At 48.3% G+C, this 47,199-nt stretch carries 34 protein-coding genes; 13 read left to right on the forward strand and 21 right to left on the reverse strand.

What is annotated here, in order from left to right:
* Nucleotides 1–568 precede the first annotated feature (568 nt).
* From CVT49_10850 to CVT49_10860, 3 genes are all read right to left on the reverse strand, one after another.
* Entirely contained in the window at nucleotides 569–1,891 is a 1,323-nt protein-coding gene (locus CVT49_10850; protein PKK82954.1) for a hypothetical protein, read from the reverse strand.
* On the reverse strand, nucleotides 1,888–3,180 hold the full coding sequence (locus CVT49_10855; protein PKK82955.1) for a hypothetical protein: 1,293 nt from the start codon (nucleotides 3,178–3,180) through the stop codon (nucleotides 1,888–1,890). The genes CVT49_10850 and CVT49_10855 overlap by 4 nt, the downstream gene beginning before the upstream one ends.
* 187 nt (nucleotides 3,181–3,367) lie before the next feature.
* Nucleotides 3,368–3,859 (reverse strand): hypothetical protein, encoded by a 492-nt coding sequence (locus CVT49_10860; protein PKK82956.1) that lies wholly within the window; start codon nucleotides 3,857–3,859, stop codon nucleotides 3,368–3,370.
* Between the two features lie 296 nt (nucleotides 3,860–4,155).
* Between CVT49_10860 and CVT49_10865 the strand changes: the two genes are divergently transcribed.
* Entirely contained in the window at nucleotides 4,156–4,899 is a 744-nt protein-coding gene (locus CVT49_10865; protein PKK82957.1) for a hypothetical protein, read from the forward strand.
* Between the two features lie 87 nt (nucleotides 4,900–4,986).
* Here CVT49_10865 and CVT49_10870 read toward each other — a convergent pair whose 3' ends face one another.
* Nucleotides 4,987–6,402, reverse strand: coding sequence for a hypothetical protein (locus CVT49_10870; protein ID PKK82958.1), 1,416 nt, complete (start codon nucleotides 6,400–6,402; stop codon nucleotides 4,987–4,989).
* Between the two features lie 283 nt (nucleotides 6,403–6,685).
* The gene (locus tag CVT49_10875) at nucleotides 6,686–7,063 is read right to left on the reverse strand and encodes a DUF4440 domain-containing protein (protein ID PKK82959.1); all 378 of its coding nucleotides are present in this window, start codon (nucleotides 7,061–7,063) and stop codon (nucleotides 6,686–6,688) included.
* Between the two features lie 224 nt (nucleotides 7,064–7,287).
* Between CVT49_10875 and CVT49_10880 the strand changes: the two genes are divergently transcribed.
* The 4 genes from CVT49_10880 (at nucleotide 7,288) to CVT49_10895 (ending at nucleotide 13,606) form a co-directional block, all read left to right on the forward strand.
* Entirely contained in the window at nucleotides 7,288–8,064 is a 777-nt protein-coding gene (locus CVT49_10880; GenBank protein ID PKK82960.1) for a dienelactone hydrolase, read from the forward strand.
* Between the two features lie 139 nt (nucleotides 8,065–8,203).
* Nucleotides 8,204–9,244 carry a pyruvate kinase gene (gene pyk, locus CVT49_10885; GenBank protein ID PKK82961.1) on the forward strand — a complete coding sequence of 347 codons (1,041 nt, stop codon included), beginning with the start codon at nucleotides 8,204–8,206 and terminating at the stop codon, nucleotides 9,242–9,244.
* A gap of 195 nt (nucleotides 9,245–9,439) precedes the next feature.
* Complete coding sequence (locus tag CVT49_10890) at nucleotides 9,440–10,504, forward strand: efflux transporter periplasmic adaptor subunit (GenBank protein ID PKK82962.1); 1,065 nt, start codon at nucleotides 9,440–9,442, stop codon at nucleotides 10,502–10,504.
* Between the two features lie 12 nt (nucleotides 10,505–10,516).
* Nucleotides 10,517–13,606, forward strand: a complete 3,090-nt coding sequence (locus tag CVT49_10895; protein ID PKK82963.1) for an acriflavin resistance protein — start codon at nucleotides 10,517–10,519, stop codon at nucleotides 13,604–13,606.
* Nucleotides 13,607–13,643: 37 nt separating this feature from the next.
* Here the strand turns inward: CVT49_10895 and CVT49_10900 are convergent, their stop codons facing one another.
* Complete coding sequence (locus CVT49_10900; GenBank protein ID PKK82964.1) at nucleotides 13,644–16,433, reverse strand: hypothetical protein; 2,790 nt, start codon at nucleotides 16,431–16,433, stop codon at nucleotides 13,644–13,646.
* Between the two features lie 126 nt (nucleotides 16,434–16,559).
* Entirely contained in the window at nucleotides 16,560–17,033 is a 474-nt protein-coding gene (locus tag CVT49_10905; GenBank protein ID PKK82965.1) for a hypothetical protein, read from the reverse strand.
* 305 nt (nucleotides 17,034–17,338) lie between these two features.
* Between CVT49_10905 and CVT49_10910 the strand changes: the two genes are divergently transcribed.
* On the forward strand, nucleotides 17,339–18,778 hold the full coding sequence (locus CVT49_10910) for a catalase (protein PKK82966.1): 1,440 nt from the start codon (nucleotides 17,339–17,341) through the stop codon (nucleotides 18,776–18,778).
* A 210-nt stretch (nucleotides 18,779–18,988) separates the two neighbouring features.
* On the opposite strand, the gene CVT49_10915 is transcribed toward CVT49_10910, so the two are convergent.
* The 7 genes from CVT49_10915 to CVT49_10945 form a co-directional block, all read right to left on the reverse strand.
* On the reverse strand, nucleotides 18,989–19,228 hold the full coding sequence (locus CVT49_10915) for a hypothetical protein (GenBank protein PKK82967.1): 240 nt from the start codon (nucleotides 19,226–19,228) through the stop codon (nucleotides 18,989–18,991).
* 42 nt (nucleotides 19,229–19,270) lie between these two features.
* Nucleotides 19,271–22,339 (reverse strand): restriction endonuclease subunit R, encoded by a 3,069-nt coding sequence (locus tag CVT49_10920; protein ID PKK82968.1) that lies wholly within the window; start codon nucleotides 22,337–22,339, stop codon nucleotides 19,271–19,273.
* Between the two features lie 178 nt (nucleotides 22,340–22,517).
* Entirely contained in the window at nucleotides 22,518–23,441 is a 924-nt protein-coding gene (locus CVT49_10925; GenBank protein PKK82969.1) for a hypothetical protein, read from the reverse strand.
* Nucleotides 23,442–23,765: 324 nt separating this feature from the next.
* On the reverse strand, nucleotides 23,766–25,070 hold the full coding sequence (locus tag CVT49_10930) for a hypothetical protein (protein PKK82970.1): 1,305 nt from the start codon (nucleotides 25,068–25,070) through the stop codon (nucleotides 23,766–23,768).
* A gap of 274 nt (nucleotides 25,071–25,344) precedes the next feature.
* Nucleotides 25,345–26,094 carry a hypothetical protein gene (locus CVT49_10935; GenBank protein ID PKK82971.1) on the reverse strand — a complete coding sequence of 250 codons (750 nt, stop codon included), beginning with the start codon at nucleotides 26,092–26,094 and terminating at the stop codon, nucleotides 25,345–25,347.
* 182 nt (nucleotides 26,095–26,276) lie between these two features.
* Entirely contained in the window at nucleotides 26,277–27,521 is a 1,245-nt protein-coding gene (locus tag CVT49_10940) for an ATP-dependent helicase (GenBank protein PKK82972.1), read from the reverse strand.
* Between the two features lie 151 nt (nucleotides 27,522–27,672).
* Nucleotides 27,673–28,674 carry an alcohol dehydrogenase gene (locus CVT49_10945; protein ID PKK82973.1) on the reverse strand — a complete coding sequence of 334 codons (1,002 nt, stop codon included), beginning with the start codon at nucleotides 28,672–28,674 and terminating at the stop codon, nucleotides 27,673–27,675.
* 251 nt (nucleotides 28,675–28,925) lie between these two features.
* Between CVT49_10945 and CVT49_10950 the strand changes: the two genes are divergently transcribed.
* From CVT49_10950 to CVT49_10960, 3 genes are all read left to right on the forward strand, one after another.
* On the forward strand, nucleotides 28,926–29,519 hold the full coding sequence (locus tag CVT49_10950) for a hypothetical protein (GenBank protein ID PKK82974.1): 594 nt from the start codon (nucleotides 28,926–28,928) through the stop codon (nucleotides 29,517–29,519).
* 3 nt (nucleotides 29,520–29,522) lie between these two features.
* Nucleotides 29,523–30,239: a hypothetical protein gene (locus tag CVT49_10955; GenBank protein PKK82975.1), complete on the forward strand. Its 717-nt coding sequence runs from the start codon at nucleotides 29,523–29,525 to the stop codon at nucleotides 30,237–30,239.
* Between the two features lie 61 nt (nucleotides 30,240–30,300).
* Entirely contained in the window at nucleotides 30,301–30,993 is a 693-nt protein-coding gene (locus CVT49_10960) for an adenylate/guanylate cyclase domain-containing protein (GenBank protein ID PKK82976.1), read from the forward strand.
* 283 nt (nucleotides 30,994–31,276) lie between these two features.
* Here CVT49_10960 and typA read toward each other — a convergent pair whose 3' ends face one another.
* The 3 genes from typA to CVT49_10975 all read right to left on the reverse strand — a co-directional run bounded on the left by typA (nucleotide 31,277) and on the right by CVT49_10975 (nucleotide 37,942).
* Nucleotides 31,277–33,190 (reverse strand): translational GTPase TypA, encoded by a 1,914-nt coding sequence (typA, locus tag CVT49_10965; GenBank protein PKK82977.1) that lies wholly within the window; start codon nucleotides 33,188–33,190, stop codon nucleotides 31,277–31,279.
* 391 nt (nucleotides 33,191–33,581) lie between these two features.
* Nucleotides 33,582–37,274, reverse strand: a complete 3,693-nt coding sequence (locus tag CVT49_10970; protein PKK82978.1) for a hypothetical protein — start codon at nucleotides 37,272–37,274, stop codon at nucleotides 33,582–33,584.
* An 89-nt stretch (nucleotides 37,275–37,363) separates the two neighbouring features.
* Nucleotides 37,364–37,942, reverse strand: coding sequence for a hypothetical protein (locus CVT49_10975; GenBank protein ID PKK82979.1), 579 nt, complete (start codon nucleotides 37,940–37,942; stop codon nucleotides 37,364–37,366).
* A 532-nt stretch (nucleotides 37,943–38,474) separates the two neighbouring features.
* On the opposite strand from CVT49_10975, the gene CVT49_10980 reads away from it, so the two are divergent.
* Nucleotides 38,475–39,383, forward strand: a complete 909-nt coding sequence (locus tag CVT49_10980; protein PKK82980.1) for a GGDEF domain-containing protein — start codon at nucleotides 38,475–38,477, stop codon at nucleotides 39,381–39,383.
* 216 nt (nucleotides 39,384–39,599) lie between these two features.
* On the opposite strand, the gene CVT49_10985 is transcribed toward CVT49_10980, so the two are convergent.
* A complete protein-coding gene (locus tag CVT49_10985) occupies nucleotides 39,600–39,800 on the reverse strand; it encodes a hypothetical protein (protein PKK82981.1) in 201 nt (66 codons plus the stop codon).
* Nucleotides 39,801–40,128: 328 nt separating this feature from the next.
* On the opposite strand from CVT49_10985, the gene CVT49_10990 reads away from it, so the two are divergent.
* The 3 genes from CVT49_10990 (at nucleotide 40,129) to CVT49_11000 (ending at nucleotide 44,225) form a co-directional block, all read left to right on the forward strand.
* Nucleotides 40,129–41,016 carry an ABC transporter ATP-binding protein gene (locus CVT49_10990; GenBank protein ID PKK82982.1) on the forward strand — a complete coding sequence of 296 codons (888 nt, stop codon included), beginning with the start codon at nucleotides 40,129–40,131 and terminating at the stop codon, nucleotides 41,014–41,016.
* On the forward strand, nucleotides 41,009–42,592 hold the full coding sequence (locus CVT49_10995) for a hypothetical protein (protein ID PKK82983.1): 1,584 nt from the start codon (nucleotides 41,009–41,011) through the stop codon (nucleotides 42,590–42,592). The genes CVT49_10990 and CVT49_10995 overlap by 8 nt, the downstream gene beginning before the upstream one ends.
* 670 nt (nucleotides 42,593–43,262) lie before the next feature.
* Nucleotides 43,263–44,225, forward strand: coding sequence for a hypothetical protein (locus CVT49_11000; GenBank protein ID PKK82984.1), 963 nt, complete (start codon nucleotides 43,263–43,265; stop codon nucleotides 44,223–44,225).
* Between the two features lie 100 nt (nucleotides 44,226–44,325).
* Here the strand turns inward: CVT49_11000 and CVT49_11005 are convergent, their stop codons facing one another.
* The 3 genes from CVT49_11005 to CVT49_11015 form a co-directional block, all read right to left on the reverse strand.
* Nucleotides 44,326–45,678 (reverse strand): hypothetical protein, encoded by a 1,353-nt coding sequence (locus tag CVT49_11005; GenBank protein ID PKK82985.1) that lies wholly within the window; start codon nucleotides 45,676–45,678, stop codon nucleotides 44,326–44,328.
* 299 nt (nucleotides 45,679–45,977) lie between these two features.
* Entirely contained in the window at nucleotides 45,978–46,496 is a 519-nt protein-coding gene (locus CVT49_11010) for a hypothetical protein (protein PKK82986.1), read from the reverse strand.
* 3 nt (nucleotides 46,497–46,499) lie between these two features.
* Entirely contained in the window at nucleotides 46,500–47,051 is a 552-nt protein-coding gene (locus CVT49_11015) for a hypothetical protein (GenBank protein ID PKK82987.1), read from the reverse strand.
* Nucleotides 47,052–47,199 lie beyond the last annotated feature (148 nt).

The raw sequence follows: 47,199 nt of genomic DNA on the forward strand, positions 1-47,199 counted from the left end.
CGAAGGCATTCTACCCTTGGTTACGTCAGTCCAGTTGACTTTGAAAAAGAAAATGAATATGCTTATATAACTGTCCACTAAATCGGGGGAACCTCAATTCTGAGTGAATGAGTTAATGCGAATGAACGAAAAACCCGACATCATTCATAACCATCCTTTAAAATTAATATAATATTCTTGATCCTTTATCATTCCTGTAACTCCAAATCTTAATAGAATCATATTAATAAATACTGATTACATTTTAATGAGCAATTGTCGGGTTTCTCATTCGTCTGCCGACTCATTCGGAACCCGACCTACTTAGTCTTTGATCATGGGGATTGAGGAATTCCAATTATAAAGGGCCGGAATCCGGGAGGATTACGGCCCTGTTTACAGACGATATGGTGTAAAAAAGGATTATTTCAAAAGCAGCATCTTTTTGGCCTCGACATTGCTGATGAACGCGCCGACGAATTGGCGACATGGCTGGTGAGATGGCAGCGACAGGGATGCTGAAGATATATTCTTTTGGATTCGGATAAAGAAAACGGGGCAGTGAATAAATTCACTGCCCCTTAAATATCTATTGCTTGCCGACAATGGAAGTATATTTCCGGTCGCTGGTTAATTTGCTCATGACGAAGCTGTTGACATCATCAAGAGTGACGGCGTCGGCCATTTCAATCATATCCAGAATGCATTTGTATCCATATCCCGCATATTCATAAAAGGCCATATAGTTGGCCCGGTTGCTTTTGCGGTCGATATAAAAAATCAGATTATTCTTCATGTTGATTTTGGCGTCGGTCAGTTCCTCGGCTGTGATGCCGTCCTTGATCAGTTTGTCCCACTCACGCTCAAGTGAAGCAAGCGCCAGTTTGACTTTGCTGGTGTCGGTACCGATCGCGGCGCGGAAAAGACTCCCGTATTTATCAGCGGCATACTGGGTGTAAATCGTGTAGGCCAGTTTTTCTTCCTGACGGAGATACCACAGGCGGGATCCGACATTATTGCCCATGATTTCATTCAGCAGAAGAACCGCAATCAGCTCTTTGGGCTCGAGGTGATTCATCACATAACCCATATAGACAAAGGACTGATTTCGATCATAGGAAATAAAGCCGGATTTTTCATTTTGAAGGGTCAATGCCGGGGCCGCAATCGGCTCGGCATCGGATTTGATTCCGCCGAGTCTCTTGCCGATGATGCCTGATATGTTTTCGGCCGGCAGATCGGTGGCAACCGAGAAAATAATATTCTTTCCGCCGACCAGTTTCTGGTACTGCGCCTTGATATCATCAACGGTTAAATTCGCAATCGATTCATCGGTACCAATCGTTGGAAGACCGTAACCCTGGTCACCATAAGCCGTTTTCCAGAACAGTTTGCTTGAGGCGGCCGACTGGTTGTCATCGGCGGCCTTTATGGCACCCTCAACTTCCATTTTCAGTTTTTCCAGTTCATCCTCGGGAAAGGTCGGAGAAATCAGGCAGCGGGAAATGATATCCAGAACCTGATCGAAGTTTTCGGTCAGCGAGGTGAATGAAATGGCGCTATAGTCGCGAAAACAATCCACCGATACCGAGGCGCCGAGAAAATCGAGCTGCTCGGTAATTTCGGATGCGGTCATGGCGGCATTACCCTTCAACAGCATTTTGGTCATCAAATTGGTAATGCCGTTATTGGCTGCCGTTTCGGCAAGAACGCCCCCGCCGATCAGAATTCTCGCGGCTGTCAAAGAAGTTGTTTCATCCCTGTTGACCACAATCGTGATACCATTTGGCATGGTTGCTTTGCCATAGCCATCCGGGCCGACGGTTATCACCGGGTTCTGTCCGCCGCAACCGACTATGAATAATATGACGGTTAATATAAAAATCGGGCTGATAAGTACTGATTTATTCATTTGGGCACCACCATGGTTTTGACATATGAATCGGTGTTAAGGTATTTTTTCGCCGCAGCATTAAGGTCGGCCAGAGTCACCTTTTCGATATTATCAGGATAATTTTCAATATACTGATAACCGATGAAGGAATCATATTGCGCATAACTGTCGGCTTTGTCCAGCCCCCGTTCCATCGATGTATAGTAGCCTGTTTTTATTTTGTTCTTGGCCTTGCGCAATTCCTTATCGGTGAATCCATTCTGCTTGACATCTTTCAGGATACCGACAATGGATTGTTCCACCGTGTCGATATTGGTCGGATCGAGCGTTGACATGGACAAAAGAGTACCTTCGTATTTCGAGGTGTAGAACGAGAAACCGGTGGAATACACCAGGCCGTCTTCATCCTTTAACTTTTTCCAGAGGCGGCTCGATTCGCCATTGCCCAAAATGGTGGCCATCAGGTCGAGTGAATACTGATCGGGGCTGTCGGACTTGGGCCCGATTGACATCATCACCAGGTATGCCTGATTAATATCTTTCGGGATCTCAATTTCGGTGACCTTGTCGTGTTTGGGCGGCAGGGCGTAATTATCCATGACGACATCACCCTTGGGAATGTCACCGAAATATTTGTTGACAAGATTCATGGTTTCCTGAGTGTCGACATCGCCGACAATGACCATGGTCATATTATTAGGTGCGTAGTAGCGCTTGTAATAGGCATATACCGAATCGCGGGGAATGCTGCTGATATTTTCCTTGGTGCCGAGAACATTTTTGGAATAAGGATGATTCCCATAGAGGGTTTTTAAGGAAGCCCGGTATGCCTTGGCGCCGGGGTTATCTTCGGAGATGTTGATTTCTTCCAGCACTGCCTGACGCTCTTTGTTCATGGCATCTTTCGGAAAATTCGAACGAAAGAGCATGTCGGAGTGAATTTTAAGAGCGAAATCGAGATTTTCTTTGGGCAGGGTAATGACGAAATCGGTCCAGTCGGATGAGGTGTAGCCGTTGAAGTAGGCTCCATGCTGTTTCATGGCATCGCCGACTTCCTCGCCCGTCATGTTGTCGGTTCCGCGAAAGAGAATGAGATGTTCCAGCAGATGGGTGGCGCCATCGAAATAATCGGATTCGTTTTTGGCGCCGGCTTTGACGGTAGTTGAGATATTGACCTGCGGAACCTGATGGTTTTCCAGAATCATCACTTTCAGGCCGTTATCCAGCTGGGTAATGTGCCAATCGGCGGCTATGCCGGGACCGGCCAGCAGCAGAAGAGGCAGAATCAAAAATAAGAAAAGACGCATAATTAAACTCCGGGATTTATTTATAGTTGGTTTTCATTTTCATATCGCAATTAATTCTCATTGCTCTTTTTATCGCAAGCATAATTATAGAATCTGCATTTTGGATTACACGAAAATATGGGTAAAATGTTTTTAATAAGATAAAATATAAATCCCGGCCCCGAACAAAGGGGCCGGGATAAAGAGCTTAAAATGACCAGTTAACAAATGGGAAAACCGGGAACTGGCCGCCCTGCTTGATTATATTGACCAGTCCGATCTGGAGTCCTTTCATACTTCCGGCATAATTGACAAAGCCAAGCTGAAAACCGTTGGCGTAATGGGCATAATTGACCAAGCCCCATTGGAAGCCTTCGAAATTTCCCTTCACCACATTGACAGCGGTGTTTTGCCAGCCCATAAAATCGCTATCGGCCAGACCCACCAGGCCGAACTGCACACCCATGAACATCCCCGTGGTGGTATGATTGACCAGCCCCCAATCCAGCCCGGTTACGGCGACATTTCGGCCGTACAGCAGGTTAATTCGAATACCCGAAATTTTGGTGTCTTCCGGAAATATCTGGATAGGCGTAAACAGCGCCAGTTGAACCGGCTTGCTCTGGGCAAAAACCGAAGATGAAATGCAAACCAGGATAATTACTGCGAGCAAGACTGCGAAGTGACCTTTTCTTATCATTTTTTCCTCCTCCTATGAAATAAATCTGAGAATTTGTTAGATATCCTCTAATAAAGTAATATCAATATTTAACTAATTGCAAGGCAAATTTGACTATCCTTTGCAGGCCGGAACTCTCAGCAATTCGTTTCTCCATTGGTGCTTGCGGAGAGAGAAATGATTTTATAAACGGATTAAGCCCAAAGATTTCTTAATTCGCCCATACCTGATATGGCCGCCTCAACAATCGCGACCGGTATTCCGAAGTTCTGATTTATGGCCTCGGCGACTTCCCCGAACCCGTTCAACTCCCGGACATGCATCTCGCTTCCAATCAGATCGACCATGGTGAAATTGCGGATAGTCAGCATGCGGTTGGGGAAAAAGCGGGCCAGCACAATTGTATTTTGGAAAAGGGCGGTGCTGAGGTAGGAATTTTCGATGACCGGAATGAAATTTCCGATTTGTCTCCGTTACAGAACTTGACCACACTCTGGGCTCTTAGTCTAGGGAATAATAATGTCAGTGATTTGTCGCCCCTGGCCAATCTTGAGAATCTCGGGCAACTCTCTCTCGGATATAATCCGGTCAGTGATATCTCGCCGCTGGCGAATTTAAATCATCTTGACTGGCTGCGGCTTAATTCGACCCAGGTGACCAATTATTCCCCAATATATGGGCTTGAATCGCTGCGCGAACTTGATATCGCGAGTAACGGGCTTGCAGATATTACATTTATCACAAATTTTACTCAGGTGAAAGTACTGGTTATGAACAGTAATGGTGCCTTAAATCTTACTCCCCTGGCGTCCCTGACAGGATTGGAGAAATTATATTGTTCATTCAACCAGGTAAGCAACATATCGGCACTCTCCGCTCTGATAAATATCCAGGAATTGGATTTAAGGTTTAATCAAATTTCTGACATTCTGCCACTCGTCAACAATTCCGGTTTGGGTTCGGGAGAAATTGTATACCTACAAAATAACCTGCTGTCAACGCAGTCTATAGATGATTATATCCCGATTCTGGAATCAAGGGGAGTGACGGTGAATCATTAGAATTCCAGATACCATACAGAAATATAAAATCCGCGGTGCAACCGGCACCGCGGATTCTTTTTGTGCTCTCTTTTAGGATAATAAATTTCAGATATCTTCGTTCAGGTCGTCATTGTCGTCGTCATAATCATTGCCGCAATGACCGGGGCCGATTTCGCCCTCATTATAATCTTCGAAATGTCTCTTCCACTGCTGGACCATCTTTTGCTGGCTCTTGTCGAGCATATCCCAGTCGGTCCAGTCGTGCTCGGCCAGGAAGGCGTCGGCCTCATTAATCATTTCATTAATGTCCTCGGAATTAGCCATGTTGGCGATATTCAATTTAGCCGTCAGGAGATGAGCATAAAGTTTCGTTATACCGTTGCTAGGGTGACCGTAAGCATGCTGTGAAAGAATATCCACGGCGATCTGAGCATCGGTAACGGCAATGCTCTTGGCACCGCCGTCATCACCGAGCCATATCGGCAGCAATTTGCTGACTTCATCGGCCTGAGGGCCGAAACCGGCGTGATTCTTCCAATAACCCTTGCCATAGGTGCAGCCATCATAAGCATATACGATGGCATTAACATCGAGATTCTCTTCCCCCGGAAGCATGGTCATACACTCGGTCATGCCGCCCATCGGTGAACTAATCTGGTAGCCGAAAGGAGCGGTAAAGTCGATTTTATAATCACCCGCCATCAGCGAGTCAAACATATAGTGGCCGTTTTCATCGGTGACCATGGTTGCCAGAAGCGAGTCATCACAGTCATACAGGTTTACCGTGACATCCTCCAGACCATCCTCGCCTTCATCAAACATGCCGTTTCCATCGGTATCCATAAAGACCATACCACCGATTGAAACATAGCGGACGACTTTATCGAAGGCAAACATGATTAAAGTGTTGTGGGTCGAGTCTGCATCCGGAAGGCCGCCTACCATAAGCATCTCGGCGTCTCCATAGTTGGCCTCAATATCAGCCGAGAAAATATCAGCATCATCAAGGACATCCATATTCTCGCACATATCGCCTTCATGAACAGTATAGCAGATTTCGAGATATGGCATAAAATCGCCGGCCTCGCTGGAATTGATCATGGTCATAGCGGTATCTTCGCCGCCATATTGAAGATAGAAACCGAAATTTTCGTCAGATCCGTCAAACCACCTTTCGACCACTTCGGTCACATCCAGCGCATACCAGCCCGTGTCCGCAAACTGTATTAATCCGACCGTATCGGGATTATAGGCGCCGCCGAATGAATCCCAATTGACGGATGACTCATCCCAGGCAAATGTAATACTGTGGACCGTAACCGTATGCGCGGCGGTTTCGGTGACATGAATATACATTGTCGCGGAGTCGATTACGGCATCGGCCGGGATGGCTTTGACGGCCGCAGAGACGCTGAACCCGGTTGTACTCGGAGTAACCGGCGATTCGTTGTTGCTGCAGCCGAAAACCATAAACACGACCAGCAGGACAGCCGAAAGGATTCCAAATTGTTTGTAAATCATTTTAAGTTCCCCGTGTTTTATAGATTGTTTCCCAACAAATTATCGAAAGTACTATATTTATACGTAACATTCTAATCGACAGTTTGTTCAGCAGTACTTAAAATAAACTGTGTCAGTAGGTAATATTCAGGTTTTTTAATACCATATGTGAAAACTGCTGCAGATATTCGTTACAAATATTTTAATTCCCGAGCAATGGGCGCGACTCTTGCTTGCTGGAGAATCACTAATGATAAAGGCTATTAATAAATAAAAAGGGGGCTCTGGATTCACAAAAGTCAATTCATGGCATTGCAATCGGTGTGCCCTGATGAAAGATCATCTTCCATGCGCCGCCGACATTTTTCCAAATAGAGCTTCGCAGAGAATGCTTTGCGGGGACTTCATCATGACCGTGGAAAACGGCACGATAAGTGACCAGGGCACTGTCCGGCGCAAGTATTTTCATCCGGAAGTCCGAGATTGTTATCAATGGTGTCGTTTCGGTTGATAACTCCTCAATGATGGATTGTCTATCATGTATCCGGCCGGAACCCCCGATTTCAAAAAAGTCATCCGCAAGCAGCATGGCGACATCGACTGGGGAATGTCTGGTCTCCGGCTGCAGCAAGCGCTCTTCAAGCTGAAGCAGCATCTCATGCAGTGATTCCTCGGTATTCATACTTTCCTCAAAATATTAATATGAACGGCCGGGGACGAATTTCACATTATGATCATTCTCCCCTGATAATAAAATAATTCGGCTGTTCAGCAGAGTCAAGTTATAGTAGAAAGAAATTTTCATTGGCCGAACGATGACGGCCGTATATAAGGCTGAAAGGTCCGATATGGAAGATCTTGAATATTTAATGGAATGTGAGATTTTAGCAATAAGAGGAGCGAAGCATGAAACTGTTAATATGTATGGCATTAATCCTGTGTGTCGTGATACCGGCCAGGGGTGAGATTGTGACCAAAGCGGTGATCTACAAACATGGTGATGTGGAACTGGAGGGATTTCTGGCCTGGGATAATGCAAACAATGCCAAACGTCCCGGCATGCTGGTGGTGCATGAGTGGACCGGACTGAATGATTATGCAAAAATGCGATGCCGGCAACTGGCCGAGATGGGGTATGTCGCGTTCGCAGCGGACATGTACGGCAAGGGTATTCGTCCGCAGACGCGCGATGAAGCCGCAGCACAGGCGAGCATTTATCGAGGTGACCGGCAACTGATGCGCGACCGGGTGACGGCTGGGTTGAATGTACTTATGAACAATGAGCTTTGCGACAACAGTCGGATTGCCGCGATCGGCTATTGTTTTGGCGGTGGAACGGTACTTGAACTGGCCCGATCGGGGGCGGCGATTGCCGGCGTGGTCAGTTTTCATGGCAATCTCGACACTCCCGACCCGTCGGTTGCAAAAAATATAAAGTGTAAAGTGCTGGTCTGTCACGGCGCCGATGATCCTTATGTTCCGATGGAACAGATTACCGCGTTCTTCGACGAAATGCGTGCGGCCGGGGTGGATTACCAGTTTATCGCCTATTCCGGGACCGTGCATGCTTTCACCAACCCGGGTTCCGGTGATGATCCTTTGACAGGTGCGGCATATAACGCCGAAGCCGACCGCCGCTCCTGGGGTCATATGAAAATGTTTTTTGGTGAATTGTTCGAGTAAAATACCCGGAGCAAATAGTGAGATGACAGAAAAGCCCCGGTTTAAGCCCGGGGCTTTTTCATTAAAATCCTTGAGGTCTGTATCTTGATTGTATTAATTGTTATATTGACACAAAAATATCTTTGGAGAAATCAGCGATATGGCTATGACAGGAATAATCTGCACGATTGGCCCTTCCAGCGATAAAGACAATATGCTGGGGGAAATGATAGAAGCCGGGATGAATGTGGCCAGGCTGAATTTTTCTCATGGCAATCATGGCGATCATCAAAAGCGAATCGATGCTCTTGGCCGGTTAAACCGGGAAAGTGCTGGTAATGTCAGGATAATGCAGGACCTGGAAGGCTTTCGAATAAGAATCGGTTCATTCGAGGATAGAGCCGCCGATACCATCGAGCTCAAAGAAAAACAGATTGTCTTCCTGAGCAATCAAATTACAAAGCATGATAGTGACACAATACCGCTGGATTACCAGGGTTCCCTGCAGGTTATTAAAGCGGGTGATTTTATCTATATCGATGACGGGAATATCGCACTCAGAGCGACCAACGTGACGGAGAATTCCGTACAATGTGAGGTAGTCAATCCCGGCATTCTCAAAGAGCACAAAGGAGTCAATATCCCTGATGCCAGATTCCCCTTTAAGGGTCTGGCGGAAAAGGACCGCCATGACCTTGAATTCGGCATAAAAAACAAAGTCGATTTTATTGCACAGTCGTTTGTGAGAAGCAGGCAGGATATCACTGATATCAGGGATTTCATTTCAAAAACCAATTTCAGTTGTCAGCTAATTGCCAAAATCGAGAACAAAGACGGCATCGAGAATCTTGACGAGATACTGGATGTCGCCGACGGTATAATGGTTGCCCGAGGGGACCTGGGGGTGTCTCTCCCTATTTACGAGGTTCCGATCCTGCAAAAAATGATCATCAAAAAGTGCGAACAGCGGGGGAAGACAGTCATTACCGCCACCCAGATGCTGGAAAGCATGACCGAAAACCTGAGGCCGACCCGCGCCGAGGTAAGCGACGTGGCCAATGCCATCCTGGACGGTTCGAATTATGTGATGCTGTCGGGTGAAACGGCTGTCGGCAAGCATCCGGTGGAAACGATCAGCATGATGAAAAAGATCATTGATTTTACCGAGCAATCGCAGGCACCTAATAAAGACATACTCTAAAGCAATCGTATATGACTCGGAAATATGAATCCCCCGGCCTGACCGGGGGATTTTTGTATATTGGCCGTATTACTTTTGCGGATCATCCTTGGAAAAAAAATATCCTGACCAGGCTAATTAAATAATTGCCTCTTCCGGCGGGGCCTTAAAAATTGTCTTTTTACCGGGAAATCTTTGTTATATATTAGACGAATTATGGCAACCACTTGTATATATAGAATGAAAACGATCTGGTTTTTGATTATATCGGTGCTTCTGCTCATTGCCGGTTGCAATAGCGGCGATGATGCGCCCGCTGTCCGCGGGGCCGGGAGGGCGATTTCGGTCGAGGCGATGGTATTGCGCCCGCAACCGATAGAAAATAAGATTTTTACCACCGGAACGCTTCTGGCCAATGAGGAAGTCGAATTGCGGCCGGAAGTATCGGGCCGCGTGATCACTGTCTCTTTTGAAGAGGGCCGGGGAGTCCGGCGCGGCGATATTCTTCTTAAGATAAACGACCGCGAACTGCAGGCGCAGCTGAAACGCAAGCAGCTCGAAGAAACCCTGTCGGTCGATGAGGTGCGGCGCAAAAAGGCATTGTATGATATCAACGGCATCAGCCAGGAAGATTTCGATCGGGCTCAAAACGCTCTTAATATTATCCGGGCGGAGCGAGAAGTGATCGAATCGCAATTGGCCGAAACCGAGATTATGGCGCCCTTCGACGGGGTGGTCGGCCTGCGTTATGTCAGCGAAGGGTCATATGTGACACCGACTACGCTGGTGGCCACAATGCAGGATATCGACCCGATCAAAGTGGAATTTTCGGTGCCTGAAAAATATTCCGGCAAGCTCAAGGCCGGGACGGATGTTATGATTCAGGCCGGGGATATAGAGGAAAAACACCAGGGAAGGATTTATGCCGTCGAAATCAAAGTCGATCCGGCCACGCGGACTCTTAAGGCCCGCGCCACCATTCCGAATCCCGAGGGACGTTTGATTCCGGGTTCGTTCGCCCGGGTCGAGATTACGCTGGAACGGATTCCAGAGGCGATTGTCATTCCGACCGGGGCCATTCTGCCCCAGCTTGAAGGCGATAAAGTTTTTATCTGCGAAAATGGTCTGGCTCGTTCGGTTCCGGTTACGACCGGCATCAGGACCGAAAGGTCGGTCCAAATCAGCCGGGGTTTGAATCCTGGCGATACTCTTATCCTGACCGGCCTAATGCAGGTTACCGACGGCAAACCGGTTCAGATTTCCGATTTCTCCACTGAGTAACGGAACCGATCTATGATAATATCTTCGATTTGTATCAATCGTCCGGTTCTGGCGACGGTCATGTCGATTCTGATCGTCCTTTTCGGCGTTATCGGTTTTCTCTTCCTTGGAGTCCGTGAATATCCCAGTGTCGATCCCCCGGTGGTTTCTGTTTCCACCAGCTACACGGGAGCCAATGCCGATGTTATCGAATCGCAGATTACGGAACCGCTGGAAGAATCCATAAACGGGATTTCCGGAATCAGGTCGCTGACTTCGACAAGCCGTGACGGCCGCAGCTCGATCAGGGTGGAGTTTGAACTGGGTGTGAACATGGAAGCGGCTGCCAATGATGTTCGGGACCGCGTTTCCCGGGCCCAGCGCAATCTTCCCACCGATGTCGATCCTCCGATCATATCCAAAGCCGATGCCGATGCGACAGTGATATTATCTATGGCGATTCAAAGCGATCGACGGACGCTTCTGGAGTTGTCCTCCATCGCCAATGATATTTTCAAAGAGCGTTTGCAAACCATTCCCGGTATCAGTGAAATCGGTATTTGGGGTGAAAAGAAATATTCCATGAAACTGCTGATCGACCCGGGTCGGCTGGCCGCCCATGGACTCACGCCGCTGGATGTCAGAAGCGCTCTCAACCAGGAGAATGTCGAATTACCCTCCGGTTTGATCGAGGGTTACAATACCGAACTGTCGATCCGAACTTTCGGACGGATGTCCACGCCGGAAGAGTTTAATAATCTGATTATCAAAGAGACGCAGGGTTCGGTTGTGAGACTGCGCGATATCGGCGAAGCGGTTCTCGCGCCGGAAAACGAGCGGACGCTTTTGCGAGGCGACGGCGGGATACCGATGGTGGCGGTGGCGGTGACACCGCAGCCCGGTTCAAATCATATTGCCATCGCCGATGAGGTTTATCGCCGGGTGGAGCAGATCAAGCGGGAACTGCCTGAGGACATCAGTGTCAAAATAACCCAGGACGTTACTGCCAACATTCGCAAGGCTATTACGGAAGTTGAAGAGACGATCCTAATTGCCTTTTTGCTGGTTCTTCTGGTTATTTTTGCCTTTTTGCGACATTGGCGAACGACTATTATCCCGCTGGTGGCGATTCCAATTTCGCTGATCGGCGCCTTTTTCATAATGTACGCCGCCGGTTTCACCATCAATATTCTGACTTTGCTTGGTATCGTCTTATCGACCGGGATCGTGGTTGATGACGCTATCGTCGTGCTGGAGAATATTTACAGCAAAATTGAGCGGGGGATACCGCCTCGCGAGGCCGGTCACCAGGGCTCACGAGAGATTTATTTCGCCATCATATCGACGACGATCACCCTGGCGTCGGTGTTCCTGCCGATCATCTTTCTCCAGGGATTAACCGGCCGCCTGTTTCGGGAGTTCGGTATTGTCGTGGCGGGGGCGGTACTAATCTCAGCTTTCGTTTCCCTGACGCTGACTCCGATGATGAGCGCCCGGATTTTGCACAAAGGCCACCACGAGACTAAATTTTTCCAGCTCAGCGAGCAGTTATTCAAACGTCTGGTTTCCGGTTATCACCGTTGGCTGAGCCGATTCATTGCCCGTCGCTGGCTGGCACCGGTAATCATGGTTGTCTCGGTGCTGATCATTTTCGGAGTCGGCGCCCTGATTCCATCGGAGCTGGCCCCGATGGAGGATAAGAGCCGCCTGTCGATCAATATAACGGCCCCGGAAGGGACCGCTTATGATGCCATGCGTGGTTATGTCGGGAACCTGATTAAAATCGTCGATACAATTCCGGAAAAAGAGGCGATTCTTTCTTTGACTGCTCCCGGATTCGGTTCCAGCGGTGCGGCCAATTCCGGTTTTATAAGAATCAATCTGGTCCCGCCGGATCAGAGGGAAAGAAGTCAGCAGGAAATAGCCAATGCTCTTTCGGCCAGGCTGCGGGCCGAATCTTTTGCCCGCGCCTTCGTGACCCAGGAGCAGACTATCGGCGGCGGCCGCCGCTCGGGTCTGCCGGTGGAGTATGTTATCCAGGCCCCCACCATGGATAAGCTGAAGGAGGTCCTGCCGGCCTTCATGGCCCGGGCGCAGGCCGATTCGGTTTTCGAGATTGTCGATCTGAATTTAAAATTCAACAAACCGGAGTTGACCATTGAGATCGATCGCGACCGGGCGCGGGCACTGGGGATCACTATCCGTGATATCGCGGAAACTCTGCAGTTGTATTTCAGCGGTCAGCGTTATGGATTCTTTATCTTTAACGGCAAGCAGTATTCGGTTATTGCGCAGGCCAACCGTGTCAATCGCGATGAGCCGCTCGATCTCAGTTCGATATATGTCCGGAATAATCAGGATAAGTTGATTCAGCTTGATAATGTCGTGACCATGTCCTACCGGACCAATCCGCCGCAGTTGTACCGCTTTAACCGTTATGTCTCGGGGACCGTGAGTGCCTCGCCGGCTCCCGGTTTCACGCTCGGCTCGGCGATCGACGAGATGGATAAAATCTCCGGCGAGGTACTGGATGAATCATTCTCGACGACTCTATCCGGGACGGCCAAGGAATTCGCCGAAAGTTCGAACACGCTTCTGTTTGCTTTTATCCTGGCCCTGATCCTGGTATATCTGATTCTCTCGGCACAGTTCGAGAGTTTCCGGGATCCGTTGATTATCATGTTCACCGTTCCGCTGGCCCTGGCCGGAGCGATATTGTCACTCTGGTTCTTCGGCCAGACTTTCAATATTTTCAGCCAGATCGGGATTATCGCCCTGGTCGGAATCGTCACCAAGAATGGTATCCTGATTGTTGAATTCGCCAACCAGCGCCGAAACCAGGGGCTGGGAATGGTCGAAGCGGTAATCGATGCTGCCGTACAGCGTTTCCGTCCGATTCTGATGACCAGTCTGGCGACCGCTTTTGGTGTGCTGCCGATTGCACTGGCCATCGGGGCGGCTTCCAAAAGCAGGGTGTCGATGGGTATTGTCATTATCGGTGGATTATTATTTTCGCTCGGCCTGACGCTTTTCGTGATACCGGCGCTGTACACTTATCTATCCTCGAAACGAAGAGAGATTATCGAATCAATACATTCTCAGACAGTTGATAAACAGGCGTAATTGAGCCCTGCACTATAAGAGCGGAATATCGGCCGATTCACTGCTCATTAAACCAGATCTCGTTGGGGCCGCCGCCAAAGGCGGAGATAAATACATCAAGATCACCGTCATTATCAAAATCGCCCAGGGGGCAGCTCGTATTCTGCCATTCACCGGGCAGTCTGATGCCCGAGTCGAATAGACCGCCTCTGCCGTCATTAAGCCATACCGCACTGGGGAGACCGAAGTTGTTGACGAACACATCCGGGTGGCTGTCGCCGTTAAGATCCCCTACCGCCATCCTGGCATAGCGCGTCAGCGGAAGTTTTGCATCCGACTCATCAAAGCGCCCGGTTCCGTCATTGTACCATAATGTCGAATAGCGATGTTCCGACTCATCCAGGAAGGCAATTATGACATCAAGGTCACCATCTTCGTCGATATCGCCAAAGCCGACACCACCGCGATTCAGGCCGCTATCGACCCTTGACCAATACTCGGTGAAATGTCCGGAGCCATCATTAAGAAGCGTTTTGAAGCCGACGCCGGGTTCCCGAAGAAAAATATCTACATCGCCGTCGCCGTCAAGGTCAACCCAATTAGAGCCGGTAATAAATGTCTGGTCGGATCGGGTAAACTGCCCGTGGCCATCATTGAGGTAAATCCCATTATCCTCCTGATAATAAACGACCAACGCGTCCAGGTCACCATCGTTGTCAATATCGAGGAGTTCAACATCATTGCCGCTTAATAACGAATCTCCAAGGTCCTGCGCGGAAACCGTAAAGCCGGCCCTGCCGTCGTTGAAGTAAACTTTGCTGGGACGATGCGATTCGACATTGTTCGCACCAAATCCGGCGCAGGTAATGAAAATATCCAGATCACCATCAGCATCGAGATCCCCGAGATCGACGCCGTGTCCCTGCTGGGTCAGAAGTTGCTCTGTTGGAGTGAATCGCCCCAGACCGTCATTGAGATATATGCGGGAGTCGTTGAGGCGCATGTTCGAGAAAACTGCGTCGAGATCACCATCGCCGTCAAGATCTCCCAAGGCGATGTCATTGGTAGAAGCATGCTCGAAAACCTGTTCACTTTTTCGCAAAACAGGGATGGGCGTGACTGCTTCAACCCGATCCGGCCCGAGCATTGCCTGCCTGATGTCTTCAATCAGGGCCGTACTAAACCAGTTATAGTCAACACCCTGTTGATAGAACACGAATTTATCGTCGGCCGTAATAAAGGGGTGCCAGGTATGCCCCTGGTTAATAGTTCTGCCAAGTGGCACCGCTTCCGTCCATCCACCATTATTTTTGAAAGAGACATAGAGCTGGAGATTTCGCTGGAACATGTAGGGGCGATCGGATGCGAAAATGATATAGCTTTCATCCGAAGGCACCGCCGGATGCAGCTCATGGTACTCGCCGTTGATGGCCGGTCCCAGGTTACGGGGTGTGGTATAGGCGCCATTAACAAATTCTGATAGATAGATATCCCCGGTACCGAAGGTGTCTTCATATCCCTCACCAATGTAGTACAGGTTACCGGAGGGCGCTATGGCCGGTCCGTACTCGTTTTGATCGGTGTTGACCGGCGGTCCCAATGGGGCGTGCGTGCTCCAGCCATCGCCGGATCGCTCAACATACCAAATATTCGATTTCTCCTCTCGATCCCTGTCTTCGGATAACGGTCGATGGGTATGATAATAGATGCGCTTGCCGTCGGCGGAAAAACAGGGATTGCCATCGGCGTATTCCAGGGCGGGATCGGTGAAGGGTGCGATTGTCGGCTGCTGCCAAGCTCCATTTATTTGCCTGGTGTACCACATTGCCTGAATCGGCATCGCCTGATGGCACCAGATCATTTCGTTGCCGTCGGGAGAAAAGGTCAATTGCCCATGCGGGGCGAACGGCGTTCTCAGCTCGTCCCCGACAAACTTGGTCGGGATTTTTCCGGGGATCGGCCTGCCAAGATAGTCATCTTTGAACCATGGCTGCGCCACTTCACCGGCCGCGGCCCCGTGCGCTTTAAGCAAGTTGACTACCTCATCATGCCCCCAGAGTGAAGCATAAAACAGTGGCGTTCGTCCAAGACTGTCTTCGGCGTTGACATAGAGACCCCTGTCAAGCAGCATCTGAACCTGCTCCGTGAATCCGCGAGCCGCCGAGTAATGAAGCATGCTCATACCCAGGGCGTCTTTTTCCGCGAAATCAATTGTTTTTTCGAGAAGCATGAGACCGAATTCCCGATCTCTCAGGGAAGTTGCAAAGTAGGGCAGTGAAATACCCATCTCGGTCCTGATATTGGCCTCGGCCCCATTATCCAGAAGAAATCTTGTCAGGTCGGCATCAGCATTCCATACCGCCTGATAGAGAGGACTGCGCCCGTCGCCCGCTATAATATTTATATTGGCTCCCTTTTCGACTAACAGCCGGACAATGTCGCCATGATTACCGGCACCGGCACTCAGGAGAGGTGTATATCCGCCCGCATTGACCATGTCAACCGAGGCTCCCTTATCAAGCAGGAGGCGAGCCATCTCCGGGTGACCGTAAAAGGCGGCTCCGTGAATGGGTGTACTGCCGCTCACCGAAGTTGCATTGATATTCGCTCCCTGCGATAGGAGATACTCGACGCTTTCCAGGTGGCCGTTGTAAACGGCCTTGTGCAAAGGACTGTATCCACCATTATCAGTCGCACTCACCAACTGCGGGTTTGCCCGCACCAGTTCCATAATGGCATCGAGATTTCCCTGTTCGGCAGCGGTGAAAATGTCGATATCTGAGGCCTGAGCCCCCAAAGCCAGTACAAGAAGACAAACAAGCCTGATGCAGCTCTTGAAATAAACCATGCCTAACTCCTTTATCACGCTTTATGATAGATTCAAAATGATCTACCATAATGTGACGGGAATTGATTAGGATTGTTGCCTTTTTTTGGTTAAGGGCCGGCGTTGGCCGCAAGGATAAATCTTGTTTTATGTTTCTCCGATGAAGGCGGTGTGGAGGACAGCCATGCCGCACTTTTCATAAAGCCGAATGGCCGCCAGATTGGCGGTCGCCGTATAGAAAGTAAAGTACTTAATCCCCTGCCGCCGGAAATAGGCTTTTGATTCCGCGAGAAGCTGAGTGGCAATGCCGCGGCGACGGTATTCTTCTGCAACCATAAGAGCGGAAATGGCGCCGACTTTCTTGATTTTATAGAAACGCGGCTGCTCACGCACGGCGACCGAGGCATAACCGGCAATCCTATCATCAACAAGTGCAATTATAGTGGCGCTGGTGTCAGAGGTCATGGACTCCAGAAAGCGGCCCGAGATATCGGCATCGGTCAGGTTATCGGTATCGAAAAATTCTTTGTGATGCTCCTCGTATTCAAGAAAGAAGTCCCGGCAAAGTTTAAGGACGGCTGCCAGGTCGTCTTCGGGCTGCAATTCACGTATTGTAATCATTTTGTCTCCATCGGCACCTGTGTCAAAGTCCCGTTATTTTCGACTTTAACAGTAGATATAATTGACTGCAACAAAATAATTTCTGCTGACCACGAAATCAATTAAAATGACAACAAAGTGACGGGTGAAAAAACACTAAAAGACTTTCAGGTCCGCGAATTTCATGTTGTTCTGCGGGGTAAAAGAAAGTATTATTTTTTGACTTTAATTTTGACTATATCTAATATTAGATAAAATCAATTATCTAATTTTAATAATAAGACGAATATCGACCGTATATTTATCAAAACAGAGGAGGATAAACCATGTCAAAGAAGAAAAAGCAATTGACGACCTCGGCCGGCATCCCGGTCGGTGACAACCAGAATGCCTTGACGGCCGGGCCGCGCGGTCCGCTGCTGGTCCAGGATTGGCAGTTGTTCGAGAAACATGCTCACTTTAATCGTGAGCGTATTCCCGAGCGAGTGGTGCACGCCAAAGGTTCGGGCGCCTACGGCACCCTGACCGTCACTCATGATATCACCAAATACACCAAGGCCAAACTTTTCTCCGCCGTGGGTAAAAAGACCGATTGTCTTCTGCGGTTTTCCACCGTTGCCGGAGAGCGTGGTGCCGCCGATGCTGAACGTGATGTCCGGGGCTTCGCGATGAAGTTCTATACGGACGAAGGCAACTGGGATCTGGTCGGCAATAACACGCCGGTCTTTTTTGTCCGCGACCCCTATAAGTTTCCCGATTTTATCCATACCCAGAAACGGGACCCGAAAACCAACCTAAGAAGCAACACGGCACAGTGGGATTTCTGGTCGCTTTCGCCGGAAAGCCTGCATCAAGTCACCATCCTCTTTTCCGATCGAGGGCTGCCGCGCAGCTATCGCCATATTAACGGTTACGGCAGTCACACTTACAGCTTTATTAACAAGAAGAATGAAAGATTCTGGGTCAAGTTCCATTTCAAAACGGCCCAGGGAATTCAGTGTATGACCGGAGAAGAGTCGGCGGCTATCATAGCCAAAGATAGGGAGAGTCATCAGAGTGACCTCTTTGAAACCATCGAGAAGGGAGATTTTCCCAGGTGGAACTTAAAGATTCAAGTGATGACGGAGGAGCAGGCCGAGAAAACTATTTATAACCCATTCGATCTTACCAAGGTCTGGCCCCACGGGGAATTCCCGCTCATTGATGTCGGTGTCCTGGAATTGAATCGCAACCCGGAGAATTACTTTGCTGAAATAGAACAGTCGGCGTTTTCGCCCGCCAATATGGTGCCCGGTATCAGTCAGAGTCCGGATAAAATGCTCCAATTCCGCATCTTTTCATATGCCGACGCCCATCGCTATCGTTTGGGTGTGAATTATGAGAGTCTGCCGGTCAATCGTCCGCGCCACGCAGTCAACACTTATCATCGCGACGGGGTGCTGCGATTTGACGGCAACTATGGCGGAGATGTCAATTATGAACCGAACAGCTTTGGCGGGCCCGCTGAGGATGCCCGCTTCAAAGAGCCGCCGCTAAAGATCAGCGGTGATGCCGATCGGTACAATCACCGCGAAGGCAACGATGATTACACCCAGGCCGGCAACCTCTATCGGTTGATGCCTAAGGATGAACGTCAGCGCTTGCACAAGGCCATCGCCGGCGCCATGTCGGGTGTACCAAAAGAAATAATCGAAAGGCAGCTCGGGCATTTCGCGAAAGCCGACAAGGCCTACGCCGAAGGCGTGAAAAAGGCGCTCGGGTGGTGATAACCAAAGAAGGAGTTGTCCGATATTGCCCGATTGACTTTTATCGGGATTTGTCGCTGTCAGGAGCTTCCGGCCATTCTTTATCCGGTCTGGCCGGAGGCGGCTGATCGGGACCGAGATTGGCCGGATTAATATCGGCATAGATAAAGTTCTCGGGCGGAACCGGGCTGCCGGCCAGCCTTCAAAGCAAGGCCAGTTGACCGGCGTGCGTCATCGCATCAGAAAAAGGACCTTGCAGGAGTATTTCGGCCGTGATGTCCCGGAATTCGGTCCCTGCCTCAATATGCCGCGCCAGGTCCGATAGTGTTTCATGAAAATGACTGACAGCTTCATGGAAATCGGGCAGATCCGGCGCCCGGTTTGATCTATCCTGGTGTTACCGAAATCTTTTTCTTTGGAGAATTCAATTCCCGGCTCAATTGGAGTAAAGTTAATTCTTAAGACGGGCAAGCCAATTGCAACGATAGCTGCCGGGTGCGTACGGCACCAGAACTACGCGGACTTGGTGGACTCTTCAACCAGTTTTATCTCGTCCTCGGTCAGATCGTAAAGGTCATAGACGAGGCGGTCAATTTGGCGGTCAAGGGATATGCATTTGTTCTCGTAGTAGGTCTTATCTTTATCGGTTTGCGCCTTGGCCAACTGCTTCTTTGCCTCCAACATCGCCTCTACCTTCGAGACCATTTCGTCGTGGCGGGTTTTCTCGTCCTTGACCCTGAGGTTCAACTCTCGAATAGGAACTTGTTCGAGATAGATTTTTTGTTGTAACAGCCGTCCAGCTTTGTCAGCATCACCCAAGACGGAGCAGGTGTTCTTGAGAAAGAACCAAATCACTTTTGAGTTGAGCAGGCCGAGCAGATACTTGTCGTCAACAGGGCAAATAAAACACGTTTTGTTGAGGAACAAAAAATCAGTGTCAAAAGCAAATCGGGCTTCTTTGGCTATTTCGGGCCATACTATTTTGGGTCGTTCGAAGTCATCATAATAAGTGCACGCCCTAAGTTCCCACCAATATTCGCCTTGGTCGCAGCGCTTACTGGCATCCTTGGCATATGGCTCAAGATGATTTGCTATTGCCGGGAACTCTTTGCTGATCCAACTCCAAGCCGACACCTTCGGTGGTCTATTCTTATTTGTCCACCCACGCGGAAAGAAAATAAGCCAGCGTTGGCTATCTCGTATTGCGTAATTTCTAACATCATCGCCGATACCATATCTTTTCAAGACCATGGCGCTGTTTGCATCTTCTGCGATGAGCTTTTCACATGTAGCGTCGTCTATCAAGAAGGCCTTATCAAATCCAGTCAAAATTCCGCGGTAAATTTTCCCAAGGACATAATTCCCAAGCGGTAAGCTTCTGGCTTTGAGTTTGCTCAGAACAACAAGATTTTTGGGGAGTGTAAGTGTCCAACTCTCTACCGCGAGAGCCGATTCGTCCAGCTGTTCCCCACTGTTAATGATCTCGTCTGTGAGTGTGGTAAAATTGAGGCGTTTGATTGCGGCATGAATGTAGTTTTGCTTCTTGGCAGGTGTATTGCGCGTTATCAGAATCGCCGGGAATGTGGCGGCATTTTCAAATACAGGGAGTTCCCCGAAGTCGATGATTTGATGGAGTGTCGTCCTGCTTGCCAAAAAGCTGCGGAGCGGTTTTCCATAATTTGTCCGCATAAATTTGTTGGAAACTATGTAACCAAATAGTCCCTTTAGTTTAAGAATTTTGTGTGCCTTTTCAATAAAGTAAGTGTAAAGATCGGCTGTGCTAGCGTAAGTCTCAAAGTGATTTTGTACATAATTTTTGAACATCGCGCCAAGGGATTCTTGGCGAACATAAGGCGGATTCCCAACGACAGCATCAAAGCCGCCGCGCTTCATCACAACAGGGAATGCGTCCTCGAAGTTCATCGGGTTGAGTTTGCGTTCCTCTTCCTGGGGGAAAAGCTGTCCATCCAGGATATCCGTTCCGATTAGGGAATTGCCGCAGACGATATTCTTATTGAGTGGCGGCAATAAAGTCTCGTGAAACTCCAACTGGTGCGATTGAGCGCTGGCCTCAGTCTCTTCCTGCAGAAGTTTCAGGTAAAGGGAGAGCTGGCAGACTTCAACGGCCTGGGCGTCGATATCCACGCCGTAGATATTATTCAGCAGGATTTCCCGCTTCTTGCGCAACGAAAGGTAGAGTTTGCCGTCGCGCTTGATGCAATCGCCCTTGCGTGCTTTTTTGGGGTTTTCGTTGTAATAGTGGCCATGATACTTAAGCAGCAGGTCGAAGACACCCAGCAGGAACGATCCACTGCCGCAGGCGATGTCGGCAAAACGCATCTCCGCGATTTCTTTGGGTGTCTTACCGGCAATAAGTTTGCCAACAGTGTTATCGACGATATAGCGGACGATATATTCTGGCGTGTAATAGACGCCGCCGGCTTTGCGAACTTCCGGTTTCTCCTGGACAGTAGCTCGCTTGTTGGTGGCTACAATGACCTTGCCAAGAAAGCGTTCATAAATTGATCCGAGAATGTGGATCGGAATTGCGTTGAAATCATAGGGCGAATTGGTGTAGGCCAGACCTTCGCAAATATCGGCAAAGGCCGTGTCATCCACCCGAAACTTTGGGCTGTCGAGGAGGTCATGGCGTTTGTAGACGATGCCATTATAAATGCTGTCGAGGCGGCGACTGGTTGCGACAAAATCACCCCATACGGTACCCTTTTCGCCGAAGGATTCAACGAGTCGTTTCGGTTCGATCCCTTTGTCTTCGAGAAAGCGAAGGAAGACGAGGCGGTCGAGGGTGCGTTGGGCCAGTTCAGTCAGTGTTTCGCTGTTTAGCTCCGGGTTTCTGTTCTTAAAGGTGCGGGCCAGGGACGTGCGATACCCGTCCAGTTCACCAAGAAACGATTCATCGATGCTTTGGTAACCACCGGGAAACAGACCGCGTTGTATGGCCTTGCCACGCGGTTTGGGAAGTTCTTTGGCGCGTTTATCTATCGACCCGTCATCAACAGCCTCGCGCGAAAATAGCCAGTAGATTTCCGCAAGCTTCTCACTATTCGTATAATCGGTATAATGGAACTTCTTGATTGCCCGATCCAAGGTGGTTCCCAGGTCGGGGCGAAAACGGCAATCGATGATGTGGAGCTGCTCAAAATCGGTGAGGACGGCAAGGGGGATGTTGCTATTCCAGCCGTAACGGATCAACTGAAAATAATTTTCAACAGTCGCAAGTTCTCCGGCCGGTTTCTTTGCTTCAACCAAGAAACGCACATCGTGATAGTTTGGTTTTAGATAGAAGGCGTAATCTGCACGGCGCTGAATGCCTCCTACCGTGACACCCCGCTCCACTTTGACTTCCTGCTCATAAGGATTGGTCTGCTGTTCGTGGTTCACATCCCAGCCGAAGGCAATCCAAAACTTGTCAATGAAGTCTTTGCGGGCTTCGGCTTCCAGGTACGTGGCAGATTTGTAATGAGACTCATGGCTCTGAAAGTCTCCAACGAGGACTCCAATCTTTTCCAGAGCAATATCAATTTGAGACATAGGCCGGGTTCCCGCCATTAATAGTTCCATCAGAGCAGGAGCTTGTCGAAGATGCTGAGCGCAACGATGTGCGCCCCTGCCTGTTGCAAATTGAATCTATGGAATTATTGATAAAATGGCAATAAAAAAGCGTGCCCTGCAGCGAGCCCGTTCGCTCGATTTCAAAGTTTCGCGGCCCTATCTTTTTGGTTTCCGCCGAATTTTTTAATCATTCCAGGTGGCGCCGGTCGAGAATGTGCTGGTCCAGCAGTGCCACCAGTTGATCCCGCGAGTAATTGTGCCGGGGATTGTCGTTTTCATCAAGCAACTTGGCCAGCAATTCATTGAGCACCCGGTCGCCCTCCCATTTGGTGCCGACCAGGTACCGAGTCTTCGGCCGCTCCGAAAACAGCGCCTCATATACAGCGATTGCGACAATCTCCGGCGAAGATGGTTTCCGTACTGTTTCTGATTCCTCTTCATCAGACTCCTGAGAGGGTTCCTGTTCAAAGCCGGCCAGGACCAGCTCCGCTTCTTCGGTGAAGGGAGCCGTAGCGCGTTTAAAACGTGCGATCGTAGCGGGCATCGAATTGGCACCGATATTGGAGATAATCCCCCCCGGCTGAACAATGCTTGCCTGCACTCCGTACTGATTCAGTTCGAAGTTCAGAGTAGTAGTATACGCTTCCAGTGCATGTTTGGTCATGGTGTACGGGCCGTAATACTTGTAGGTAATCACGCCGCCCTGAGAGCCGATATTGACGATCCTTCCTTTTGACTCAAGCAGCAGCGGAAGAAAGGCATTGGTCATGCGATATGGGCCAAAGACATTGACATTAAAAATATTTAATACCTCCTCATCGGTCCAGGAGGGAATCATCCCGAGTTCCCCCAGGCCGGCATTATTCACCAGGCCGTACAACCCCGTACCGCGGCCGGAAATGAAAGTGAAGGCCTGCCGGATTTGCTCCGCGTTTCTGACATCGAGCTCGATCGGAACGACATTCTCAATCTTTCCCAGCGCCGCCAGGTCGTCCTCTTTGCGGGCGGTACCATAAACAAGGTGCCCTTGCGCGGCCAGATATTTGACCAGGTGGTTGCCGATACCGGTGCTGGCACCGGTTACCAAAACCGGGTGATTCAAATCTGTCATTATGGTGCTTCCTTTATTCGGTTTTCGCAGGGAGTCCCAGGACTCCCGCCGATTCAATATTCACGATTGTCGTAATCTCTTTTCAAACATCCGGAATATAAAACAGGACCACTATTTCGGCAAAAGTAATTAATAAATAATATAGGATTTTGGGTACAAATAAAGCTGGGACGATTAGACGTTTTTCGTAACTTTTAGTATTTTAAAAAGGCGAACATTCATTTTAAGACAGGGAGTGTACTGAATTTCAATGTGGATCGAACACCCCGGCCAGGCAATCTCTGACAGCGCTCTGAAGCTCTCTCAGACTGAAGGCGAGATGTCCTACATGCTGTCGCCTGCCGCCGGGATGATTTGATATTTCATCAGGTCATACTGCTGGTCCCATTGATCGGGCTGAACGAAGTAATCGCCGGTGAAGACAACGACCATCTGCAGCTCTTCTATTACATAAATACTGTTGCCGCCATTGCCATACGCGTAGTACACTCTAATATTACCGACCGGCGTCGCCCATACATATACCCACCAGTTATAGCCATAGTTGCCCCGGAATAGGGTCGTTGAGCGCGTCACCCAGTCCTCGGAGACGATCCGGTTGCCCTGCCACATACCGCCATCGAGATACATCTGACCGACCTTGGCCATATCGATCGCCCTTAGTCTCAGCAGTCCCGAAATCATGGAACTGTTGACCGGGTTCCATCCGTACCAATTGTAATAGGCCATGCCAAGGGGCTTGAACAGCCGGTCCGCCGCAAACTGCGGCAATGTTGTTTGCGCCTGCCGCTCCACCACATGACCCGCCAGACGATCACACAGACTTTTGTAATCAAGGGCCTTGCCCGGAGAGAATACAACCGGTAAATCGAGGTAGAATTTGATCCAATCTCTCGGCCCGATGTTATTCATCCAGAGATTGTAATTCGCTCCCTCCAGCTCAAAACCGGATGTCATCGTCAAAAGATGTTTAAGACAAATTGCTTCTTTCCATGCCGACCAATTATCAAAGGCATCATATTCCGGGAAAAAAGAATAGAGTGGTTCATCAACGCCGGCAATTAATCCATTGTCGATCGCAATTCCCATCAGGCACGAGGTTATTGATTTCTCCGCCGAGTAAATATTCAAGGAGGTGTTCCGGGTGCCGCCGTTGAAATAATTCTCAAATACCAGTTGTCCGTTTCTGACAATCAAAAGGCTCTTAATCCCGGGATATATGCCTGCCTCGATATCACTCGCTATCGATCGAATCGCCGCCGGGTCGATATCTTCCGCGACAAGACTGCTCGTCTCCCATCCGTCGATGTTTTTACCGGTGACCTGTATCACGAACTCATGGGAGACACGGCCGCCCTGATTGCTCACATCGACGCTGACTTTCGAATCAAAATAGCTGTCTGAAGTCGGCACCCAGGAGATCAAGCCGCTCACTTGGTCAATCGTCATACCCTCGGGGGCCTGAGCCAGGCTGAAGATCGGTGGTGGGTTGCCGGTCGCAATTACCGTGTAGGTATATTCCCGGCCAACGGAGGCATCCAAAGGCGCCGCGGAAATCACCGTTGGACTGACAGGCCCGCTATCCACCGATTTGCTGCACCCACCCTGCAGCGTTGCAAAGATAGTCATGATTAAGAATACTATTACGGCCCGACTTGCCAACCTGGTCACGGCAGGAACCTCATCTATAGTTAGATAAAATGCTCTCTAATTAATATACGAGATTATCTTGCGAAAGTTATTAGATCCAGACACTAATCAATTTTCCGGGCCGTCAACTGAAGTAATAACATGGATTGCGGACTTCTACGGAGCCGATATAAATCGTGGTAAAGTAATGTGGACGATTAGACGATTTTCGTAATCTATTGGACATCCGCGGGCTGGCAGATTTATTGGCTCTTCATTCGGCAATAAGTATTTTTCGTTTAGTACGCTGAGGCCTGGCATAATATATGAGGAGATGTAATATTATTGCAAGGTCCTCTTTTGAGGTATTTAAAAGCATATGTCCGGATTCATAACGAGCGACGCCCTTCTGTTTTCGGCACCACATACACCTGGCTTCCAGCACCAGAAAATCCTGCTGAAATACTTTCCTGGGTAATTTGATACGGCACCGGAATATTTCGTCCCTGTCAAAACGCTTCTCCGTGAAAATCCGGATTCCTTCGATGCTGATATCGGCCAGCGTGCCCAACTGCCGGTAGCCGCGAAATTCATAAACAGGGAAGGCTCCATCGAATTCGAATCTAACCGACTTTCGGCGGTTCTCCATTTCGGTTGTTTTCACGTCAGGCAAGTCTTCATCACCCCAGTCACATAGCTTGAAACCCAGAACCATGTATGAAATCAGGTCCGCCTCAATGCCTGACACTTGCAGGTGATAACCGGATTCCCAGTGACCTGCCGCGACATTTTTCCTGCACCAGCGGCACTCGGCGGCGAAATAGATTTTGTCGTGCCCCAATATCGGTTCCTTTAACTTCACCCGGCATTGAAGAATAGTTGTGGGTTTGATAGGCCCGTCTGTAATAAACATGGCTCCGTCAGTGGAAAGATTGATCAGTTTGCCCAGAGGTCGCCCGTCCCGATCATCATAGACCATAATGTATTCCCTGGGAGCATGTCTTTCGATTTTTCGACGTTCCATTTTCCTGTTGCCTCATCAAATTATATAAGAAGCTGTCCCCCATTATCATATCGGCCATACCGGCTGCAAACTGAAGTCTTACGCAATACCATAGATATTTGCGACCGGGAGAATTAACAGTCTTTAATTTTGTGCAGATTATTGCGACACGGGTCAGACTCTCGCTGGCGCCGCTCGACCACCTATCGGCGGCGGCGTGTGGTCGTTTTCTTTTTCAATGAGCGGCCGAAGGGCTTTTGCGGTTTTTCGGCACGCTGTTGCTCCAGTACAAAGGCCGGCAGGGTGCGCGGGGCGCGATCGAACGGCAACGCCGGGACCTGCTTAATTGAGAGCCCGGTTCTTATCAATTTTTCGATATCCCTGATGTCGCTTCGCTGATCGAACGTAGCAAAAGAAATAGCCCGTCCGGCCATGCCTGCCCGCGCGGTTCGACCGATGCGGTGCACATAGTCCTGGGTATTGGTGGGCAGATCATAATTGACCACCAATTCGATTCCCACCACGTCAATACCTCGCGCGGCGATGTCGGTGGCAATCATCACACGGTACTTGCCTGATTTAAAGCCTTCAAGCGCATCGCGGCGTTGCGCCAGGCTGCGGTCGGAATGGATCTCCGCCACGGATTGTCCCATGACGCGCAAATGGCGAGTGAGTTTGCGGGCCCCGTGCTTGGTGCGGGTGAAGACCAGGACCGATCCGTGATATTCGGCCAGCAACACCTCGAGCAGCCGACTCTTCGCTTCCTTCTCGATGAAGAATACCTCTTGCACGACTTTCTCGACGACGGTCCCAGACGGAGCGACTGCAATATTGATGGGCAGCTTCATATGCTGATGGGCCAGCCCCAGAATCTCCGGCGGTATAGTCGCAGAGAACAGCATGGTTTGACGTTCTCCTGGAACCGACCGCAGAATCTTGTTGATTTGCGGTGCAAAGCCCATGTCGAGCATGCGGTCGGCCTCATCCAGAACCAGAATCTTAACACTGGAGAGATTGAGTATCCGTCGTTCGAGGAAATCCACGAGACGTCCCGGAGTGGCGATTATTATACGAGGATTTTTTCCCAACGCACGTATTTGTTTTCCTTCCGGGACCCCGCCGATCAGCACGGCGGTGCGGAGACCGTGCGACCGTCCCACCGCCAGAAGCGATTCGTCCACCTGTATCGCCAATTCGCGCGTCGGCAGAAGCACCAATCCACGTCCCTTAAGTTGCGCCAGGCGCTGGATCATGGGAATGCCGAAAGCGAGGGTTTTACCGGTTCCGGTCTGAGCGACCGCGATCAGGTCCTTGCCTTCAAGCCCGATCGGGATCGAGCGGCTCTGAATGGGCGTCGGTTCCGTGAATTTAAGACGGGCGATGGCAACCAGCAGCCCCGGGGCGATGCCCAGGCCGCCAAATCCTGCAGTGTATGATTTGCTTTTCATTATTCCAAGATACTAATATTTTTCCGCAAAAGATAGTATAAAACCACCTGTTGATCGGCAGGATTAAGGCGTGAAGTCGAAACCTGCTTCGCTTTGCTCAGCATCCTCCGCCCTTTGGGCTCCGGACAGGGGATTTCGACTTTACTCTTACTTACCAGCTTAAGACAATTCGATAGCGGGCTTTGCCACTTTTCAATTTTTCAATGGCTTCGTTGACCTGATCAAAATGAAATTCCTCGACGACCGGCTTTATCTTATGCATGGCGGCGAAGTCAAGCATTTTCGCAATAGCAGCCGGACTTCCGACCGGTGAGCCGGATATTGAGCGCTGCCCCATGATTAAAGGAAAGACTCCGATATCGAGGGGGTCAAGGACAGCTCCGACAAAGTGCAGCCGACCCTTTGCGTTCAGGGTTGACAGGTAGGTATTCCAATCGAGTTTTACATTTACGGTCGATAAAATAAAATCGAACTGTCCCGCCGCCGCTTCAAGTTCTTCAGCGTTGCGGGAGTCAATTGTTTGATGCGCCCCCATCTTGATTGCTTCCACCTTTTTCGAATCGCTCGATGTGAAAGCCGTCACTTTGCAGCCCCAGGCATTCAGGAACATCAGGGCCATATGCCCCAATCCGCCGATGCCTATAACCCCGACTTTGTCGGTCGGTTTGACGCCGAATTGTAACAACGGATTAAAAACAGTGATACCGCCACAGAACAGGGGCCCGGCGCTCTTAATATCAAGTCCCTTGGGAAGGACTACCACGCTGGCATCATGGGCGCGAACCTGCCTGGCAAAACCTCCATGCCGGCCGATGATGGTTCCTTCCTGCTTGACGCACAAATTATGGTCGCCATTCAGGCAATTCGGACAGGTCATACAGTAACCCGAATGCCACCCCAGCCCGACTCTTTGACCGATCTTCAGATCGGTGACATCTTCACCCGATTTGGCAATGGTCCCGATAACTTCATGACCGGGCACAAGCGGGTATTGCGAGAATCCCCATGAATTGTTGATCATGCTCAGGTCACTGTAACAGATTCCACAGTGTTCAACATCGATCTCGACATCATGTTTTCCCAGCGGGCCGGGGTCGTATTCGAACGGTTCCAGTTTACCGCCCGGCGCGAGTGCGGCATAAGCTTTTATCATCGATTCTCCTTTTTTGATATTATTATGATTTTCAATATATACGAAAGAAGCGCTGTTATATTGATAATTAATAGGCAATTGTGGACTTAAGTTGTTGGTGGGCAAGGAATATTTTATTGTCAAATGTGTGGAATGGCTAATCTGCGCGGACAAAAATACGAGGGAGAGGGGAAATAATATTGCCTAAGTGGTGTAGTTGGTGTATATTAATTCGACATCAAAAGATTATTCATTGTCGGTTGTTTGTATGAATGTGGAAAATTTGGTTATGGAATAATTATATAACGGGAATACAAAAAAGTATTATGCCAACTGAACAAGAAAAAGTAGCAATCTTAACTAAAGTATTTGATAATCAACAGGTACTAATATCAAAAGCTGACGCCAAGGCTAATATCGCATTAAGTATTCAGACCTTTATTATCACAACTATTTTGGGGGCATCAATAGTTTTTGATATATTTAATAAAGTAAGTAGCCTGAGTTGTTTCATTGAAATTTCTTATTTTGCGTTGATTTCTATTTTCTTTATTATTTCCATTCTCGGTATCGCACTTTCTATTTTTGTATTCATGCCTAGACCGCCTCAAGAAAAAGAAGAGGTCAGTAGAAATGGAATTACTTATTATGGTCACATTAAGAAATATAAGAATTCAAAAGAATATATTAGAGCAGTCAATGAAACAACGCAGGAATTATTAATAATTGAATATGCATGTCAAAACTATACTTTGTCGAAAATAGTTGACTATAAAATGAAGTATGTGAAGTACTCAGTAGCTATGCTTTTTATTAATATATTGCTGGGGATTTTATTATTAATATTTTCACTCATTATCAAATAAAGTATGGGTTACATAACTGAATTAGATAGTAAAATCGAAGATTTCATGGAAGGCAACTATGAAATTATCGAAACAAAAATGATACCGTCAGTAAAAGATGTGGCTTTTGGAAAAAAGGCATATAAGGTAAAACTTACGGCATTATGCATAGATCTACGTAGATCGACTGATTTGTTATATATACAAGACACTGAGACTTGTGGCAAAATTCATAAGTCTTTTTTAACAATTGCCACAAAAATAATTTTAGAAAATGGAGGTGAAGTAAGAAGCTATGAAGGAGATAGTGTCTTGGCATTTTGGCCCGCGCACTACAAAAATGAAATTGAAACAGCAGTTAAGGCAGCGTTTCAACTAAAATGGGCATTGGATGTTAAATTTTCAAAATATTTTGAACAGTATTCCAAACTTGATTTTGGAATTGGTATTGATTGGGGCGAAGTTTACATTATAAAGGCAGGACTCCCAAGAAATGATAATAATAATGATTTGGTTTTCCTGGGATTATGTGTAAACTATGCTACAATGATTGCCAACCAGGCATTTGGACCAAATCATATTGAAATTTCATCTATAACGTATTCAAATCTAACAGATAATTGGATTTACGGAGATAAGAATGGTGGTAAAGAAAATATGTGGAAAGATGGAATCGTGATATGGAAAGACAAGAAATGGCAGACGAAACTTACTACATGGCATCAAAAGATATCTAGTTAGGTAAAAGGCGATCAGGTGGGGGAAAAAGGTATTTTAGAGGTCGCAAGGGAGTACATTTTAAATGGCTTTGAGTGATGATCTCAAAGAAGAAATAAAGAAGATATTTTGTGACGTATGGTCAACCCGCAAGGGCCTGGTGGTCCCTGAATCGAATGACATCAAGCTTGACAATGATGCAGTCATACTGGATGGAACAGTTCTATATGCTGACATAAATGAATCAACAAATCTCGTCGACAACTACAACTCAGAATTCGCCGCTGAGATATATAGATCATTTCTCCATTGTACCGCAAAAATCATTCGCGCTGAAGGTGGCACTATTACATCATATGATGGCGATAGGATTATGGCCGTTTATATTGGAAAGTCAAAAAATTCTGACGCAACGCGGATAGCACTTAAAATTAATTACGCGGTGAAAAATATAATAAATCCGTCAATAAGGCGGCAATATCAAAAAACAAGTTTTTTAGTGAAGCATGTAGTAGGTATCGATACTAGTAAACTCATGGTCGCACGTACTGGAATCCGTGGTTCAAATGATTTAGTATGGGTAGGTCAATCAGCAAACTATGCAGCTAAGTTATCGAGCAGACCGGGCCCACCGACACAGATTACAGCCAAGGTGTATGGGCGTTTGAATAATTCATCGAAATTTGGAAAGGATAATGTAAACATGTGGCAAAAAACTTCGGCCTCTGAACTCGGCACTATGATAATATATACATCAAAGTGGTCGTGGAAAGTGTAATTTGTTTGGTTAAAGTAAGGGTAGATCGAAACTCTTGTAGTCTCGGCTCTTCTTATTTGGGTTCTGCGCGGCGCGGCGGGTTGGAAGTGTCCCCCATTTCATTCAGGATAAACCCTTCCTGTTATTCCCTTCTTCATAGTCTGTGATTGGATTTACATCAGTGAGATTTGGACCTACCTGAGTCTATTCGAGTGCGGGGAAATAAAAAAATAGTCAGGAGCGCCCTTCGTCCCACAGGGTCAACGACGCTCCTGACCTACTTTTGATATAATTTGGAAAGCGGTTATGCGGATAGTCTTGGGTGTATTGTACTCGAGCTTTCATTCAGGATGAACTGCTTTTTCTCGGCCTGTTTGCGTTCATCAAAATCGAGGATTGCTTTTCGGACCCGAATGGCTTTCGGCGTCACTTCAACCAGTTCATCATCCCTGATCCACCCCATGGCCTGCTCCAGTGTCATCTTGCGCGGGACATCAAGCTTGACACCGATATCTTTGGTCGATGACCGGTGATTGGTCAGGTTCTTTCGTTTGGTGGGGTTGCAGGTCATGTCCATATTTCTTGAGTTCTCGCCGATAATCTGGCCGATATATATTTTTTCCGTCGGTTCAATAAAAATGGCCGACCGTTCCTGCAGTCCTTCCAGGGCATAGGCGGTGGCAATACCGGTATCGGAACTGATAACAGAACCCTTGCTTCCCTGCGGAATATCACCGCGCCAAGGCTCATAGCCGATAAAGCGGGACGTCATAATTCCAAGACCGCGTGTGTCCGTCAAAAAGTCCGGCCGGTATCCGATCAGGCCGCGAGTCGGGATTTTGAAGGCGATACGAATTGTTTTCGTGCCCGCATTTTCCACCGTTATCAGCTCGCCTTTGCGTTTGGCGAGTTTTTCGATGATGATCCCCTGGTGTTCTTCCGGGACATCAATAATAAGCTGCTCTATCGGTTCCAAAAGATTGCCGTTTTCGTCATGATGAGTGATGACTTCCGGGCGGGAAATGCAGAATTCAAGTCCTTCCCGCCGCATTTCTTCGATCAGGATCGCCAGGTGAAGTTCGCCGCGTCCCGAAACTTTTACACCATCCGGGCGGCCGAGATCTTCCATCCGAAGCGCCACATTCACGCGAAGTTCTCGTTCGAGCCGTTCTTTCAACTGACGGAGCATGATCGCGGTGCCGTCCTGACCCGAGAAGGGGCCGTTGTTGACGAGGAAAAACATCGAAAGCGTGGGTTGCTCGATCTCAAGCGGTTTCAGCGCTTCTTTGGTATCTTCATTCCCGGAAAAGGTGTCGCCGATGCCGATCTCCGGGGGGCCCGCCAGCCAGACAATATCACCGGCGGAAATTTCATCGGTTTCAACGCGTGTCAGACCGCGGGTAATCCACATATGGAGCCCCTTCGCCTTTGAAGAAGAAACAAACTGCCAGCCTTTGTCCTGAGATAGGGGGTCTTTCAGCTTTGTAACCATGCGGGTGAACTCTTCACCCTTTTTCAAAGTGCCGCGGAGGACGCGTCCACAACCGATTTGACCGATATAATCACTCCAGTCAAGAGAACTGACCTGCATCAGGAAATCACCCTCCTGATTGACCTGAGGAGGCGGCACTTCGTCGATGATGGTCTGAAAAAGGGGATCCATTCCCGCAGGCTCATCTTTGTCCAGATCATTAACAAACCATCCGTCAAGACCGGAACCATAAAGGACCGGAAAATGAGCCTGTTCATCGGTGGCGCCCAACTCTATAAAGAGGTCGAAAGTTTTATTCAGGGCATAATCGGGGCGGGCGTTCGGACGATCGACTTTATTGATAATGACAATCGGGCGAAGTCCGAGTTTGAGGGCGCGCATAAGAACATAACGTGTCTGAGGCATCGGCCCTTCGTTGGCATCGACCAGCAGCAGAACCGAGTCAACCATCGAGATAACCCGTTCCACTTCACCGGAAAAATCGGCGTGACCGGGAGTATCTATAATATTTATCAGGTAATCGTTCCATGATACGGTGCAGTGTTTTGCGCGAATTGTGATACCGCGTTCGCGTTCGATTATATTGTTGTCCATGAGCCGTTCGGCGACTTCTTGGTTATCACGGAAAGTCCGGGTGGCTTTGAATACGGAATCTATGAGGGTCGTTTTGCCGTGATCAATATGGGCAACAATCGCAAGATTTCGAATATGAGAAATATCAGTCATTAATCAAAACACCTTTCGCGTGCAGACAAATCTGCTCAACAACATATTTCAAAAACATCTACGGATTAAACTTTAGGGGAGTAATCGCGCAGAAAAAACCCGAACAGATAATTTACTGTCCGGGTATCTATAACAGCCCGAGAAGTATAAAGTTTAATTTTATTTTGTCAATGAATATTTTTTAGGTTTGGCGAAAGTATGGGTTTTTAGGGTATTTGGGCCGAATGCCGACCGCCACCGGCCAAAAACCCCTTCGATTACATGCCCGAAGGGGGTGAAACCAGAAAAAGCGGGGGCAATTAGACGAGTTTTGCGACTTTTTATAATATGATAAGGCCAATGACTATATAGAGTTATCATTGGCCTCAACATAAGCCTTTTTCATCAGAATTTACGGGCAGTTTGGCTCTGGACCACCTTTGTATAAATAGCCTATAAGATAGGTTACATCCAGAATGTTAACCGTTCCGCTGGAGTTGACATCTGCTGCTTCAATTGGGTCAGGCGAGGGGCCACCCTTATAAAGATAGGAAATCAGATATGTAACATCGAGGATGTTGACTGTCTTTGAGCCGTTGACATCGCCACAGATATAATCAAAATAGCCAACCACAAATGGCGACAGTGATTCTGATGTTCCGCAGATAGTATTTGATGCGGTATCGGCGGAGGCAGTAATATCTGCCCAATCCGTGCCATCATAATGAATCAGTCGCAGCATGTTTTCCTGACTTGGAGACATTCCAGCATCATCATAATCAACGCATACTTCAATCAGGCCGGAATACCCTGCCGTTGTCGTGATGTTGTAGTAGATGGGAAGGTCTGCGGGAATAATCTGCAAACCTGATACGCCGGGTCCAGTGTAAGACATAGTCATCTCCGTCGTGCCGGCAGTTAAGACATCGCCAAATGTCAAGTCGACAGACAATCCGAGAGGCACAATTACGTTGGTGCCCTCCGGCGTTTCCCCCGCAAAAGTACAATCACCGCCCTGGTCCGGATTGTAAATCCAGGGGCAGTTATCACCCGTGCATGCATTTTCCGGATATCCCGGATCGCCAAAACCGTCGCCATCGGTATCGACACAAGCAAGGTTCTTGTGGATGTTTACCGATCGGTCGACATACGCTTGCGAACAGACTACCGCTAAATCCAAATCACCGTCGTTGTCATGATCGGATAGCACCATGGAAGTCGGATTGACCTGGGTGATGACCCATGTAAATCCCTGAAAGCTGAAGCCGCCGAGGTTACTAAAGGGGCCGAAGTCACCATGCACATAAGATGGCGAACCGAAGGTGGCTATCAAATCGACATCTCCATCGCCATCAATATCACCGGCGGCCGTACTGGTAGCCCAGGCGTTTATAGCGAGAGATGTGTTCAGTGCAAACTGCCTGTCTCCAAGCCCCTCATAGAACGTGAGCATAGCGTCACGACCACCGGACATACCATGACTTCCCAGCTCAAATGCAACAATATCAACATCAGAGTCGCCATCAAAATCCGCAACTTCTACGTCGCCCACATACGGACTGGCCAAATCCAGGTATGTCGGGAACAAACCATGATCATTATTGAAGAATACTGTAAAGTATGCCCCTCCATTTGATGTTGCTAAATCAAAATACCCGTCTCCGTCAATATCTGCTGTCCATAGTCCGATAATATCAGTCCATTCGTGAACCGGAAGGGGACCGGGCGAATGAAATGTGGCATCTCCGTAATTAAAGAGAATGACAACCTGACCCTGGTCATGTGGATAGGGGGTTTCTATATATGATCGCAGCGCGACCGCCAAATCAGCATGACCATCGGCGTCGAAATCAGCCGTGCAGATTCCACGCGCGTTGCCGGTTCCGTATGAAAATGATGGCTGAACCGTGAATATCCCGCCGCCATCGTTCAGCATTAACGAAATATAATTATCATATGAACCGGTTGTTTGAAATATCGCAATATCTATATCGCCATCGCCGTCGTAGTCGGCAACAGCCAATCCGGCGCACCCGGGAGCAGCAGATACCTGATAAAGCACATAAGGTGCAAAACCGCCCGTCGTATTATTCATCATTACCGATACAATAGTTCCGCTTGCCTGAACCAGATCAGCGTAACCGTCGCCATTGAAATCAGCAGTTGCGATGGCGCCTTCCGCCGTACCGGAAGGGATTGTGGTTGCGGAGGAAAAAAATCCGGTACTGCCACTGACCGCTGCAGTAAAGGACCAGGTATAGCCCTGCGCAAGCGGCACGCCCGCTGCCGATTCAATGCCGATAGTCAGAACAACCGTTACCTTTTCACCTGCCGGATACGGGATATCTGGTGTAAAGATCGCTGTGTTGCCGGTGCAAGTAATATTTCCCTCCACCCTGCCAGCTGTGTTTCCCGTCACAACAAATGTATTGGCGTTGATTGTGGACGGATTCATATCCATGTCAAAGGTTGCCGTGATCGTACTAGTGCGAGGGACATTGAGCTCGTTTGGGATGGGCGACTGTGTAGCTACATGGGAAGGCACCTCCACTTTGGTCCACTTGGCAAGATATGCTGCAACTTTATTTCCTGCGATTGTGAAATCACCACTTACAAGGAGCGTGTCATTATGAGCCATGAGAGAGAATACCTCGCCATCTGTTCCCGAGCCTAACGACGACCATGTGTTTCCGTTCCATGAGGCAATGCAATCATTTGTCGTAGCGTTAGCGGTGGCAAAGATTCCCCCGATAAAAAGCTTGTTGTTACAGGCAACCATTGCACGAACTTCGTCGGTACTGGATAAACCACCCCATGTTCCCACAGATGACCAAGTTGTGCCATCCCATGAGGCCAACTTCTCCACGCCAATGCCTCCCGCCGTGTAAAAGTAACCTCCTGTTATCAGAAGGTTATTGTAAACTGTTAGTGCAAGCACGGTCTGATCTAATCCGGTGCCTAATGGTGACCAGACTGTGCCGTCCCAAGAAGCGATGCGATTGGCCGTTACACCACCTGCGTTCACGAAATTGCCTGCGGCAATAAGCACTTGGCCATATACGGTTAGTGCATAAACATTGCCATCCATTCCAGATCCGAGCGGCGTCCAAGCGGAGCCGTTCCAAGAGGCTATTCTATTCGCGCTAACGCCGTCTGCCGTAGTAAATACCCCTCCAGCTATCAATTTACCATCGTAAACGGTGAGGGCATACACGATGCTACTCATTCCAGTCCCAAGTGGTGTCCAAGCAGAGCCGTTCCAAGAGGCTATTCTATACACATTGACGCCGCCTGCTGACGAAAACGAACCACCAGCTATCAATTTTCCTGCGTAAACAGTGAGAGCGTAGACGTTATTACTCATTCCTGATCCAAGCGGCGACCAACTGTTTCCATTCCAAGGCGCTATGTGGTTCGCTGTCACGTTACCTGCTGTAGTGAACTCGCCCCCTGCTATTAGCTTGTTGTCAAACAGGGTTAGGGCTCTCACCACGTAATTAGTCCCTGAACCCAGCGTAGTCCATGTTGTACCGTTCCATGAAGCTATCGCGTGCATCATATTCGGAAGACTTCCCCCCGCAATCAGCTTGTTGTCATATACGGCGACGGCAAAGACATATCCAGTGCTAAATCCCAATCCCAATGGGGACCATGTTGTGCCATCCCATGAGGCTATTTTTTTTGCGTTCACGCCCCCGGCAGTTGTAAACCATCCCGCGGCTATCAGCCTATTGTTGAATATTGTGAGGGAATAGGCATCGGAACCCAACCCCAACCCCAACGGCGACCAAGCCGTGCCATCCCAAGAAGCTATATTATTAGCGGGTACTCCGCCAGCAATGGTGAACCGTCCTCCGGCGATCAGCATGTTATTATAAATAGTGAAGCACTGTACACCATCATTCATCCCAGATCCCAATGATGACCATGATGCACCATCCCATGAGGCTAAATAATTAGCCGTTACCCCACCTGCAACGGTGAACCATCCTCCAGCAATTAGTCTATTATTATGAACGATCAAAGCATCAACACTACTATTCATTCCCGAACCCAGCGTTGACCACGTGCTGCCATTCCAAGAAGCTATCCAGTTTGCGCTCACGCCGCCTGCAGTTGAGAATCTACCCCCCGCTATGAGTTTATTTTCATAAACTGCGAGAGCAAAAACGCAAGGGTTGTCACCACTTTCATTTATTCCCGATCCAAGCGGTGACCAGGTAAGGCCGTCCCAGGCGGCGATGTGATTGGCTGAACCCCCCCTACCATGGTGAAGCTTCCACCAGCGATTAGCATGTTGTCATATACCGTGAGAGCATAGACACTTTTATTCATGCCCGAACCGAGGGTCGACCACGTTGTACCGTTCCATGACGCTATGTTGCTAACGATAACAGAACCCGCGACGGTCAAAAAACCCGCGATAATAATCGAACCGTTGTAAATAGCCATTGCTTGCACCTGATCCTCAACTCCGGGTATCGATGGCGAAGTATTGTTGTCCCAATAAATATCGTCGGGGTCATCGGCTGGAGAAGCAGGGTGGAACAACGGCTGACCTGTGGCCGGGTCAATGGCCGATTCGAAACCCTCCATATCCAACGAGCCCTGATAGCCCGACTGCCGGGCCGCTTCCAAATCAAACTGACCATCGGCGGTAAGGAAAGTCCCGACACTCGGCATCTTATCCGATTTTGTCTCTCCCGAAGCAAAACAGGAAAATGCCGATATTATGATTAAAGCTGTTGTGAAATAGATAGCATTCCTGATCATCAAATCCTCCGGAGATGAAAATTTTGTGAGCCCGTCAAATATAGTGCAGATGGTTATTATTCATTTGAAGTAGTCAGCCGCTGGTATTGTTGCCTTGCCATGTAATCACTATCCCAATCATAGAAAAAAATATCCATTCCGGCGAACGCCAGGAGTGCTCGATGGATAGCATAAATATAAGATGATTATATTATATTTACAAGAAATATTTGAGACGAAACGGCCCATTTGCGGTCCTCTTTTCAAAAGTGGAATTTTTGATGGTTTGTTGTTCCATAAAAGTCGCATGTGACAAGCCACCCAGGGCATCATGCAGATGTTGCTCGTTGTAGTCAATCAGCCAGTCGTTCGTGATCACCCTGACCTGTTGGAAATCAACAACTAATTACGAATCAATGGCTTACAGGAAGGGCGAGAGTTGCATGCTTCCGCCCGCCAACTTCAGGCAGTTATGAGCCAGACGACTTCAGCCGATATTAGCGATAGAAACAATAGACGGCAATAACGGAGTATTAAAAGATTATAATCAGTCATGAATCTATCAGCATATATAATGAAGCTAAGTCAACCGTTCAGAATATTTCTGGGACTTGTCCTCATCGGAGTAGTGGGTGTCTTAGACGTCCTGACCGGATATGAGATATCTTTTTCACTTTTCTATGTGATTCCTATTTCTTTTGCCGCGTGGTTTATAAGCCGGCGACACGCAGTTATAGCATCATTTGCCAGTGCCTCAGTCTGGCTTGTGGCTGATTGGGCCTCCGGGCATGTCTACTCGCATCCTTTTATTCCTATCTGGAATACCCTAATCAGACTTTTATTCTTCATTATCATCGCATTGATATTAACGGCCTTAAGAAATGCAATGGAGAGGGAAAAGGAATTTGCCCGAATCGACTTTTTAACCGGCGCGGTGAATTCTCGTCTCTTTTATGAATTGTTACAGGCGGAAATAGACCGCCTGCAAAGATATGATCACCCCTTCACGCTGGTGTATATTGATCTTGACAACTTCAAGGCCGTGAATGATCAATTCGGGCACCTTACAGGAGATAAAGCTCTCCGCACTGTGGTCGATTGTGCCAAGAAGCATTTACGAAAGACAGATGCAATTGCGCGACTTGGTGGTGATGAATTCGCGTTTCTCTTACCCGAAACCGACCTGGAATCAGCACGCATTACGCTCACGAAACTTCAAGGCGGTCTACTGGAAGAAATGCAATTAAATAATTGGCCGATAACATTCAGTATTGGGGTTTTGACATGCCATGCTGCACCAGCTAATACTGATGAATTGGTAAAAAGGGTCGATGAGTTAACATATCAAGTGAAGCATGGCAGCAAAAATGCAATCATATTTTCCACTTACACGGGCCAACAACGTTCCGGCGCGTCGTTTCAGGATAATCCGGACACGAAAGAACTATTACGTAAGACTTAGATTTACGATTGATCTGTATATTTGGCTCGATGAAATTTACCAAGCGTGATCCGACCACAACCTGTTATGTTTTTAACGTTATGATATTTAATTTGTTACATCAAAAGCGGCTCGCATCGCACTCTTCCCGATCTATTGTCACACTGGACTATTCAATAAGGTTGCGCTATGCCACGACTGGCGAAAGGCGCTGGAAGGTTCTTTAATACGCCGAAATTAATTTCTCTTAAAAAGGGGTATCAGAAAAATGAGAATCAGGATCAAATACACGTACCAATCGAGACTCATGGCATCACTTCGAAATCTTGGCCAGACTGATAGAAGAAAAAGTGTTGAAAGGAGCGTTACTATCAGCATGCACTGCCTTTGAAGCGCTGTCATAGTTATCTTTCTTTGGAATCGTTCTTTTATTGTCATTTTGCTATTTCCCTTCTTTCACTTATATAAGAAAAAGTTCCCATATAGTCCAACTAAATAATTCATGATTGGGAATAAGTTGGCAAAAAATGGCGACTCCAACCTCACTCTCCCCGGATTTTTGTCACGTTTGATGATTCAATAAAGTTGCGCTATGTTACGACTGGTGGAAAGCGCTGGAAGACAATGCATTTCGAACGGGAAAGTTGTGTTGTTCATTTTAGCTTTGGCTGATCCCTGCAACCAATTGACCAACTATCCCGTCTAATCCAAGAAAGTAGTCTGTTGCAGAAATGTCCTGACGAGTAACTGCCAAAGGAGTGTCGTATTGAATCTGGGAATAAATCATTTGGGTAAGCGCTACAAAGGAAACGTTTGGGGGCTGAGGGAGTTCAGTCTGAGCATAGACTCCGGTATCCTCGGGCTATTGGGTCCAAACGGTGCGGGGAAGTCAACCCTGATGCGAATTCTGGCCACCGTTACCAAGCCTACCGAAGGGGAAGCCAGCTGGGACGGTCACGATATCGCCCGGTCCCCGGAAAATGTCCGTCGAATCCTCGGCTATCTCCCACAGGATTTTGGTATCTATCCAAATCTGAACGCTGTCGAATTTCTATCGTACTTAGCGGCGGCACGAGATCTCACCGGTCAGTCGGCCCGGCGCAGAATCGGTCAGTTGCTGGATTTGGTCAACCTTGGTGAGGCCCGGAAGCGGCGCCTTGGTTCTCTTTCCGGAGGAATGAAACAGCGGGTGGGAATAGCCCAGGCATTGCTTAACGATCCTGAGTTGCTGATAGTCGATGAACCGACTGCCGGTCTGGACCCGGAAGAACGGATACGCTTCCGAAACCTTCTCTCGGAACTGTCCGTCAACCGCATAGTGATATTGTCTTCGCACATCGTCTCCGATCTCGAAGCGGCCGCAACCTCGATCGCCATTATAAACAAGGGGCGACTTCTCGTGCATGCCACTCCGGAGGAGTTGCTCCGGTCAGTGGTGGGAAAGGTCTGGGAAGTCGTCATTGCCAGTTCTGATTTGACCGACCTGAAACAGACGCACATTGTAGGCAGTACGACCAGGACCATTGAAGGTGTCCGAGTGCGGGTGGTAGGGAAGGGGGCGCCGGCGGCTTCAGCTCAACAGGTGACGCCGACTCTCGAAGATGCATATCTCTGGCTGCTCAATGAGCATGGGCGCGGACGGCAAGATGGATAGTCTGCGGATTCTCTTTCAGTTGAGCCTCGCCGATTTCCGGGAGCGAACCCGGAGATATAGTTTCCTCGTCACAATGATCGGTGTGATGTTTTTCGGATACCTGGTGATCACCGGCCAGTACACGATTCAGTTCGGAGAATATAAAAGCGTGTATAACTCGGCCTGGGCGGGGAGCCTGATGGCCGCCTGCAGCACTATCGTGATGACGATTATAGGGTTCTATCTGGTCAGGGGTTCGATCAAACGCGATCGTCTGACGGAAGTGGGACAGATTATTGCTGCCACCCGGATGAGTGGGCGCGTCTATATTGCTTCAAAACTCGTGAGCAACATCGCGGCTCTGTGGTCGATGGTCGCGTCCCTGGCTGTCCTGGCTTTCATCACGTTGTTGATCAGAAATGACACAAGTGAAATCAGCCTGTGGGCCTTCATAAAACCGTTTATTATCATTTCTCTGCCGGCGTCGATTTTCGTGGCCTCGGCAGCAGTCCTTTTCGACACTGTTCGATGGCTTAGAGGAAGCGCGGGTAACATTATCTACTTGTTCCTGGCCGAGAGTTGCGTCTTACTGGGGATGCTTGCGGTGCCGTTTCTTGATCTTGCATCGGTTGCAGTCTTTACGGATAGCGCGCGGGCGGCCGCTGGGAGAGCGTTTCCCGGTGAGACGATCGGACTGTTGATGGGCTTTGTCGGCTTCGACCCGGAAATGCACTTTGACCTGGTCAAGACTTTTCCATGGACAGGAATCGAGTGGACGATCGGCATGCTTCTGCTGCGACTGCACTGGATAGCTATGGCGTTTATGGTGACCGGCATAACTATCCTGATGTTTGATCGCTTTGATCCGGCAAAGGACCGATACAAGAGGATCCGATCAAATCAGAAGGAGGCCGTTTCAGGAAACGGCCGCGGACCGAACCAAAGCGACACCGGACCGGGATATGATTCACTCTGCCTGCCCGAACGGAAATTCAGACTGATTCGAATGGTTAACGCCGAGCTGCGTCTTGCGCTCAAGGGTTTTCACTGGTTCTGGTATGCGGTTGCGGTCGGTCTGATGGCTGCCCAATGCGCGGCGCCATTCAACATTGCAAGGCTGTACTTGATTCCTGCATCTATGGTTTGGCCGCTGGTGATATGGTCATCGATGGGAACGCGTGAATCTCGTTTCGGTACTATCCAGTTGCTTGTCTCTTCGCCACGTCCGGTCATGCGTCAGTTTTCGGCCATCTGGCTGTCCGGCCTGCTGATCGCTGTAGCCTCGGCCGCCGGTATGATTTTTCGAGCGGGTATTGAAGGACAATGGTCCTATGCAGCGACACTGACGGTTGCGGCTTTCCTTGTCCCGACGGTTTCACTGGCTATGGGAACCCTGAGCGGCAGCAGGAGATTATTCGAAGTCACTTATCTGATGGTCTGGTATGTGGGATCAATTGATCATCTAACGACTTTAGATTTGCTCGGCACTATCGACGAATCGGTTAATATCACGAAGCTGGCTGTCCTGAGCCCGGTTGTAGTCGGCTCGCTTGTCATGGCATTCATAACGCGCCATCAACAGATACGTTATTGTTGATCACGTTGCGGATGAGGGGGACACGATCTGCATTAAAGTGCACTATTTGCTGAATGGTGTATTGATAATCGCCCCGATATCACTCCCCCCAGACTCTTATCGAATTCATCTTCCCAATTCGGTCAAAAAACGCGAGCATTGACAGAACGCGCTGGAAAACAATAGAATAATCCGAATGTGATGGGCTGATCGGAAAGGACATAGCAGGAGCAGGAAGATCTGCAAAGGACGATGTGAAATGGATCGTCAATGCTACTATTTTTCAATTGCTCCTTGCAGTGTAAAGTTGAATAATTATTTAATATTGTTTTGCCATACTAATTTGAGTCAAAATGAGTTAGTCTGACGTTTCCAATATCACTATTCCCATACTTAGATGAGTTTCCCTTTCACAATCCGGACTCGCTTTGCCGCGGCCTAATGTTGATTTTGATTGTCCCCGGGGCAGGAATCGGCTATATTGAAAACAGAGTAAACTTGTTTAGGACAAGTAATTATTGTATCGGCGGACTTTTGTGTAAGGAGGTCTCATATGCAAGTCTTGAGGTACACTGTTTTCGCGGCTGTATTTCTCGTGGCAATTTTATTCACACTCGCTGTCAGTTGTTCAGACGATGACAAATCGGTTACGCCCACTCGTCAATGGGGTTGGGCCCCTCTCGGGGAGGGGATGGATAGCATTTGCGAGGTTGATGCAATAATAAACTATAACGGCAATCTGATAGCCGGTGGATATTATGATAGCGCCGGCGGCAAAGTCGTCAATAATATTGCCGCCTGGAACGGCTCATCCTGGGCGTCATTGGGTTCCGGGTTGGACGATGGTGCCAGTGCTCTCACAATCTATGATAACAAATTGATCGCCGGCGGCTGGTTCCGGAATGCCGGTGGGACATCGGCCAATTATATCGCCGCCTGGAATGGTTCCTCCTGGTCGGCCCTTGGAGCCGGTATGAATAATGCGGTTTGGGCCCTCACCGTCTTTAACGGTAAACTTATTGCGGCAGGGCAGTTCACGAATGCAGGCGGTGTCGGCGCAAACTATATTGCGGCCTGGGACGGAACTTCATGGTCGCCGCTGGGATCAGGGCTGGGCGCGGCGGCTCATAGTCTGACAGTATGGGGAGGCATATTGGTCGTCGGCGGCTGGTTCCAATCCGCGGGAGGAGTCACGGCGCATTGTGTTGCCGCCTGGACCGGATCACAGTGGGCTCCCTTGGGCTCAGGGATGTCCGACGGGACCAATCTCGGTGTGTATGCTCTGACAAGTTATTTCGATACACTTGTTGCCGGAGGGAATTTCCGGCTGGCGGACGGCGGCACCGTCAATCATATTGCCAGGTCCGGTATTACAAGCTGGCAGCCTCTGTCATCGGGAATGAGCGGGCCGGTTCATGCCCTCACCGTATTTAACGATAAGCTGGTCGCCGGTGGTGAATTTGTTGTGGCCGGCGCTGTCGGCGCCAATCATGTGGCGGTCTGGAATGGCTCCGCATGGGAGCCGCTTGGTGCCGGAGTCAATGGTTACGTATTCGAACTTGGTGTCTATAATAACCAGCTTATCGCCTCGGGATGGTTTACGGAAGCCGGTGGACAAAAAGCCAGTCATATTGCGTCCTGGGGCTATCGCTGAAGCAGTGCCGACCTCATCGGGCCCGAAATAATGATTTGGCCGTCAAAGAAAAAGCCCCGGCTCAGGCCGGGGCTTTCAAATCTACGGCGGGCCAGACTATTTAATCTACGGCGATAATATCCTGCTCTCCTCGTTTAATATCAAATCGGTTCGGTTCCGGGTCCACATTCAATTTGATTCCCAGTTGACGAGTGATTTGTTGTCCGATATTATGAGCCACCTTCTGTAATGTCGGGTGCACGAACCGGGAGTCCCGTATTTCCACCATGTAAATCGTCGCGGGCAAATCTCCCGTAAATCTGTTGGACGTATTATATCCGATCGGAATGAAATACTGCTGCAATTCACGCGGAATATCCAATTCGCCGATTGTTCGTTCTATCAAGTTTAGATGTGCTGGCAGTTGTTCCCTGACTGCTACCGGGAGATTGTCAATGTACCATTGATTGAATCCCAGCTCGGTGGTGAGCAGGGGCAGCCGCTGGGTGATGGCCCGGTGTCTCTGGACATCCCGGAAAGATCCGTAATCCAATTGATATCTAATGTCCAGAGTGCCAATTTGCCCGACAAATTTCGGAAGTCCTGTTTTCGGCGGCCTTTTCTTGAAGAGGTCCTCGAATTTATTTAATTCATTGCGATCGATATTATCAAAATTTATGGTTGGTTCATCGGGACAGTCCGGTTCGTGATAATAATAATATTCCGCAATCAGATCCTGATACTTCTCAGTCTCTTCGGGTATGTCATGGCCGAAAGAATGCGGGTGATGTTTTTGCAGGGCTTCTTTTATGGCCGACGCCATGTTCCTGACTTCCGGCAGCGGATGATGCGTCAAAAACATCAATTTATCCGCGGCCTGCCTGAGATCGGTATGCCATGAAAAATTGGTCGAGGCTCCCGCCGGAAGAAGACTTCTGGTAATATCAAAAGTCCGCGCATCGATGGCCTTTCCGTAAATGGATTGTTTTTCTCCATCGTTTTTGGGGTGGAGTTTTTTCAGCCATTGGCGCGTCGGTTCCTGGGCGTCAATATAGAATTGTCGCTGCTTTTCCAACAGCCGCTTGCCCTTATCTGTCTCGGTCGGGTCGATAAAGGGCTGTTTGGAAAAATCGAGATATCTTGTGGAAGATTCCTGTCCTCGAAACAGAGGATTATCCTGAACCGCCTTGACGGCCGGCATGGATACGCCTTCGATAAATATGGTCGTATCGCCGCAATCCCCGATCGAATGATGGCCGTAACCGACATAGAATTTCTCCATGAAATTATCGGCCCCTTTTTCGGCCAGGACTTTCAAGTGGTTTCTTAATCCGCCGGTGGAGCGCGAATGCAGGGCCTGCAGCATGGCTTCGGCTTCGGCATCGATAACCGATCCGGTATCAAGAATAATTACTTCGCCGCCGCCTTTTATATTAACGAAGGTATGTTTTAATTCAGTCAGGTTCCGGGCCATTTTCCCCCCTGAGAACGGTTCATTCAATTAAAAGATTTAATTGTATTCACGGTCAAATATAAAATACGAAGACTTAAATGGCTATGAGAAAATAAATCCCGCCGTAATTAGAGAGGTAAGTCAATCGGATTGACGGGGTTGGCGAAATTTTTGAGGTGTGAATTGGCCATCCCGGACGATGGGAGTGATAAGGATGAGAACAGGCTGGGTGGCAGTATCTATAAATAAAAATGGCAGGAGTCCGGAGACTCCTTCCCTGCTTTGACTAGCCGGCCTCTGTTTTTGGGAGGCAAATTGTTTCATTTATTGTTTTCGTAAGATTGTTTTGGCGGTAAATTGTTTAATATTTTCTTTGATAATGCCATAGTTTTACTTAACATCTCCGGATCTAGTCTATCCTTATCTTCGTTATAAAATTTAGTTAAAAATTTATCCCACAAGTCCTTTGTCGTCATAAGTAATTGCCACAGCTTATCAAATTCATTTTTCAATTCTGATTCGAATAAAAGACCCCTTAACGAGTGGACCCAAATGGACATCGCTACTACTTCTGTGTTAAGTCCTCGTTTTCTAAACGCCTTAATAATTTTTTCAAATTCCGACATCATAATTGGATACGCAGATAAGTAAGGAAAATCATTTTTTGTGCCGTCAGGGTACTTAAAAAGACCTTCATTTTGCATTCCCGCTCTGGTCCAAACACTCATTATTAAATAATCCGCTAGCTGTTCTTTATCTAGCTTAGAATAAATATTGATTAAATCCTCCAATTCCCTTTTATAGCCTTTGACGGCAGCTTTATGGATAAAATTAAACATAAATTAACTTTCTACTTTATCGAGTAATTCTATTAATGTCTCATTGGGTAATTCCCATGCTCGTTTCATTGATTCATAAAAGCCATGCGTCAAAAAAAAAGCAAACATGGTTGAAATTTCGCACATCAAAAATGTATCTTCCTTTTCTAATATCCTGCAAATTTTGCTACCGATATATTGGACTTCCCTTGAAGGCTCACCTTGTTGAACATATTCAACCAAGTCTTGTATGTTGGGCTTTGGGTTAACACCCGAAGTCTTTTCAAACATGTAGAATAAGTGGGACTCGAAAATTCTTGCATCACTTTCATCTTTGATAAAATTCTCCCAAAAGAATTTTTGCGCTTGAAACAATGATACATAGGACACTACGAAAAACACATTATTTATTTCTTCTTGCCCTAGTTTATTTAAATCCTTAACCTCTTTTTGCAGGTTTTTCGTAATCTCATCTGAGATTGTAAAAATTGCAAAATTAACCCCAGCGGCTTTCAAGCGCAACTCATCATTTGTTAATTTAGCCGGTCGCTGTTTTTTGCTAAAAAAACTAAACATAAATTTATTTCAATAAATCCTCAATCGAAACGCCCAACACCTTAGTCCTCGTAGATACCGTCTTAACTGTCAAGGGCATAGTTAGGATTAAAGGGTAAATTGTTTTTCAACATTGCCCGGATCATCATCAGTAGTTTTTTCATAACCG

The organism is candidate division Zixibacteria bacterium HGW-Zixibacteria-1 (assembly GCA_002838945.1).
Lineage (GTDB): Bacteria > Zixibacteria > MSB-5A5 > GN15 > PGXB01 > PGXB01.

Bases quoted from the DNA above. Each gene is read 5' to 3' on its own strand.
- CVT49_10850 (PKK82954.1), bottom strand. From the start codon at position 1,891: ATGAATAAATCAGTACTTATCAGCCCGATTTTTATATTAACCGTCATA.
- CVT49_10855 (PKK82955.1), bottom strand. From the start codon at position 3,180: ATGCGTCTTTTCTTATTTTTGATTCTGCCTCTTCTGCTGCTGGCCGGT.
- CVT49_10860 (PKK82956.1), bottom strand. From the start codon at position 3,859: ATGATAAGAAAAGGTCACTTCGCAGTCTTGCTCGCAGTAATTATCCTG.
- CVT49_10865 (PKK82957.1), top strand. From the start codon at position 4,156: ATGCATCTCGCTTCCAATCAGATCGACCATGGTGAAATTGCGGATAGT.
- CVT49_10870 (PKK82958.1), bottom strand. From the start codon at position 6,402: ATGATTTACAAACAATTTGGAATCCTTTCGGCTGTCCTGCTGGTCGTG.
- CVT49_10875 (PKK82959.1), bottom strand. From the start codon at position 7,063: ATGAATACCGAGGAATCACTGCATGAGATGCTGCTTCAGCTTGAAGAG.
- CVT49_10880 (PKK82960.1), top strand. From the start codon at position 7,288: ATGAAACTGTTAATATGTATGGCATTAATCCTGTGTGTCGTGATACCG.
- pyk (PKK82961.1), top strand. From the start codon at position 8,204: ATGGCTATGACAGGAATAATCTGCACGATTGGCCCTTCCAGCGATAAA.
- CVT49_10890 (PKK82962.1), top strand. From the start codon at position 9,440: ATGGCAACCACTTGTATATATAGAATGAAAACGATCTGGTTTTTGATT.
- CVT49_10895 (PKK82963.1), top strand. From the start codon at position 10,517: ATGATAATATCTTCGATTTGTATCAATCGTCCGGTTCTGGCGACGGTC.
- CVT49_10900 (PKK82964.1), bottom strand. From the start codon at position 16,433: ATGGTTTATTTCAAGAGCTGCATCAGGCTTGTTTGTCTTCTTGTACTG.
- CVT49_10905 (PKK82965.1), bottom strand. From the start codon at position 17,033: ATGATTACAATACGTGAATTGCAGCCCGAAGACGACCTGGCAGCCGTC.
- CVT49_10910 (PKK82966.1), top strand. From the start codon at position 17,339: ATGTCAAAGAAGAAAAAGCAATTGACGACCTCGGCCGGCATCCCGGTC.
- CVT49_10920 (PKK82968.1), bottom strand. From the start codon at position 22,339: ATGGAACTATTAATGGCGGGAACCCGGCCTATGTCTCAAATTGATATT.
- CVT49_10925 (PKK82969.1), bottom strand. From the start codon at position 23,441: ATGACAGATTTGAATCACCCGGTTTTGGTAACCGGTGCCAGCACCGGT.
- CVT49_10930 (PKK82970.1), bottom strand. From the start codon at position 25,070: ATGACTATCTTTGCAACGCTGCAGGGTGGGTGCAGCAAATCGGTGGAT.
- CVT49_10935 (PKK82971.1), bottom strand. From the start codon at position 26,094: ATGGAACGTCGAAAAATCGAAAGACATGCTCCCAGGGAATACATTATG.
- CVT49_10940 (PKK82972.1), bottom strand. From the start codon at position 27,521: ATGAAAAGCAAATCATACACTGCAGGATTTGGCGGCCTGGGCATCGCC.
- CVT49_10945 (PKK82973.1), bottom strand. From the start codon at position 28,674: ATGATAAAAGCTTATGCCGCACTCGCGCCGGGCGGTAAACTGGAACCG.
- CVT49_10950 (PKK82974.1), top strand. From the start codon at position 28,926: ATGTGGAAAATTTGGTTATGGAATAATTATATAACGGGAATACAAAAA.
- CVT49_10955 (PKK82975.1), top strand. From the start codon at position 29,523: ATGGGTTACATAACTGAATTAGATAGTAAAATCGAAGATTTCATGGAA.
- CVT49_10960 (PKK82976.1), top strand. From the start codon at position 30,301: ATGGCTTTGAGTGATGATCTCAAAGAAGAAATAAAGAAGATATTTTGT.
- typA (PKK82977.1), bottom strand. From the start codon at position 33,190: ATGACTGATATTTCTCATATTCGAAATCTTGCGATTGTTGCCCATATT.
- CVT49_10975 (PKK82979.1), bottom strand. From the start codon at position 37,942: ATGATCAGGAATGCTATCTATTTCACAACAGCTTTAATCATAATATCG.
- CVT49_10980 (PKK82980.1), top strand. From the start codon at position 38,475: ATGAATCTATCAGCATATATAATGAAGCTAAGTCAACCGTTCAGAATA.
- CVT49_10985 (PKK82981.1), bottom strand. From the start codon at position 39,800: ATGACAATAAAAGAACGATTCCAAAGAAAGATAACTATGACAGCGCTT.
- CVT49_10995 (PKK82983.1), top strand. From the start codon at position 41,009: ATGGATAGTCTGCGGATTCTCTTTCAGTTGAGCCTCGCCGATTTCCGG.
- CVT49_11000 (PKK82984.1), top strand. From the start codon at position 43,263: ATGGATAGCATTTGCGAGGTTGATGCAATAATAAACTATAACGGCAAT.
- CVT49_11005 (PKK82985.1), bottom strand. From the start codon at position 45,678: ATGGCCCGGAACCTGACTGAATTAAAACATACCTTCGTTAATATAAAA.
- CVT49_11010 (PKK82986.1), bottom strand. From the start codon at position 46,496: ATGTTTAATTTTATCCATAAAGCTGCCGTCAAAGGCTATAAAAGGGAA.
- CVT49_11015 (PKK82987.1), bottom strand. From the start codon at position 47,051: ATGTTTAGTTTTTTTAGCAAAAAACAGCGACCGGCTAAATTAACAAAT.